This is a genomic window from Paenibacillus sp. MDMC362 (genome assembly GCF_003269305.1).
GTDB lineage: Bacteria > Bacillota > Bacilli > Paenibacillales > Paenibacillaceae > Paenibacillus_AQ.
The window spans coordinates 115343-173013 of record NZ_QLYT01000029.1; the positions used below are offsets into that span (position 1 = coordinate 115343).

At 51.1% G+C, this 57671-nt stretch carries 53 protein-coding genes and 1 pseudogene (2 of these 54 running past the window's edge); 28 read left to right on the forward strand and 26 right to left on the reverse strand.

Going from position 1 to position 57671, the window contains the following annotated elements; all coding sequences use genetic code 11:
• From DP091_RS15365 to DP091_RS15395, 7 genes are all read left to right on the forward strand, one after another.
• Positions 1-417 carry the 3' portion of a phosphotransferase enzyme family protein gene (locus DP091_RS15365; protein WP_258394540.1) on the forward strand. It extends 531 nt beyond the left edge of the window, so only the last 417 of its 948 coding nucleotides appear in the window; its start codon lies beyond the left edge, outside the window; the stop codon is at positions 415-417.
• Between the two features lie 313 nt (positions 418-730).
• Complete coding sequence (locus DP091_RS15370; protein WP_113059116.1) at positions 731-2329, forward strand: ABC transporter substrate-binding protein; 1599 nt, start codon at positions 731-733, stop codon at positions 2327-2329.
• A gap of 99 nt (positions 2330-2428) precedes the next feature.
• Positions 2429-3379: an ABC transporter permease gene (locus tag DP091_RS15375; RefSeq protein WP_113059117.1), complete on the forward strand. Its 951-nt coding sequence runs from the start codon at positions 2429-2431 to the stop codon at positions 3377-3379.
• Positions 3380-3394: 15 nt separating this feature from the next.
• The gene (locus tag DP091_RS15380) at positions 3395-4300 is read left to right on the forward strand and encodes an ABC transporter permease (RefSeq protein WP_113059118.1); all 906 of its coding nucleotides are present in this window, start codon (positions 3395-3397) and stop codon (positions 4298-4300) included.
• A 22-nt stretch (positions 4301-4322) separates the two neighbouring features.
• A complete protein-coding gene (locus DP091_RS15385; RefSeq protein WP_113059119.1) occupies positions 4323-5345 on the forward strand; it encodes an ABC transporter ATP-binding protein in 1023 nt (340 codons plus the stop codon).
• Complete coding sequence (locus DP091_RS15390; protein ID WP_113059120.1) at positions 5329-6330, forward strand: ABC transporter ATP-binding protein; 1002 nt, start codon at positions 5329-5331, stop codon at positions 6328-6330. Before DP091_RS15385 ends, DP091_RS15390 begins: the two co-directional genes overlap by 17 nt.
• Positions 6331-6360: 30 nt before the next feature.
• Positions 6361-6777 carry an OsmC family protein gene (locus DP091_RS15395; RefSeq protein ID WP_113059121.1) on the forward strand — a complete coding sequence of 139 codons (417 nt, stop codon included), beginning with the start codon at positions 6361-6363 and terminating at the stop codon, positions 6775-6777.
• Between the two features lie 104 nt (positions 6778-6881).
• Here the strand turns inward: DP091_RS15395 and DP091_RS15400 are convergent, their stop codons facing one another.
• Both DP091_RS15400 and DP091_RS15405 read right to left on the reverse strand, forming a co-directional pair.
• Positions 6882-7460, reverse strand: coding sequence for an NAD(P)H oxidoreductase (locus tag DP091_RS15400; RefSeq protein ID WP_113059122.1), 579 nt, complete (start codon positions 7458-7460; stop codon positions 6882-6884).
• The gene (locus DP091_RS15405; protein ID WP_113059123.1) at positions 7457-8461 is read right to left on the reverse strand and encodes a Rossmann-fold NAD(P)-binding domain-containing protein; all 1005 of its coding nucleotides are present in this window, start codon (positions 8459-8461) and stop codon (positions 7457-7459) included. Before DP091_RS15405 ends, DP091_RS15400 begins: the two co-directional genes overlap by 4 nt.
• Positions 8462-8639: 178 nt before the next feature.
• On the opposite strand from DP091_RS15405, the gene DP091_RS15410 reads away from it, so the two are divergent.
• Positions 8640-8978, forward strand: a complete 339-nt coding sequence (locus tag DP091_RS15410) for a winged helix-turn-helix transcriptional regulator (RefSeq protein WP_113059124.1) — start codon at positions 8640-8642, stop codon at positions 8976-8978.
• Between the two features lie 373 nt (positions 8979-9351).
• A complete protein-coding gene (locus DP091_RS15415; protein ID WP_113059125.1) occupies positions 9352-11370 on the forward strand; it encodes a bifunctional diguanylate cyclase/phosphodiesterase in 2019 nt (672 codons plus the stop codon).
• 101 nt (positions 11371-11471) lie between these two features.
• Here DP091_RS15415 and DP091_RS15420 read toward each other — a convergent pair.
• Positions 11472-12283: pseudogene (locus tag DP091_RS15420) on the reverse strand (spore photoproduct lyase family protein).
• Positions 12284-12514: 231 nt separating this feature from the next.
• On the opposite strand from DP091_RS15420, the gene DP091_RS15425 reads away from it, so the two are divergent.
• From DP091_RS15425 to DP091_RS15450, 6 genes are all read left to right on the forward strand, one after another.
• Entirely contained in the window at positions 12515-13267 is a 753-nt protein-coding gene (locus tag DP091_RS15425; RefSeq protein ID WP_113059126.1) for a response regulator transcription factor, read from the forward strand.
• The gene (locus DP091_RS15430; RefSeq protein ID WP_113059127.1) at positions 13236-14885 is read left to right on the forward strand and encodes a sensor histidine kinase; all 1650 of its coding nucleotides are present in this window, start codon (positions 13236-13238) and stop codon (positions 14883-14885) included. Before DP091_RS15425 ends, DP091_RS15430 begins: the two co-directional genes overlap by 32 nt.
• A 202-nt stretch (positions 14886-15087) precedes the next feature.
• Positions 15088-16725, forward strand: coding sequence for an extracellular solute-binding protein (locus DP091_RS15435; RefSeq protein WP_113059128.1), 1638 nt, complete (start codon positions 15088-15090; stop codon positions 16723-16725).
• 106 nt (positions 16726-16831) lie between these two features.
• Positions 16832-17782, forward strand: coding sequence for an ABC transporter permease (locus DP091_RS15440; protein ID WP_113059129.1), 951 nt, complete (start codon positions 16832-16834; stop codon positions 17780-17782).
• A gap of 10 nt (positions 17783-17792) precedes the next feature.
• Positions 17793-18680 carry a carbohydrate ABC transporter permease gene (locus DP091_RS15445; RefSeq protein WP_113059130.1) on the forward strand — a complete coding sequence of 296 codons (888 nt, stop codon included), beginning with the start codon at positions 17793-17795 and terminating at the stop codon, positions 18678-18680.
• 221 nt (positions 18681-18901) lie between these two features.
• Positions 18902-20065, forward strand: coding sequence for a GntR family transcriptional regulator (locus tag DP091_RS15450; RefSeq protein ID WP_113059131.1), 1164 nt, complete (start codon positions 18902-18904; stop codon positions 20063-20065).
• 258 nt (positions 20066-20323) lie between these two features.
• Here DP091_RS15450 and DP091_RS15455 read toward each other — a convergent pair whose 3' ends face one another.
• Together DP091_RS15455 and DP091_RS15460 are read right to left on the reverse strand one after the other, a co-directional pair.
• Positions 20324-21580 carry a glycosyltransferase family 2 protein gene (locus DP091_RS15455; RefSeq protein WP_113059132.1) on the reverse strand — a complete coding sequence of 419 codons (1257 nt, stop codon included), beginning with the start codon at positions 21578-21580 and terminating at the stop codon, positions 20324-20326.
• Between the two features lie 151 nt (positions 21581-21731).
• A complete protein-coding gene (locus DP091_RS15460; RefSeq protein WP_113059133.1) occupies positions 21732-23087 on the reverse strand; it encodes a sodium-dependent transporter in 1356 nt (451 codons plus the stop codon).
• 330 nt (positions 23088-23417) lie between these two features.
• Between DP091_RS15460 and DP091_RS15465 the strand changes: the two genes are divergently transcribed.
• Positions 23418-23645 (forward strand): DUF896 domain-containing protein, encoded by a 228-nt coding sequence (locus DP091_RS15465; RefSeq protein ID WP_113059134.1) that lies wholly within the window; start codon positions 23418-23420, stop codon positions 23643-23645.
• 121 nt (positions 23646-23766) lie between these two features.
• Here the strand turns inward: DP091_RS15465 and DP091_RS15470 are convergent, their stop codons facing one another.
• The 3 genes from DP091_RS15470 to DP091_RS15475 are packed head-to-tail and all read right to left on the reverse strand — an operon-like array spanning position 23767 to position 26118.
• Complete coding sequence (locus tag DP091_RS15470) at positions 23767-25062, reverse strand: glycosyltransferase family 2 protein (protein ID WP_113059135.1); 1296 nt, start codon at positions 25060-25062, stop codon at positions 23767-23769.
• Positions 25055-25198, reverse strand: coding sequence for a hypothetical protein (locus tag DP091_RS31355; protein ID WP_181469820.1), 144 nt, complete (start codon positions 25196-25198; stop codon positions 25055-25057). Before DP091_RS31355 ends, DP091_RS15470 begins: the two co-directional genes overlap by 8 nt.
• A 44-nt stretch (positions 25199-25242) precedes the next feature.
• The gene (locus tag DP091_RS15475; protein WP_113059136.1) at positions 25243-26118 is read right to left on the reverse strand and encodes a GGDEF domain-containing protein; all 876 of its coding nucleotides are present in this window, start codon (positions 26116-26118) and stop codon (positions 25243-25245) included.
• Between the two features lie 303 nt (positions 26119-26421).
• Between DP091_RS15475 and DP091_RS15480 the strand changes: the two genes are divergently transcribed.
• Complete coding sequence (locus DP091_RS15480; RefSeq protein ID WP_113059137.1) at positions 26422-27321, forward strand: sigma-70 family RNA polymerase sigma factor; 900 nt, start codon at positions 26422-26424, stop codon at positions 27319-27321.
• Here the strand turns inward: DP091_RS15480 and DP091_RS15485 are convergent.
• The 4 genes from DP091_RS15485 to DP091_RS15500 all read right to left on the reverse strand — a co-directional run bounded on the left by DP091_RS15485 (position 27290) and on the right by DP091_RS15500 (position 33206).
• Positions 27290-27736 carry a carboxymuconolactone decarboxylase family protein gene (locus tag DP091_RS15485; RefSeq protein ID WP_009593821.1) on the reverse strand — a complete coding sequence of 149 codons (447 nt, stop codon included), beginning with the start codon at positions 27734-27736 and terminating at the stop codon, positions 27290-27292. The genes DP091_RS15480 and DP091_RS15485 overlap by 32 nt on opposite strands.
• A 214-nt stretch (positions 27737-27950) precedes the next feature.
• Positions 27951-29600, reverse strand: coding sequence for a DUF4179 domain-containing protein (locus tag DP091_RS15490; RefSeq protein WP_113059138.1), 1650 nt, complete (start codon positions 29598-29600; stop codon positions 27951-27953).
• Positions 29587-30120 (reverse strand): RNA polymerase sigma factor, encoded by a 534-nt coding sequence (locus DP091_RS15495; RefSeq protein ID WP_113059139.1) that lies wholly within the window; start codon positions 30118-30120, stop codon positions 29587-29589. Before DP091_RS15495 ends, DP091_RS15490 begins: the two co-directional genes overlap by 14 nt.
• 281 nt (positions 30121-30401) lie before the next feature.
• A complete protein-coding gene (locus DP091_RS15500) occupies positions 30402-33206 on the reverse strand; it encodes a glycoside hydrolase family 3 protein (protein WP_113059140.1) in 2805 nt (934 codons plus the stop codon).
• A gap of 340 nt (positions 33207-33546) precedes the next feature.
• Between DP091_RS15500 and DP091_RS15505 the strand changes: the two genes are divergently transcribed.
• Positions 33547-34062, forward strand: a complete 516-nt coding sequence (locus DP091_RS15505) for a hypothetical protein (protein WP_113059141.1) — start codon at positions 33547-33549, stop codon at positions 34060-34062.
• Between the two features lie 113 nt (positions 34063-34175).
• On the opposite strand, the gene DP091_RS15510 is transcribed toward DP091_RS15505, so the two are convergent.
• Together DP091_RS15510 and DP091_RS15515 are read right to left on the reverse strand one after the other, a co-directional pair.
• A complete protein-coding gene (locus tag DP091_RS15510; protein WP_113059142.1) occupies positions 34176-34925 on the reverse strand; it encodes a Crp/Fnr family transcriptional regulator in 750 nt (249 codons plus the stop codon).
• Between the two features lie 22 nt (positions 34926-34947).
• A complete protein-coding gene (locus tag DP091_RS15515; RefSeq protein ID WP_113059143.1) occupies positions 34948-36012 on the reverse strand; it encodes an FAD:protein FMN transferase in 1065 nt (354 codons plus the stop codon).
• Between the two features lie 159 nt (positions 36013-36171).
• Between DP091_RS15515 and DP091_RS15520 the strand changes: the two genes are divergently transcribed.
• Genes DP091_RS15520 through DP091_RS15540 form a run of 5 tightly spaced genes read left to right on the forward strand, consistent with a single transcriptional unit; the run spans position 36172 to position 39603 of the window.
• Entirely contained in the window at positions 36172-36552 is a 381-nt protein-coding gene (locus DP091_RS15520; RefSeq protein WP_113059144.1) for a NusG domain II-containing protein, read from the forward strand.
• Complete coding sequence (locus DP091_RS15525) at positions 36536-37081, forward strand: Gx transporter family protein (protein WP_113059145.1); 546 nt, start codon at positions 36536-36538, stop codon at positions 37079-37081. The genes DP091_RS15520 and DP091_RS15525 overlap by 17 nt, the downstream gene beginning before the upstream one ends.
• A 15-nt stretch (positions 37082-37096) precedes the next feature.
• Positions 37097-37969, forward strand: a complete 873-nt coding sequence (locus DP091_RS15530) for an energy-coupling factor transporter ATPase (protein ID WP_113059146.1) — start codon at positions 37097-37099, stop codon at positions 37967-37969.
• The gene (locus DP091_RS15535) at positions 37918-38775 is read left to right on the forward strand and encodes an ATP-binding cassette domain-containing protein (RefSeq protein WP_113059147.1); all 858 of its coding nucleotides are present in this window, start codon (positions 37918-37920) and stop codon (positions 38773-38775) included. Before DP091_RS15530 ends, DP091_RS15535 begins: the two co-directional genes overlap by 52 nt.
• Before the next feature lie 36 nt (positions 38776-38811).
• Complete coding sequence (locus DP091_RS15540; protein ID WP_071219161.1) at positions 38812-39603, forward strand: energy-coupling factor transporter transmembrane component T family protein; 792 nt, start codon at positions 38812-38814, stop codon at positions 39601-39603.
• 57 nt (positions 39604-39660) lie between these two features.
• Here the strand turns inward: DP091_RS15540 and DP091_RS15545 are convergent, their stop codons facing one another.
• From DP091_RS15545 to DP091_RS15580, 8 genes are all read right to left on the reverse strand, one after another.
• Positions 39661-40596, reverse strand: coding sequence for an MORN repeat-containing protein (locus tag DP091_RS15545; protein WP_113059148.1), 936 nt, complete (start codon positions 40594-40596; stop codon positions 39661-39663).
• Between the two features lie 241 nt (positions 40597-40837).
• The gene (locus tag DP091_RS15550; RefSeq protein WP_258394542.1) at positions 40838-41986 is read right to left on the reverse strand and encodes a PCYCGC motif-containing (lipo)protein; all 1149 of its coding nucleotides are present in this window, start codon (positions 41984-41986) and stop codon (positions 40838-40840) included.
• A gap of 121 nt (positions 41987-42107) precedes the next feature.
• On the reverse strand, positions 42108-43112 hold the full coding sequence (locus tag DP091_RS15555; RefSeq protein ID WP_113059149.1) for a polyprenyl synthetase family protein: 1005 nt from the start codon (positions 43110-43112) through the stop codon (positions 42108-42110).
• Between the two features lie 32 nt (positions 43113-43144).
• The gene (locus tag DP091_RS15560; protein ID WP_113059150.1) at positions 43145-43582 is read right to left on the reverse strand and encodes a hypothetical protein; all 438 of its coding nucleotides are present in this window, start codon (positions 43580-43582) and stop codon (positions 43145-43147) included.
• 125 nt (positions 43583-43707) lie between these two features.
• Positions 43708-45582 carry an FAD-dependent oxidoreductase gene (locus DP091_RS15565; RefSeq protein ID WP_113059151.1) on the reverse strand — a complete coding sequence of 625 codons (1875 nt, stop codon included), beginning with the start codon at positions 45580-45582 and terminating at the stop codon, positions 43708-43710.
• Positions 45583-45631: 49 nt separating this feature from the next.
• Positions 45632-46540, reverse strand: a complete 909-nt coding sequence (locus tag DP091_RS15570) for an FMN-binding protein (RefSeq protein ID WP_113059152.1) — start codon at positions 46538-46540, stop codon at positions 45632-45634.
• A gap of 157 nt (positions 46541-46697) precedes the next feature.
• Positions 46698-47630: a dihydroorotate dehydrogenase gene (locus DP091_RS15575; protein WP_113059153.1), complete on the reverse strand. Its 933-nt coding sequence runs from the start codon at positions 47628-47630 to the stop codon at positions 46698-46700.
• Positions 47611-48312: a dihydroorotate dehydrogenase electron transfer subunit gene (locus DP091_RS15580; protein ID WP_113059154.1), complete on the reverse strand. Its 702-nt coding sequence runs from the start codon at positions 48310-48312 to the stop codon at positions 47611-47613. Before DP091_RS15580 ends, DP091_RS15575 begins: the two co-directional genes overlap by 20 nt.
• A gap of 161 nt (positions 48313-48473) precedes the next feature.
• Here DP091_RS15580 and DP091_RS15585 point away from each other — a divergent pair, with 161 nt between their 5' ends.
• Complete coding sequence (locus DP091_RS15585) at positions 48474-49010, forward strand: NAD(P)H-dependent oxidoreductase (protein ID WP_113059155.1); 537 nt, start codon at positions 48474-48476, stop codon at positions 49008-49010.
• 106 nt (positions 49011-49116) lie between these two features.
• Here the strand turns inward: DP091_RS15585 and DP091_RS15590 are convergent, their stop codons facing one another.
• The 4 genes from DP091_RS15590 to nikC all read right to left on the reverse strand — a co-directional run bounded on the left by DP091_RS15590 (position 49117) and on the right by nikC (position 53931).
• A complete protein-coding gene (locus DP091_RS15590) occupies positions 49117-50145 on the reverse strand; it encodes an ABC transporter ATP-binding protein (RefSeq protein ID WP_113059156.1) in 1029 nt (342 codons plus the stop codon).
• The gene (locus tag DP091_RS15595; protein ID WP_113059157.1) at positions 50142-51155 is read right to left on the reverse strand and encodes an ABC transporter ATP-binding protein; all 1014 of its coding nucleotides are present in this window, start codon (positions 51153-51155) and stop codon (positions 50142-50144) included. The genes DP091_RS15590 and DP091_RS15595 overlap by 4 nt, the downstream gene beginning before the upstream one ends.
• Before the next feature lie 936 nt (positions 51156-52091).
• Positions 52092-53015, reverse strand: a complete 924-nt coding sequence (locus DP091_RS15600) for an ABC transporter permease (RefSeq protein ID WP_113059158.1) — start codon at positions 53013-53015, stop codon at positions 52092-52094.
• A gap of 19 nt (positions 53016-53034) precedes the next feature.
• Positions 53035-53931, reverse strand: a complete 897-nt coding sequence (gene nikC / locus DP091_RS15605; protein WP_113059159.1) for a nickel transporter permease — start codon at positions 53929-53931, stop codon at positions 53035-53037.
• Positions 53932-54091: 160 nt separating this feature from the next.
• Between nikC and DP091_RS15610 the strand changes: the two genes are divergently transcribed.
• The 4 genes from DP091_RS15610 to DP091_RS15625 all read left to right on the forward strand — a co-directional run.
• Positions 54092-55741, forward strand: a complete 1650-nt coding sequence (locus DP091_RS15610; protein ID WP_113059160.1) for a glutathione ABC transporter substrate-binding protein — start codon at positions 54092-54094, stop codon at positions 55739-55741.
• 287 nt (positions 55742-56028) lie between these two features.
• On the forward strand, positions 56029-56361 hold the full coding sequence (locus tag DP091_RS15615; RefSeq protein ID WP_258394545.1) for an ArsR/SmtB family transcription factor: 333 nt from the start codon (positions 56029-56031) through the stop codon (positions 56359-56361).
• A gap of 75 nt (positions 56362-56436) precedes the next feature.
• A complete protein-coding gene (locus DP091_RS15620; protein ID WP_113059162.1) occupies positions 56437-56946 on the forward strand; it encodes an SRPBCC family protein in 510 nt (169 codons plus the stop codon).
• 15 nt (positions 56947-56961) lie between these two features.
• A protein-coding gene (locus DP091_RS15625; RefSeq protein ID WP_113059163.1) for an alpha/beta fold hydrolase crosses the window boundary here: on the forward strand, positions 56962-57671 show its 5' portion. 115 nt of this gene lie beyond the right edge of the window; only the first 710 of its 825 coding nucleotides appear in the window; its start codon is at positions 56962-56964; its stop codon lies off the right edge, out of view.

The following is a 57671-nucleotide window of genomic DNA, read 5'->3' on the forward strand; positions in this document are numbered from 1 at the left end:
TCTATATCGGAGCTTCCGGTTGCTGAGGACGCTTATGGACTGATCCATGCGGATTTCCATTACGGCAATTTTTTCGTGCACGGGGATTCATTGTGTCTGATTGATTTTGATGCGAGCCGATATTCATGGTTCGTGGATGACATTGCGATAGCCGCGTTTTTCTCGGGTTTATCGGAAGGGGCGGATGCGTTACCGGATCAGTTTCTGATCCCGTTCCTGGAAGGATACCGCCTGGAGCATCATCTGGAGGAGAAATGGCTTCGGGAAATCCCGTATTTCATGAAGCTGAGAGAAATGGGTCGATATATCAAGCTGTTCCATGCCTGCGGCGGGGCATTCGACAAACTCCATCCGTGGGGACAGTGGTATATGAAAGGGCGTAAGGAAAAGATTTTACGAGGCTTTCCAGCCACTTAATAATCGGGCCTTGGTTCGAAAGACGGACCAGGGCTTTTTTATATTTAGCGGGAGGGCTGGCTGCGGGCGGTTGATGCCATGGAGAGGAACGAAGTCCTTGCATGTTGAATCTATTAATTTTTGCGAACAGGAAATTAATTCTAGCACGATCAATTATTTCATTGACAGCAAATTCCGAATCCATTACTATGTGCATAACTTATTAAACCTACCAGATAACTTTGAATTTAGAGGGGCATTCGTTTCAAGAGTTTTTGACAGAGCATGATGCATACATTTCATATGCAAATGTCTACTACATGGGGGGATTACAATGAAAGCCAGAAAGTTAGGTTTACTCTTATCGTCGATCGTGCTGATGCTGTTGATCGCGGCATGCGGCAGCGGTTCCGATCAGGCTGCAGAGGGAGCAGCTGAAGACAACGGAAGTGAAAAGCAAGCCGAGCAGAAAGAGTACAAAGACGAGCTGAACATCGCGCTTACGGCTCAGCCGCCTACGTTGGATACGGCCTTGACGGTATCGGCGGTTGCGCTGGATACGGCAGGGAACATCTTCGAGCAGCTGTACACACTGAACGCAAACTATGAGCCTGTACCTGCTCTGGCAGAGTCCGTCGAACGAAGCGAGGATGGTTTAACGTATACGTTCGCCCTTCGCCAAGGCGTGAAGTTCCACAACGGGAAAGAGATGACGTCCGAGGATGTTGTAGCCTCGATGAACCGCTGGCTGGTGACCTCGTCCCGTGCGAAGGTGCTGCTGGCGAATGCTAAATTCGAAGCCGTCGATACGTATACCGTGAAGCTGACCGTAGAATCGCCTACCTCGGATGTGTTGATTCTTATTGCATCACAAGCGCAGTTCCCTTCCATCATGCCGAAAGAGATTGTAGAATCAGCGCCGGCTGACGGGATCAAGGAGTACATCGGTACGGGGCCTTATAAATTCCAGGAATGGAAGCAGGATCAGTACATACATTTGGTGCGAAACGACGATTATTATCAGGTGGCGTATACGGATCCGAGCGGATTTGACGGGCGAAAAGAAGCCCCGACTCAGAATCTGTACTTCCATTTCGTCACGGACCACTCCACGCGGATTGCAGGCGTGAAGACCGGACAGTACGATGTGGCGGACAGCATTCCGATCGAAAGCTATGATGAGCTTGCTGCCGACAGCAATATCAATTTGCTCTCGTTCCCTGGCGGTGCACTGACCGCATTTTTCAATACCAGCGAAGGATTGTTACAGGACGTGAAGATTCGCCAGGCCATTCTCGCCGCGTTCAATAATGAAGAGATCATGCTGGCGAGCTTTGCCAAGCCGGATTTATATTCCTTGGCGCCGGGTTACCTGAATACGAACCAAGTCCAATGGTCGACCGAAGCTGGAGCGGAGTATTACAACCAGTCGAACCCGGAGAAGGCCAAGCAGCTGCTGCAAGAGGCCGGTTATAACGGCGAAGAAATCACGCTGCTGACCACCAAGGACTATAACGAGATGTACACGGCCACATTGGTCATTCAGGAGCAGCTTCGTCAGATCGGCATGAACGTAAAAGTGGAGAACTTCGATTTCCCGACGTTCCTGGAAACGAAGAACGACCGCTCCAAGTGGGACATTTTCGTTGCGAGCACGGGCTATCAGATTACGCCGCCGCAGCTGCTGGCCGTCAATCCGGATTGGGCCGGACTCGACAATGAAACGGTCAAGCAGGCGCTGATCGATATTCGCGGCGCAGCCACGCCGGAAGCCGCCAAGCAGGAATGGGAGAAGCTGCAGGGCTTCCTGTACGAATTTGCTTCCTCCACCGTGATCGGCCATTATAATGGCGTCGTCGCCACAACGAAGAAGCTTGAAGGCTTCGAGCTGTTTGAAGCGCCGGTGGTCTGGAATGCCAAAGTAGCGAAGTAAGCATATATGGAGGGTGTTACAAGTTACCGAAGTAACTTCGATAACACCTTCCTTTTTTGAAATTGGATTCATAGACCATGTACAAATGAGGGATTTGTAGTGCTGGCTTATATTACGAAAAGACTTTTGTCGCTGATTCCCGTGCTGGCCGTTGTCACCATCGCTATTTTTCTGATCATCCACATTACGCCAGGAGATCCGGCGGCGGCGATATTGGGCATGGAGGCGTCGCAGGAGGAAATACAGAAGCTGAATCAAGACCTGGGATTGGATCGCCCGATCCTCGAACAGTATACAAGCTGGGTAGCCAACGTATTCAAGGGGGATCTGGGGGATTCGATCTTCATGAATCAGCCGGTTAGCGAAGCCATCGCGGATCATATCACCCCCACGCTGTCGTTGGCCATTCTGGCACAGGTTATCGCAATTATACTGGCGATTCCCTTTGGAATTATCGCTGCTTACAAGCGAGGTTCCATCGCAGATTATACACTGATGGGAGTATCCTTGCTGGGCATGGCCTTGCCCAGTTTTTTGCTGGGATTGTTCCTTATGCTGTTTGTTGGCGTCAAGCTGCAGTGGCTGCCGGTTGCCGGATATGAACCGCTGAGCAGCGGGCTCTGGGAACATATGAAGTATCTGATTCTTCCCGGCATTTCGCTTGGATCCATACAAGCTGCCTTGATTACGCGGATGACCCGTTCGTCCATGCTGGAAGTGCTGAATTTGAATTTCATCAAGACAGCCAGATCCAAAGGCCTGCATGAAATGAAGGTGCTGTTCAAACATGCGTTCCGGAGCGCGTTTCTGCCCATTCTGACCGTTATTGGACAAACATTCGGCACTTTGGTGACAGGGGCCGTGGTTGTGGAGGCGATATTCAATATCCCCGGATTGGGTCAATTGATCTTGAATTCCATTGCCAGAAGAGATTTTGCAGTGATCCAAGGCGTGGTGCTTGTTGTCACACTGATGTACGTCACCATCAACTTGATTATCGACTTGCTGTATGGCGCGGTTGATCCGCGTGTTCGTTTGGAACGCAAATAAAAGAGGTGTGATTGGATGGCAACTGTTCAGGAAAAAGAATACGTCACTCAAGTCAGTAAAAAGCTGAAAAAAGAGCAGCGTGCACTAGGATATCGCCGATTGAGGTCGAACTACGGGCTGTTGATCGGAGCGACCATCTTTGTTTTATTGGTAATTCTGGCGCTGATCGGACCGCTCTTCACAACTTACGGCCCGTACGACATGAAGGTTGTAGACCGTTTAACGCCGCCAGGGGCCGAGCATTGGCTGGGTACCGACGAATTTGGCCGGGATTTGTTAACCAGGCTTCTCTTCGGTGCCAGGGTTTCGATTAGCGTAGGACTCGTGGTTGCGCTGCTATCCTCGGCATTAGGACTCGTGATCGGCGTCTATGCGACGTATTACAAAACATTGGATCATATTCTTATGCGCATCTGTGACGGATTGATTGCGATTCCGGGAATCCTGCTCGCCATTGCCTTAATGGCCGCACTCGGCGCATCCGCCATCAATGTCATCACGGCGCTAACCATCGTGTTCACGCCGAATATTGCCCGGGTCGTCCGCTCGGCCGCGCTGGTGGTACGCGAGCAAACCTACATCGAGGCGATGCATGTCCAGGGAGCAAGCGCAACGCGCATCATATGGCAGCACATCGTGCCGAATGTATTGTCGCCTCTATTGGTCCAGGCTACCTTCGTATTTGCTGAAGCCATTATATCCGAGGCCGCGCTAAGCTTTCTCGGAGCGGGCATTCCTGCGCCTGAAGCCAGCTGGGGGAACATTCTGCAAGCAAGCAAACTAGTTATTTATAAGGCATGGTGGATGGTCGTATTCCCCGGGGCCACACTCGTTCTGTCTGTACTCAGTCTGAATTTGCTGGGCGATGGGCTGCGAGATTTGCTGGATCCCCGCGTGAAGCAAAAGCTGAGAAAGTCATGAATATAAAGCTGGAGGTATTTTCATGAATAACGAGCCTCTATTGGAAGTGAAAAATCTAAAAACGCATTTTCATACCGAGCGGGGGAAAGTGACGGCCGTGAACGGAGTCAGCTTTTCCATGAATAAAGGCGACATCATCGGCATTGTCGGAGAATCCGGCAGCGGAAAGAGTGTCATGTCCCAATCGATCATGAGGCTGCTGGACCATACGGATGCGATCGAGTACGAGGGAGAGATCCTGTTTGAGAAGCAGGACCTGCTGTCTCTCTCGCCTTCTAAATTACGGGCGGTCCGCGGCGACAAAATCTCTATGGTTTTTCAGGACCCGCTTACGTCTCTTAGTCCCGTGTATACGATTGGTAATCAAATCGGGGAAGCCATTCGACTCCATCAGAAGAAGTCCAAGAAGGAAGCTCGCCAACAAGCCATTGAGATTCTGCGGATGACGGGTATTCCATCTCCGGAGGTGAGGGTGGATGAATATCCCCATCAGCTGTCGGGGGGAATGCAGCAGCGGGCGATGATTGCCATGGCACTCTCCTGTGAGCCGAACCTGTTGATTGCGGATGAACCGACAACCGCGCTCGACGTAACGATTCAGGCGCAGATTCTGGAGCTGATCGCCGATTTGAACCGCAAAATGGGCATGGGCGTGCTGTTTATCACGCATGATCTGGGTGTCGTATCGGAAATTTGTACGGGGGTGAAGGTGATGTACTTGGGGCAAATCGTGGAAGAAGCCCCCACGGAACAGCTGTTTCATAAACCGCTCCATCCTTATACGCAGGGACTGATCCAATCGATCCCCAAGCTGGAAGGAAACAGAAACGATGAACTTCATGTCATTGAGGGAACGGTGCCCTCTCTGACGGATATTCCGCAGGGCTGCGGCTTTTCTACGAGATGCCCATATGCCGATGAGTTATGCCGTACCTCAGAGCCGCCGATGCAAACGGCACATATGGACCATCGAGTGAAGTGCTGGCATTACGAGGCCATAAACGAGCCGAAAGGGAGGGAGTCAACCGTTGGAACAAACAGCTGATCATTCGATTTTAAAGGTAAGCTCCCTTCACAAGCAGTTCCCGGTGTACGGATCGTTCGGTAAGTTATGGGGCGCCAAGGGATATGTGAAAGCTGTAACGGATGTTTCTTTTCAATTAAGAGAGGGAGAGACATACGGACTTGTCGGGGAATCCGGTTCCGGTAAAACTACCACGGGGCGTACGATCCTAGGATTAACCCCGGCAAGCCAAGGTCAGGTCCTATACCGGGACCGGGATTTGGCTGCGATGTCGAGAAAGGAAATCCGGAAATTCCGCAAGGACGTACAGTTTGTTTTTCAAGATCCGTTCTCTTCGCTCAACCCGAGGAAAAGAATCGGCCGAATTCTGGAGGAGCCCCTGATTATTCATAAAATGGGAGACAAGGCAGAGCGTCGGGAAAAAGTGTTTCACATCCTGAAAACCGTTGGCCTGCAGCCGGAGCATTATTTCCGTTTTCCTCATGAATTCTCGGGCGGTCAACGCCAGCGTCTGGGCTTGGCGCGCGCGCTTATCATGAATCCGAAGATTATCGTATGCGACGAGCCGGTCTCGGCACTGGACGTCTCCATTCAGTCGCAAATTTTGAATATGCTCAAGCGTCTGCAGCGGGAATTGAAATTAACGCTATTATTTATAACACATGATATCAGCGTGGTGCGGTATATTTCCGATCGGATCGGCATTATGTATCTCGGAAAAATCGTGGAAGAAGCTTTAACGGATGATCTATTCCATGAGCCGCTGCATCCCTATACGAAGGCGCTGTTCTCAGCGGTACCCGACTTTACCCGCAGCCGATTACAGGATCGGGTGATCTTGCGGGGGGAAATCCCGTCCCCTTTATCTCCGCCGAGCGGCTGTGTTTTTCATACGCGCTGTCCCTTTGCAACGGATGTCTGCAAGGCAGAAGTTCCGGCTTTAAGGGAAGTTCGGCCCAACCAGAAGGTAGCTTGCCATCTTCTTGATGAGAGCCGTTCATCCTGAATGAAGACAAAAAGAAAAGAGGCTAAAAACATGACAACGTTAAAAATCGTAGAGGGTCAGGATCGGATATTCAATGAGGCTGGGGTTCAGCTCGTCGGAAACCACGGCCCGAATCTGGAGGGCGGCTTGTCTCCGAGAGAACTTCTGGAAGCGTCCTTAGCGCTATGCGTGTCCATTTCGCTCCAAAAAATAATGGCTTACGACGGCGTGGAGTATGATAAATCCTCCATTCATATCGAAGTGTCATCGGTAAAAGCAGAAGATAAAAGCAATAAATTCTCGCATTTCAACGTCCATGTCACGCTGCCGCCAACGCTGGATCCCGCCTACAAGGAGAAGCTGAAATCTGTTGTAGAACGAGCCTGCACGATCGGCAATACGCTGAAAAGTGAGGCTGTTGTTGAACTGATCGAGGTGAATGAATCCGTTGAAATGCGTAATTCGTAAGCTTCTGTGTTAAATCATTTCAAGCTAATTCAACAAATATGCCTTAGTCCAGGATTCATCGCGGACTAAGGCTGTTGTGTTCTTAGGAACCGTGTAATGCACTATTATGAATCGGCATAATGCAATCCCAGCTGATAAGCTCGTTCGAGCAAATTCTCCATATGCTCCGGCCTGGCCTCTAGCGTATCATAGAAGAATTCCACACGGGAATTCTTGATTCCGGAGTAGTCGGCCATTCCAACATTAAGGGAAAGGGATAACATCTGATCATAGCCCCGCTTGGCAAAATGATCTTCCGAAGCCCCTGCTAACGCAAGCCATAACACCTGTTGGTGATGAAGCTTTGAGCCGCCGCCGTAAGCGTAGCCATGATTCCAGACACGGTCGATATACCCTTTCAGCATGGCAGGGACTCCGTACCACCATACGGGGAAGACATAGGCCAGCGCGTCGTGCTCCTTCATCCGTGCGATTTCGGCCTCAACCTCAGGAGAATAAATCTTGGAAGGATCAGACCAATCGGGTTCGTCTGCCTCCCACAGGACCGGATCGAAACCGATGCGGTGGAGGTCCAGAATTTCCGTTTCATGTCCGGCGTCCCTAAGCCCTTGTGCAAACTTCTCGGTAACTGCAAATGTAAAGGAATTTTCACGTGGATGCGTAACAACTGTTAATACCTTCATGAGGGTTCACCTTCTCTTTCTTCTCTTCGAATTTGAATGCCAAATTGTTCAATACGTGCCATTGCAGTTTCAAGAGGAACCAGCGTTTCCGGTAGATAGAAGCCTCCGGGAGCAGGAGGCGAGCCGTCCCAGCCCAGAATGCGCTCAATGGACAGGAGAATACCGAGGGCCGTAAAATGCGCCTGTCCCTTCGGATCGGTCAACGTGATCCTCCGCTTTGCGTAACGGCCGTCAAGAAGTACGCCTTCAAGGTCAATGTAGAGGTCCTGGGAGGCTCTGCCTCCAGCCCGTGTTCCTATGGAGTCATGGATGGCGAAGTCGAATCGAATATTAGGCGCTCCCGTAACAGCCGCGAGGCTTGGAACATCCAATAAACTCATGGGATGGCCTTCTACCCGGGAACCATTTGAAAGACGTATGCTTCTCGGATCCTTCGCAGCCTCAACCCAATTCCATATCCCGTTTTCCCGGATAAGGGCACGGTTGATAAATCCTTCGGTATCTTCCAGCGTCATAGGGCCCATCGGATCGCGTTCATCATAGTGACCCGTCAAACCGATCGATTGGACGCTCTGGAAAGACCTCGCCTCCTGATACGCGACCAAGGTCAGAATCCCCGCTTGCGAATGTCCCAGAGGGACAATCGGTGCTTGAGGGGGATGACTTTGCATGGCGAATAGCATAGGTGTCAGCTCGTCGGCAAGCTTCGTGATCCCGATATGTGCGATTCCTTTTGCAAGGGCTTCTTGAATGAGGAGGTCGGCCGGATCTTGAATCGCAGAAACGATGAGGTCGGCTTGATCCAGCTCCCCTGGAGCCAGACCCTGGCGGATGTCTAAAAAAGCGGTACGGGCGTTCCCTAGCTCTTGCACTAATAAGCTCCCCTTCTCGGGATTCCTTCCGGCGAGTATAATCTCGGTTTCTTGATTGATCGTTCGGATATGCCGGGCAACAGCACTCCCGATTACGCCATAACCTCCGGCAATGTAAATACGCTGCATGTTATTTCACCCCATGTTTTTATGATGCAGTACTGGTATAAGGGGATTATGTAACATATAATGACGGAAAGGAAGTACGCACTTAATTGTTCTATAAGCACCTAAAAGTATCATTAGTACCCCAAAGTGCCTGTTGTCAGAGATATGCCACTTACGTTCAAAAAGGAGAGAAGTTCTTATGAATGGGGAGCGACAATACAATATTCCGTCTGAGGCGACCATGGACGTCATCGGCGGCAAGTGGAAGGTCATTGTGCTGTGTCACTTAAGTTATGGCCCCAAGCGAACGAGTGAAATTAAGAAGCAGATGCCGGATATTACGCAGAAAATGTTAACCCAGACGCTGCGGGAGCTGGAGGAGGATGGGATTATCACGCGAACGGTCTTTAATCAAGTGCCGCCTAAGGTCGTGTACGAGCTGAGTGAAATGGGCGTTTCGCTGCAACCGATCCTTGATCAGATCTGTGAATGGGGCGAAATGTACTTGAATGGGAAAGCGAAGGTAGCTACACCTTGAGGACAGGCAAAATAAAGGCTGCTGACCTAATAAAGGCCCCGCAGCTTTTTTTATTTATCAAATAGACAGTTGCCTCTCCTCATTTCTCATAGGGCAGAGGATAAGTCCAGATACCCGCAGAATGATTCAGTACTTTAGACTTATGTCGATTCGGGAGCGTTCGAACCTTTCTGTGTTTGTCGAGAAATTGAATAGTTACTAAAGATATAATATGGATATGGTGCAGGCTAGGAAGCTGCGGAAATAAAGATCGCTTTTTTCCGATATGCACCGGGGCGAGTCACCGTGAATTACTAGAAACGTTATCCGCGAGGAAACGTATGATCTTCATAGGACTTAAGAATTACTCACAAAAGGGGTGTGTACAGCTCAGATGGATGGCAATTATAACTATTATATTGTTGGGCTCTCAATTGCGATTGCTATACTTGCTTCATACTCGGCTTTAAATATTACGTCCAAAATTTCGGATTCGAACGGCAAATCCAAGTTTTTTTGGCTATTCGGCGGGGCCATGGTCATGGGAAGCGGCATTTGGTCCATGCATTTTGTCGGCATGCTGGCGATGCACATGAATATGAGTGTGAGATACGATGTCTTTCTGACCATCATGTCGATGCTCGTCAGCGTGGTTTCCTCCTTCATCGCGTTTTATATTACGATGCCCAAAAATATTAACTGGTTCAAAATCGCCATTGGCGGCTTCATTATGGGAAGCGGCATCGTTACCATGCATTACATGGGGATGGAAGCCATGGTCATGCATGCCGAAATTAGTTATGATCCCGGCTTTTGGGTATTGTCCGCCATCATTGCATTGGTAGCCTCCTATGCGGCTTTATTATTGTTTCTCCGTTTTCGGAATCATCCCAAGTCCAGCTTTCTCAAGTGGGGTTCGGCGGTTGTCATGGGATTCGCCGTATGCGGGATGCATTATACAGGAATGAAAGCTGCACGGTTTGAGGCCCATGCCGGTATGCTCACGCAGCAGCCGCAGTCTGTGGATTTTCTGCTTCTGTGTGGTGTAACGGCCGCGATTTTTGCCATCCTGCTGATCTCCTGGGGTGCGATGTTTTTTGATCGGCATGTGCTGGAAAAGCTGGCTTATCAGGATACGATCACGGGATTGCCTAACCGGAATGACATGAATCGATTCTTCGAGACAAATTCCGAGACAGAGCAGATTACGATTCTGTTTTTGGATTTGGACCAATTTAAGGCGATCAACGATACGCTCGGTCATAATGTTGGGGATTTGCTGGTCCAGGAAGTAGGTAAACGCCTGCGTCAATTCATTGGAAACGGCCAGCAGGTATTCCGGATCGGCGGGGACGAATTTCTGATTATTCTGAAGCAAAGCGACCCGGTATACGCCCAGCATTTAGCTGATGATATACTCCAACAAATAAAAAACGTGTACTATATTGACGGTAACGAGTTGTATGTGACAGCGAGTATCGGAATCAGCATTGGCTCCGTCCATAGCTCTGACCGTACAACGCTGCTCAAGAATGCGGATACCGCCATGTATAAAGCAAAGGGACTCGGCAAGAATCAGCAGTGCCTCTATGACGAGGAGATGGGTCTTCAAGAGGTTCGCAAAATGGAATTGGAGAAGGACCTTCAACGAGCGTTTGAACTGAAGGAGTTCTTCATTGTGTATCAGCCCAAATGGAATGTGCAAAGTGATCGCTTGGTCGGATTCGAGGCGCTGCTCCGCTGGAAGCACCCCCGCTTAGGCGTGATATCCCCGCTTGAATTCATTCCGATTGCCGAAGAGACGGGACTCATTATACCGATGACCCGATGGACGCTTGAGGAAGCATGCAAACAGTGCAGAATTTGGCAGAAGAGTGGGATTGTCCAACCGGTCTCGGTAAATTTATCGGTTCGTTTATTCCATGGCGACAATCTGCTGGAGCTTATTCAAAACGTGCTGGACAAGGCGAATCTGGAACCTCGCTTGTTAGAGCTTGAGATAGCGGAGTCCATGGTGCTGCACGATGTCAATGATATTATCCGCCAGCTTGGGAATATCAGGTCCTTGGGGGTTAAGGTCTCCATGGATGATTTCGGAACCGGTTATTCCTCGATTGGACTCCTGGACCGGATTCCGATTGATGCTTTAAAGCTGGACCGACAGTTTACCAATGATTTGGACACGCCCAGCAAGCGCGCCATCGTTAACGCCATCGTTCTTATGGCAGAGAATTTGAATCTGGATGTCATAGCGGAAGGCGTAGAGAACAAGGAGCATATCGACTTTTTGACCGGACTTGGCTGCCATGTCATGCAGGGTTATTATTACGGAAAGCCGATGGATATCAATGAGATTAAGGCTTGGATGTACGAGCAAGATCACAAGCACGAAGAGATCGAGACCCTGCGATGAAAAATGGATACGGAACATACGAATAACGGGCACCGTGAGGTGTCCGTTATGTTGTTGAAGGAACATAATAAACTCTGCCTCGGGCCCTCAAGTTTCTGCCGTTAAACAAAATAGGCAATTTTCGCAAGAGGAAAATATTCTCTGATCCCCTTCTCGAACAACTGCTGGAACTCCTCGACGGTTTCGGCCTTATAGACATATTTGAACTTCCCGTATCTCCCCCATTTTAACTGCCGATCTTCCTCGTCCATATTCAGTTTGGTTTTAGGTAACGTTTTAAAATCGTATTTTTGGCCGTTTTGGTAAAGCGGTGCTGAATGAGCTCGAACGTCAGGTCCTTGACTTCCACATGGCTCAATCGTTCATGAAGCAGGGAATTGATGTTAGCGAACTTCGTCACGAACCGCAGTCTGCCATATTCCTGCTTGGCCATATATTCAATGTAATAGGCCAGAGCTCCGGTCAAATGCTCAAGCGATACGGGGTCACCGGTACAGGCCGCCTCGAATCGGGTGATTTCCGGCGCACGCTCTACGATATACTGCTTCGCTCGATCCAGAATTTCATCCAGGTTGACATATATCCGGACATAAGGCTTCGAGCTCATGGTGGTTTGCAAGTAACAGTAATGACAATGCCCCGCATATCCTGTGGTTAGCGGGATGGCATATTCCGCTGATGGCTTGGATGTATCGAAGTCCAATGTTTTCCTGATCCCGACGACCAGGGTTCTCTTGGCGTTTCGGTATTTCTCCGTTTCTGTTTCTCCCGGAATGCCAGTCACCCTATTGTGAGAGGTAGTCATTTTAATGGGGGTACCTAATTCCTCAAACCATGCATACAGCTTCTTTCCAAGAGGATACTCTAACGTGTCCGGCTCAAAAAAGACCAGTTCCGGGTCAAAACGCTCCAATAATCTGACCTCCCGCTAAATAAAGAATATGAAGTATAGGATTGGCAGTGGTCATGGCAATCATGCATTGTCGAAGTAAGCAAAAACTTGACGGCTGCACGGTCTTAAACGTGATTTTGAAAGCCCTTTCCTGAAACTGTGATATACTACGACAAAACAGGTATACCATTTATAACAACCTATATTTCCCTATATCAGCCCCATACTTTCACAAGCAAAGGAGATTTTCTTATGTTTAATGTGCTTATTGTTGACGATGAGTCCGTTCAAAGAGAAGGCATTAAGGATTTGATCTTTCAGTACCGCTTCCCCTTTCAAGTATTGGAAGCCGATAACGGAATGAGTGCAAAGCGTATTCTGCTGCAAAACGCAATTGACATCCTGATCACCGACGTCAGAATGCCTCTTATGGACGGTCTGGAACTGAGCAAGCAAGCCCGAAAGACCCAGCAGGATGTAAAAATTGTCATCTGCAGCGGGTATGACGAATTTGAGTATGCACGCAGCGCTATCCGATTGGGCGTGGTGAATTACTTGCTCAAACCGCTTGCCAGGGAAGAGTTTCTGCAGGTAATGGAGGATATAACACAGATCAGTCCTTATGGCGGGGAGCTTGAACAGGGAACGATCGAATCGAAGGTCATCCGTCAGGTTAAAGACTATGTGAAGGACCATCATCAGCGAGATATTTCGTTGTCGGATGCAGCCCGGGAAGTGTACCTGTCCCCGGGGTACTTGAGCATTTTATTTAAGAAAGAAACCGGGGAGAACTTCTCGAAGTATTTGACCGACTACCGCTTGCGGAGGGCAAGCTATCTACTGAAACACTCGAATATGAAAGTCAATGATATTGCAGGAGCGGTTGGTATCGACAACCATTCTTATTTTGCTAAGCTGTTCAAGAGCAAGTTCGGCGTAAGTCCCTTACAATACAGAGAGTGCGGGGTGCTCCATGATCGGATGGATAAAGAGCAAGTTCAATGATATCCGATTCCGCAACAAGCTGCTGTTGTCCCATCTCATCATTGCACTCATTCCGATTCTATTGCTAGGACTGCTCTCTTTCATCCAGTCCTACCGCATTCAGATGAAGGAATTACGGAGCGAAGCGGAAGCCAGCCTGGAACAGGTGGCCAACATAATGGACTATAAGATCAACCGGTACAATACGCTGAGCGAGTTTATGGTACTAAACCGGGAGCTATCGCAAATTTTCATTAAGGACTATGAAGAGAACTATTTTAACATGTACCTGGATTTCAGGGACATTCTGGAGCCATTGATCTCGAACATTCGGCTAATGGATGATGATATTGAGGCCATTACCTTTTATACATCCGGAGAACTGCTCGGAATTCGCGATAATATTTTGCCCATCGGGGAACTCAAGAGCAAGTCTTGGTACGATGGGTTTCGGGGAAGGCGCTGGATTGTGGACGGGGAGAAACTGTATCTCGTTCAGGAATTGATCAGCAATCCCAAGGAGAGCAATTTCATGGTAATTTCCATTCAGCATGACAGCATCTTTGCTGATATGGACAAACTGTCGGAGCATGTGGCGGTTCATATCGAGGATGCTGAGCAGCGTGTGATTTTCAAGGACAGGAAGGAGTCCGATGCTTCAGCCGATTTGGAGAGTGGGGAGACGGGCGGTCTGAACCTAAGCCGGTCGCTCGCCAATAATGGATGGACGATTCACTATAATCTGCTGAATACGAATGCATATGCAAATGCACTGGGTATTTTTCAAATTACGTTGTTTGTCATGATCCTCAGCTTGATCATTACATTTCTGCTCATTTATGTGATTTCCAACAACTTTACACGCCGAATTATCCATATCAAAAACAAGGTAGACAAGGTGGAGCAGAACAACCTCGAGGTGATCATCCAGAGCTCATCTCGGGATGAATTCGGCGAGTTGACCAATGGCATCGGCAAAATGCTGAAACGGATTAACAGTCTAATCTCCCAGGTGTATCAAGCGGAAATCGCCAAGAGGGAAAGCGAATATAACAAACTGATTAATCAGATTAATCCGCATTTCCTATACAACACCCTTTCCTTTATCCGGTGGAGGGCCGAGAAGAAAGCGGATATCGAAACGAGTTATATGGTATCGGCATTGGCCCGGTTCTATAGAACGACGCTGAATCAGGGGAGGCATATGGCTACGATCAAGGATGAGGTGCAGCACATCAAGGCTTACCTGGATTTGCAGCTTATCATGAACGATGGCCGATTTGACGTGGATTACCATATCGATGAGGAAGTATTAGATACCGAGATTATTCATTTTATTCTGCAGCCGATCGTGGAGAATGCCATCAAGCATGGTTTTGTGGAGGCTGAAGGGGCAGATTACCAAATTCACATTGGGGTTAGCCGGGTCGAGGGGGGCATGAAACTTATCGTCAGCGATAACGGGGTGGGCATGTCTCCCGCGCAGGCGGCGAGGCTGCTGGCCGGAGAGAGCGGTGGCTGCGGCGTTCGGAACGTGAACGACCGGATCAAGCTGTATTACGGACTGGATTACGGACTTGATATTCATAGCGAACCAGGAAGCGGAACGGCAGTATCCATGGTCATTCCGGCTTCCTGAGCAGCGAGCGTTGTTCCATCCATCTCCATAGCGTCTTTATTAAAGCGGTGTGCTGAAGCAGCCGCTTTTTTGGGATATACAGTTGAGAACAAAAAGAGGTTATGAAAAAAGTGATACATATCCACAAAATGTTGCATATACGCCAATTATGAAACCGCATACAATTTGGATATCAACAAAACGAGAAAAAGGGGATGACAGGATGAACAAGCGTAAAAAGATGGCTTCGCTGCTGCTCGGCTGCATGATGCTGACTGTATTCAGCGGCTGCGGCGGGAGTTCGGGGGACAGCGCACAGCCGCAAATTTCAGAACAGGACTATGAGCCTTACGGGAAATACGAAACGCCGGTGGAATTTACGATCGGCCGGAATACCAATCATGTGAACAACCTGCCTCCCGGCGATACGATTGAGGACAATTTGGCTACCCGCTATGTGGAAGACCGGGTGAACGTAAAAGCTAAGGTGGCTTGGGAGACGGACGATATGGATCAGAAGCTGTCGCTGTCGATGACAACGGGCGATCTGCCGGATGTTATGCTGGTCAGCCGTGATATCTTCAACCAGCTGGTGGATAACGACCTGATTGCCGATATGACGGAAGTGTACGAGAAGACCGCATCCGACGGCGTCAAGAATATCTACTCCTCTTATGGCGACTTGCTGCTGGACCAAGTCAAGGTGGACGGTAAAATCATGGGCCTTCCGATGACGAATATCGGAAACCAGCACCAGCTGCTGTGGGTGCGGAAGGACTGGGTGGATAAAGTCGGCGCACAGATGCCGGAGTCGGTTGAGGATGTATGGAATCTCGCCAGAACGTTCGTAGAGAAGGATGCCTCGGGAACAGGCAAAACGGTTGGCATGGTGATGGATTCCAATGCCATGAACTTTACACCAGTTTTTGCTGCACGCGGCGCTTTTCCAATGAATTGGATCGAGAAGGATGGCCAGGTTGTGTATGGATCGGTTCAGCCCGAAATGAAGCAAGCGTTGGCGGAGCTGAGCGCCATGTACAAAGAAGGTCTGATTGATAAACAGTTTGCCGTCCGAACGAATGAAGAGAAGGAAGCGCTTGTGATCAACGGGCAGGTAGGGATGCTGTTTAACCCATGGTGGATCGGCTACACCAACTACAAGGATTCGATCAAGCAGGATCCTGATGCTGTCTGGGTTGCTGTATCGGCACCCGTGGATGAGCACGGCAAGTTCAAGACCATTCGCCAGGATCCGGTGGGCGGCGGTATCGTCGTAGTCAAGAAGGATTTCGCCCATCCCGAAGCAATCATGAAATCGGTCAATTTAACAACGGATTTCTTGTACTCCTTAACCGATGATGCGGTCAATTACAAGAAAGAGCACCCCGATGAGATGCTGACAGATGCAAGTCGCTGGAATAATGATCCGACACAAATTCCGATGCAAGTGGATTATGACGATGTGTTGAAACGTTATTACGAGGATCTGATGAAGGCGGATGAATCCGGCGATGCTTCCTCCGTGCAGGAAGATCGGGTAGTGTCCTTCAAGGCGTATCAGGAATTCAAGGAAAAAGAAAATGCCATCGACGTGAACACATACGGCGAATACCTCTCCCGCATCGAAGGCCAGCGCGAAGCGAACAATCCGAATCTGGAAGTGATTCCTGCCGGCTTCTATGGAACCACCGAGACGATGAAGCTGAAGTGGGCCAACCTCCAAAAGCTCGAAGAGGAGACCATATTGAAAATTATTATGGGACAAGCTCCCGTTGATGAATTCGATAAGTTCGTGGACACCTGGAAGCGTACCGGAGGCGATGAAATCACGGAAGAGGTCAACCAGATGAGCAGCAGATAAAGATAGCATGGGCCTTGGCGCGGAGGGCTATGGGTGGTCAGCCGCGCGGGCTTTTTGATTCGATAAGGCTTGTCCTGACAGGGACATGATGGAGGTGAAGCGGTCGATGGCGCAAGTGGAAACAACCGTCAATCAAGAGCCGGAAGTACGATACCGGAGGAAAAAGAAACGTAAAACCTTTGACGAAATGACCTATCATGCGATGCTGCTGCCTGGCATGGCCATGCTGTTCATTTTCTCGATTGTGCCGATGTTCGGGGTGGTCATGGCTTTTCAGAAGTTCATCCCCGCGAAAGGAATACTCGGTTCCGCATGGGCAGGTCTCGACAATTTCACGTATATGTTTCAACTGCCGGATGCCAAGCAGATCTTCGTCAATACGCTGGTCATCGCGGTCGGGAAGATTGTTCTTGGATTGATTGTGCCGATTGTATTCGCCCTGCTGCTTAATGAGGTGCGTCTGAAGCTCTTCAAAAGCACGATTCAAACCATTGTGTATTTGCCGCATTTTATGTCATGGGTGGTCCTGGGCACGATGCTGACCATGATTTTTTCCTTTGACGGCATGATTAACAATATCCTTGAGTTTCTGGGGCTGGAACGGATCATGTTTCTGGCAAGCAACGACTGGTTCAGGCCGCTGCTCATCGTGACGGATACATGGAAGGAATTCGGCTACGGGACGATTGTGTATTTGGCTGCATTGACGGCGATTAATCCGGCTTTGTATGAATCCGCCGCAATGGACGGCGCAAGCCGCTGGAAGCAGACCCTGAATATCACGCTGCCGGGCATGTTTCCGACGATCATCCTGCTGGGCACGCTGAGTCTCGGCAATGTGCTCAATGCGGGATTTGACCAGGTGTTCAACCTGTATAATCCGCTGGTCTACGAGACGGGCGATATTATCGATACGTTTGTGTACCGCATGGGTCTGATCAATATGCAGTATTCGTTCGCAACGGCAATTGGACTGATGAAATCGATCATCAGCTTTGTTCTGATCGTTATATCCTACAGGCTGGCCTCAAGGTATGCGGGGTACAAGATTTTCTAGGAGGGTAAGCATGATTCAATCCAAAACGCTGGGCTCAAGGCTGTCCCGCCTGATGATTATGCTCGCGCTCGTTCTAATTACATTTGTGTCGCTGGCCCCCATCGTCAATACGATTATGGTGTCCGTCAGCAGCAGCACGGCTGTGAATGCCGGCCGGGTCTACTTTTTTCCGGTGGAGCTGAACTTCTCATCCTACGGGCAGATACTGAATGACACGAAGTTTTGGAAGGCGTTCCTCATATCCGTGGAACGGGTGCTGCTTGGGGGAGCGATCAACATGATTTTAACCATCCTTATGGCTTATCCGTTATCGCGGAGCTTCACGCAGTTCCGATCGAGAAACAAATACATGTGGATTATCGTGTTTACGATGCTCTTCAGTGGAGGAATCGTCCCCTGGTATATGGTGATCAGCAAGCTGGGGTTGATCAACAGCATCTGGGCGTTGGTTCTGCCGGGTGCAGTTCCTGTCTTCAACGTGATTCTCCTGATGAACTTCTTCAAGGGAATTCCGAAGGAGCTGGAGGAGGCAGCATTCATTGACGGTGCCGGTCCGCTGAAAATCCTGCTCAAGATCTTCATCCCGATCTCCATGCCCAGTCTGGCGACCATTACGCTATTTGTCATCGTCGGTCACTGGAACAACTTCTTTGACGGGATCATCCTGATCAATGACAGCGAGAAAATACCGCTTCAGACTTATCTGCAGCAGCTCAGCCTGACGCGCGACCAGATGCAGAATCTCTCGGTCGAACAGCTTCAGCAGTTCAATAAAATCTCCAACACGACCCTGAACTCTGCCAAAATTCTGGTCTCCATGATTCCAATTTTGCTCATCTATCCATTTTTGCAGCGTTATTTAATCCACGGAATCGTCCTGGGGGCCGTGAAGGAATAGTTCAATACACGGAGCAGGTAGTCGACAGGGGAACAGCGCTTCTGCATGAGTCTTTCGAAGCGAAAGATCATGCGGCGCTGTTTTGTCATGAATGGGACTGTTTAGGGGGAGGATGATATTTTCTAAACCGGTTATCCGCGCGACATGGACAAATCAAATATATCATGTTATATTGTTATATGAATTAGCATGTTTTGGAGTACCGTTGGAGGGATATCAATTTGAAAGATGCAGCTTCCGCAAAGCCGATGTATGAACAGATTTTTAACGAGATGAAGCGAAAGATCTCCACACATATTTTCCGCATTGGCGATAAAGTCCCTTCGGAGAAGGAACTCGCGGACGAATACGGAGTTAGTCGAATCACAAGCAAGAAGGCATTGGATATGCTGGCGGCTGAAGGCGTGATTGTGCGTAAACCGGGCAAGGGATCCTTCGTAGCTGACCCGGATGAGCCCCTGGCACAGAAGGAAACAATTTCCTCAGAAGGCGGAGTTGTCAGAGCAGCTAGCCAAGAGAAGATGATCGGTCTTGTCATTACAGACTTTTCGTCAAGCTACGGAACACGCCTTGTTTACAGCATGGAGCAGTATTCGAGAGAGAATGACTGTTTTCTGGTACTGCGCAGAACGTTTGGAGACCAGGATAATGAGGAATTATCCATTCAGAAGCTGCGTAATCTCGGCGTGAACGGTCTCATCGTTTTTCCCGCTCAGGGGGAATATTTCAATGCCGAAATATTGAAGCTGGTCATCGCCCGTTTTCCGCTTGTCCTGATTGATCGCAAGCTGAAGGGAGTCGCAGCGGCTTCCATCAGTACAGACAATCTGGGAGCAGCCGTTCAGGTAGTGGAGCATTTATTTGATTTGGGACACCGTTACATATCCCTGCTGTCTCCTCCGCCGAGGGACACGACAGCGGTTGAAGAGCGGATTGAAGGGTTTGTGCAGGCCCATGCCGCCCGGGGCATCGCGTTTGATAAGGAGATCTGGATTAGTGACGTGACGGCTACTTTGCCTAATGCCTTCTACGAGAGCAATATTGAACGGGAAATCCAGCGGATCGTGCGGCACTTGCAGGAGCATCCGGCAATTACAGCCTTTTTTGCGATCGAATATAACATTGCTTTGCTGGCCAAGGTCGCTGCAGAGCGCCTTGGTTTGCGTGTACCGGAGGATTTATCCATCGTATGCTTTGACAGTCCGCAGCTAAATATCGGTGAGGGCTATTTGTTTACCCATATGCGGCAGAACGAGGAAGAAATGGGGAGGCTGGCGATTGAGACGGTGCTTGGCATCATGAATCACGATGATGTAGCAGTTGAGAAGCGACTGCCTGCGGAATTGGTGGTTGGAGCATCTACCGGTCCTGTAAAGAGTCAGTGAAGGCGATATTTTATATCCTTGTCCGCTACAGATATACACGAACAAACCATGCGCTCGCTTAAGTATGAGCGCATGGTTTTTTGTTTTTCTTCTGATTGGATAATGGATTCAATATTCAAGTGGAGATCGCAGATAATATGATAATAACATTTCGTTGTTTTATATATTTACTCAAAGAAGCGTTTGTTTTCAGCGGCTCATTGGGCAAATGATCTGGCTGGTTTACCCGTCTTTTTGGAGCGAATTCTTGCAGCTCCCTTAGTATTTCTCTTTTTCTACTTCAATATCGCTCAAATGAATAGCTCTTGTATGCTTTGTAGGGTTCCAATTCACGTTCTTCATCGTAATGAGTGACCAAAGGAACAGGGGGACGTATGTCAGATTGAAAAAGTACAGGTACGCATAGCCCCGAATGAGGCTTACCTTATTGTTCGAGTCGAGAAACTGTGCGTATCCTACGTAAATGAATTGGAATACCAAGCACATCATCCAAACTTGCCAAGGAATCAAATGATGAGCATCTAATAAGTCGGTAGCCATGGACATGAGAACAAGGAGACCTGTTGCTGCACTCAAAACAATCTTGCCAGGATTAATAAGGTACATTAACCCATCAAAAGCTTTGAAGTCCAGCTTGCTAATGAATCTCCACATTAATCTGTGAGCGTATTTGAAGCAGACATCCCAATGCCCTCTTGCCCATCGGAGACGCTGAATGCAGGAAGATTTGAAACTTTCCGGCTTCTCATCGTACACGCGCGCAAAGTGGCACCATGTAGCTGGTACACCCTCAAGCAAACACTGCATAGTAAACTCCAGGTCTTCCGTTAAGGAACGAGCGGTCCAACCGATGGTTTTGAATAGAGTCGTGTCTACGCAGAACCCGGTTCCACCGATCGCGTTTCCTAAGCCCAATCTGGACTTGGCAAGCTGCCAAGAGCGGTTCATGAAAATATAGCTTACGGAGTAACCTATGGTCACCCAGTTGTCATCCGGATTCTTGGAATCCAGGTAACATTGTATTAATTGATCCCCGTTCAATAAGTGGTTATTCATTTCCCTTAAGTAGTTCAACGAAACCAGGTTGTCTGCATCGAAGAAGGCGATACCGTCAAAATCATCGATTAACCTGTCGCCATACTGCTCCATTGCGTATTTGATTCCGTAAGGTTTCCCCTTTTGCTCTCCTGGCAGGTATGTATGTTCCATAACGGTAGCACCAAGTTTTCCAGCGATCTCACTTGTTTTATCCTTACATCCATCAGCAATAACGCACACTTCATAGAGCTCTTTCGGGTAATCCATGTTATGAAGATTCTCTACAAGGTGTCCGATAACCGCTTCTTCGTTGTGTGCAGGAATCATCAGAAGAAATCTTTTCGAAGGTTCATATTCTTTCAGTCTCTTGGGTTTTCCAAAGCCGAAGAGACTGATCAGCATCCAATATGCCCAGAAGAACAGTAGGAGGTATTGAATAAAGGTTAATCCAACACCGAATGCATACTCAAAATCCATTACTAGCCCGCCCTTTTTTACAATTTCCTTGCTGGATTGATAATGATAGAATAATAGAATTTAATACGTAGATGAATATGAATGGGCAAGGGTATAGAAAAAGGCAACCCCATTCGCCCCCATGTGGCGAAGAGATTGCCTTGGTTGCCAATTAATCGAACTTGATCACGCCCGTGGTATGGAGCAGCACCAGTAATACGAGAACCGGCGCGATATAACGGAGCATGAACAGCCATGCCCGGAACCAGCCGGCTTTAAGGCCGGCGGCATCTGCCGCTCTCTTCCAGAAGTACCCTGCAAAGATAGTGGTGATCAGCCCCCCGAGCGGAAGCAGAATGTTCGATGTGACGAAATCCAGCCAGTCAAAGAAGTTTTTGCCGCCGATATCGGTAAGCCCGGGTACGATGCCGAATGACAACGCGGAGGGTAGACCGACCAGCATAACCAGCGCGCAGATGACCAATACAGCTTTGGTGCGTCCCCAATGCCAGCGGTCCATGACATACGAGGTCGGAACCTCCAGCAGGGAGACTGCGGAGGTTAAAGCGGCAATGGCTAGAAGGACGAAGAACAATCCTCCGAAAAAAGCACCCAGCGGCATGGCCGAGAAGGCAGCCGGCAAGGCAATGAAGACAAGGGAAGGGCCGGCATTGGGCTCAATCCCGAAGGAAGCGGTTGTCGGGAATATAATAAGTCCGGCAATAAACGCATAGATCAGGTCACCTGCGCCGATGGCGAGAGTAGCCGGACCAAGGGATTGCCGCTTATCGACATAAGCCCCGTAGGTCAACAGAATCCCCATCCCCAGCGAGAGGGAGAAGAAGGCATGTCCCAACGCGACGAGTGCCGCTTCCGGGCTGAGCTTCGAGAAATCAGGATTCAAGAAGAAGGATACGCCTGCTCCGGCCCCTGGCAAGGTTACCGCGCGGATCATTAATACGATCAACAGAATGATCAGGCCCGGGATCAGAACCTTGTTGAATTTTTCGATTCCTCCAGAGATGCCTTTAGCTACCACCCATCCTGAGATCGCAATAGCGACGATTTGCCATATGATCGGCATGTAACCTTCCGTAAACGTAGTAAATTGACCACCAAAATCAGTGTTATTGTACAGATTGCCGCTAAATGACATGACCGCATAATGAAGCGTCCAGCCTGCCACAATGACATAGAAGGTCAGAATGAGAAATGGTGCAATAACCTGGAGCAATCCCAGGTGCCCGAAGGCTTTCGGTCCGCCCGCTTTGACAAAGGAAGTTGCGGCACTCCCGCGGCCAGCTCGTCCAATGGCGAGTTCGGCCAGCAGGACAGGCAAACCGATCACGATGAGGCAGACGATAAAGAGCAGAAAGAATGCTGCGCCGCCATGTTCTCCCGTAATGTAAGGGAACTTCCACATGTTTCCGAGGCCGACAGAGCTCCCGATCGCGGCCAGAATAAAACCAGCAGAAGAAAAACGATCATTTTTCCCGGTTGAAGCTGGGTTGTTGTGCTGAGATTTCATAGATGTTCCCCCAGTTGATTAAAGTTAAGTTCCTCTATTATATTTCATGTTGTGCCAGAAAGGCATAAGTAATTTTTCCTAAGGGATGAGGACCTGCATTTGTATTATGCTGCGAACACCAAGTTTTCAATACTAACATTAACCACGATTTGTAAATAAATAAACCTTAAACACCAAGGTTAAGGAAATGAAGAGACTTTGGGTAGGGGAAAAATCACAAATGCGCCTATTGATCATGAAAGTTGGCAGGGCTTGACAAATATCTTTGTTTATTATATCTTTATATTAAGATAGTTGATAAATCAAAATCATATGGAAAAGAGGGATATCATGATTCAAAGCTTAACCCGGATTAATGAATTGGCTAAAAAACAGCGGGAGGGCATGCTCACTGCTGCGGAAAAAGCCGAACAGCAAGTTTTACGCACGGACTATCTGCGTGAAATTCGCGGACAGGTGCTAAGCACCTTTTCGGGATTAAGCATCGTGGATCCCGCCGGAAATGACGTGACACCTGAGAAACTTCGTAATGAGCAGAAGAAGCTGAGAGAAAATTAAGTTTCCGTGACCGTATAACGCCCTTACACAATATGATGACATAATGAAACAAGAAGAAGGGATCGCCATGTATCATGGTAATCCCTTCTTTTATTTTAAACATAGATGCGTGGGGGCTCCTCTAACCAAACCGCTCCGTCTTATACCACTTGGACTCCCTGCCCGTGATTTTATCCACGATCATGGAGTAGAAGGCTTTAACGGATATGATGAGGAACAGCTGGGCGTAGGTGAAGTACGACACGCAGGATAGAATGAAGTTTCGCGTGGTGCTCTGGCCGATGTCCGTTGCAAGCGCCAGGTTAATCTGCAGGACGTAGATGTAATACATTAAAGCCCAGGCAATAATGAGATACATATAGACATCGCCCTCGAACCTGAAGGGAGAGACGACGGCCGGATTAAACAGCCCGATGATCTGATACACGATGTTGGCGACAAAAATAATATCCGAGATGATGATGGCAATCATAAACCAGAAGTAACTGGCGGCGTAATACAGGACATGCAGCTTAATCCGCCAGCTTGTCCGGTCGAACAGATGATGAATGTTATCCGTGACGACGCTGTAGTTGCCTTTGGCCCAGCGTTCGCGCTGCTTCATGTACACCTTCAGGTCCTCGGGCTCTTGCTGATAAGCTTCGGCTTGGGGTGCCAACGCAATCAGCTGCCCTCTTGTCAGGATCTCGAACGAAATCGCGGTATCTTCGGTGATCGCATGCTCATCCCATCCGCCGATGTCCTGAATGAGCGCGGTTTTCACGATAAAGTTCGTGCCGGGGATGGTACCCAGCTTAAACAGCTGCCATAAACCGGTATGATGCACGCGCTGAATGGTCACCAACTCCAGATTGATACAGCGGGACAGAAAATTCTGTCCGCGGTTCCGGGCCTTGTTGCGGCCGAAGACGGCCCCATAGCGTTCGGGCTGCTCCATCGCTTTCTGCGTCAGGAATAGCAGCGCATTTTTCTCGGGTGCGGCATCCGCGTCGTAGACACAGATCCATTCGCCTGTGGCCTGCTTGAGGGCATCGTTCAGGGCGCCCGATTTGCCGCCGGTTCCGGTTCTCTCCAGAATAAGAAAGTCGCGGTCCCGGTAACGTTCATTGGCTTTCAGCGCCCTTAAGCGCTCGGCCGTATGGTCCTTGCAATTGTCGGCGATCACAATCACCTGCATTTTGTGATGTGGGTAATTCATCTGCAGAATGTGCTCTACCGTTGCCTGGATGACCAATTCCTCGTTATGCGCGGGCACCATGACCGTCACGGTGGGGAAATCCTCCAGATTGCCCGGATTCACCAGCTTCTGCCGGTTTTGTTTGTGAATGAACACGATGGCCCCGGCCATAATAATGATCGATTCCAGCACGGCAATCCATATACTGATAATGGAGATGACCAGGAAAAAGTCAGTCACTGAACTTCCCCCGATCGTATTTTCGTTTGACTTTGGAACGGAAGCTTAAGGTGGCCATCGTCAGAATAACGATGGCTACGGAGAACATGATGCTGACCCCGATGCACAGAGGGATAAACCAGTTGGTATACGACATCGGCTGCAAGCCTCCTTTTGATTGATGGGGGCAACTTAACTTGATTAAATGTATTCCCCGATGAGATCGGTTTCGGTATTCCGTTCTAATGCAGAAATGACGTCATCTATATTTTCGTATCGGCTAAATTGCTCCTTCTGGAACACAAGGCCGCCGGCACGGACCACAAGCTTGAGGGACATGCCTTTCTTGTCACGGAAGGGTACGTTCATCATGGCGACTTTGATGCGGTCCATGAGGCTTTTGAGGTACTCCGGCTTGGTGAGCGGACACAGAATGATAAAGCGTCCTTCTCCGATAGAGAATTTATAGTCCTCGTAACGAATCTGCTTCTGAATCGTGCCCGACAGTTCCATAATCAGCTTGGCAAAACGGTGCGATCCGACGGACTCCCTGGTCAGGGGGAGAAAATCGAGCTTAAACATCATGATGCAGAAGCTGTACTGATCCGAATACCGATTGGCCAAATTGGCTTGTTTCACCAGCGTGCTTTCAAAAGCATCCTTGCTGCCAAGCGAGGTGTCGATGTCGATATCCGGGTTGGTTTTCCTCAATTGCTCGAGACGCCGGATGAACCTCCGGCTTCTTACCAGAGCCAGCTTGATGAAAATAGCAATCGCGGTATTGGCGGGCAGCAGCAGAATCCAGGACAGCGTGAGCGCATTAACCGGGGCCAGCGTGGACAACCATACGAAATAAGTGACCAGATACACAAAAACCGCCACCGTCGACACGCCTACCGGAAGAAAGAAACCGATCAATAAAGCGGCTAGTGTACCAACGCTGAAGAGGAATTCCGTGAAAGTAAAACTTTGGTTTATATAGATGTTCCAGAATATGAACAACTGCTGGACGATGGCGAGAGCAATCAGCAGAAAATAACCGAGTTCGACGCGACGTAAAGGAGTGGATTTTTTCATGTTTTACCTACTTTCTAAACTCTTCAACCTTTTATCGCTGTAGTTAGGCCATTCCATATGTTATTTAAAAATTACCCAAATGTCGATAGATTTATCGAATGTTGTCATAATCTACATATTGGATAACGAACGCTGTGTTGGTTGACCCTCAAACTCTCTGATTAACTGACCCTTCCGGGAATCCCGAGATATGAGGTAGAGTAAAGGATAACATCTTCAGATGTCACAGGCGGTATGGATCATTTGTCTTATAAGTGGAGTAGCTTTCATGCCGAAAATTTACAGAGTAAGAAGGTGTGTCCGATGCTAATGGATCAAATCTATACCGAATACAAGCCGATGATGTTCGGCCTGGCTTACCGGATGCTGGGGAGTGCGGCGGATGCGGAGGACATCGTACAGGACGTATTTTCCCAATTCGTGCAGATGGATCGGGGAGAAGTGCTGAACGAGAAAGCGTATTTGGCCAAAATGACAACGAACCGCTGCATCAACCTGTTGAAATCGTCCAGACGCCAGCGCGAAACGTATACCGGTCCCTGGCTGCCGGAGCCGACGCCGGATTATGACATGCTGACGCGGTCCGATCCTGCGGAACGCCGCGAAACGATTGGTTACGCCTACCTCGTGCTGCTTCAGCGGTTAACGCCGCTGGAGCGTGCCATTTATATCGCCAAGGATACGCTGGGTCTTGAATACCCGATCATAGCGGAGATGCTTGGAAAGACGGAGATCAGCTGCCGCAAGACCTTCAGCCGTGCCAAGCTGAAAATGGGGCAGGCCTCGGAGAGGCCTAACGGAGAAACCGCCCGGACAGAAACGCAGGAACGCTTCGTTGAAGCATTCCTGCGGGCGTCTGATATGGGCAATTTTAAGCCGCTGCTGTCTTTTCTGAAGGAAGAGGTTACGCTGCTATCGGATGGCGGCGGCAAAGCGAAGGCTGCCATTAAACCGATACTGGGCATGGAACGGGTACGTGCGTTTTTCGAGGGGTTGTCTGCCAAAGGCTCGTTCCGGGAAGGCTTCGAGCCTGTTTCCGTAAACGGAGAGCCCGGCTTATTGCTGAAGCGGGACGGCAGGGTCTCCATGGTGCTGACGGTAGCGTGGGAACCTGACTTATCCCGCATCAACCAGATTTTTCTTATGGTGAATCCGGATAAATTGCAGCTGTTTAATCAAAACAGCCCGGGAACAGCCCTGTAGCGACACCGATCCGGTTCCAGGCATTGATCGTTGTGATGGCCATAACCAGATCGACGAATTGTTTCTCGTCAAAATGCTTGCGGACGCGTTCGTATACCTCTGCAGGAACGCCGGCCTCGGACAGCTTGGTCACGCACTCCGTCAGCTCGATGACGGCCCGTTCCTCGTCTGAATATATCGGGACTTCTCGCCACATGGGCAGAAGGAGGAGGCGGTCCACGCTTTCGCCCATGGAGAGCAGATCCTTGGAATGCATATCCACGCAGAAGGAGCAGCCGTTGATCTGGGATGCCCGGAGCTTAATGATCTCGTACAGCTTGTGATCGAGTCCGCTTTTTTGGGCCGCTTGCTCCAGGGCAAGCAGCGTTTTGAAGGCTTCAGGATTGGCTGATCGGTAATTCATTCGCAGTTCCATGTTCAGTTCCCCTTTACGTATGATTTTGGATGTTCACCCATATGACAGTTAGCCGTGCTGAATTGTGACATGTTCATACGGAAAAAAGAAAGAAACCCTCAAAAGGTGGAGAACAAAAGATAAAAAAGGAACGGCGCTTCTTGGTAGAAGCGCCGTTCGGGGGAGCATTCATGTTCATCCGGAGGGTTTCTTTGTCGTTATAGCGCGGTACATGTTATTTTCCGGCCTTAAGCGGAACACGTAGTACATCGTCTCGCTTATTGGTGTAATATTTCGAAATATACACCTCGAGTTCGGTCTTGTCGAAATTCTCATACACATCCATATGTTTGTTGTTGTCATCGCCGAGCAGGACGGTCATGGCTGGCATTCCATAGTTCTTCCGGTCGTTGCCGTCAAGATAATAGGTTTGGTTAATGCCTCCGAACGCCGGGTCTGCGCTGGAGGATTCCACATAGAGGTTATTCTCCTTCATGTAATAGGTCCATGTGATCGGATAACCCGCAATGCTGGTCGTTACGCTTTGACGCTCAGCCGAAACGTCAGTTAAGCGGATCGGATTGCTGTCTCCGTCATATGCATCGACGCGGTGCTTGGCGATCAGGGACACCGGCTGGCTCGCCAGGGAGGCCGCATTCAGTCCGTTCATTTCAAAGCGCAGCTCCGTTTTATTGTGTTGTCCCTGAACAGACCATATATTTCCTTCCAGTAGCGTTCCGCCTATATCCAGTTGGTATTCCATGTAAGGAACATGCGTGTATTTTTCTTCATGGATCAGGATCAGCCGTACCTGGGTTGGCGTAACAATCATTTCTTGGATTTTTGTTCCTCCAGGAACTTGATCAACAGGAATATTTAGCGTTTCTTTAAACGTTCCATTGTCCATTTGTTTCTTGGACAAGGCCATATTTAAGCTCCAAGTACCCTTTGCGGTTTCAAGTGTGCGATCATAAGTAAGCTGGAAGGCAGTTCCTTTTGCAAGCAAATGGTCGGACTCGAATTTTTGCTGATTTATAAATTCTCCGGCTGCACCTGGGGTTCCATTAAAGGAAGGCTCGGTTTCCTTGATACTCTCACCTTTGTCATTGACGGCCTCTACTCGCACCCAGCCTTTACTGCTCATCTCAGGATCCGTATACGTAATGGCCGTTCGGAGCAGGACATTTCCATCGGATTGATCGAATGACTGCAGGCTCACGCTGTCAATGCCATCTTTCTGGATAGGGAATACCTGTGTATTGGAGTTACTAGGGTCGTAGTTGAGGGACTGTGAGCCCTCACCGGTAAAATGGATATTCTCCATGGCAAACTCAGTATTTGCCATCTGGCCGTCAGCGACCCAATCGGTTTCAAAATACCCCTGGAATACGCCCAGTTTCTCGTTCCACTGATGGGAGTAACGGCCCTCTATGGTACGTCCATCCTTATCTTTAAGCCCAATATCATCAAAGGCGACTTGCTCACCTACTCGTGTTCCGGGATCCAGGCTGTAGAGCAGGAATGTCCGGTTCTCATCGATAAAGGCCGTATGCACGGTTAAGGTAATGCCGTCCTTGGTAACGGATTGCTCTATCGTTTGGCCAAGTCCCTGCTCCAATGCAGTCTGGATACCGGCTCTGTAGGACAGGAGATGGGACCAATCATAATTCAGAGCTGCATAAACCGGCGTTGCCATCAAGGCGACCGATATCCCCGTGATAATCGCAATACGTTTACGTTTTCGTGGACGAAGCGGAACGGGTTCACCAGCGGCGATCTTCAATTCGTTCTGCTGGATACTGCTCCACATCCGGTCAAAATCTGGATAAGACACGTGCTTCGCTGACTTCATCTGCTTCTTCAGGTTTTCCTCAATGCGTTCCATACTGCTTTTCCCCCTTCAGCCAAAAGCTTTGATTATGTTCAAGCTTTTTGCGCATGATTTTCAATGCTTTGTGAAGCCTTGATTTAACCGTCCCTACAGGGATCTTCAGCGTTTCGGCAATTTCCGTCATCGACAGCTCGCCGATATAGCGGAGCGTCACAACGGCCATGTACTTGTCCGGAAGCTGATGCAGCAGTTTCTCCCACTCTGCCGCAGCCACCTTTTCCAATACGATGGTGTCTACGGATTTGACCGACGCTGTGGTCTGCTCGTGGAGCCACTCGACCTGGCTTTGCTTGTCTCGCTGGGTCTGATTCCTTCTAAGCAGGTTCAGGCAGTGGTTCATTGCGATGCGCATGATCCAGGCGCGCGTATGTTCAACGCTTCTCCAATCCTGACGAAATACGGTGACAAATACGTCGTGGCAGAGATCTTCCGCATCTTGGGCGTTCCGCAGCATGTAGTAGCAGGTGCGGTACACATCCTTGTTATAAGAATCGAATAACTCGCGTTCCGTCAATCCAAGGCACTCCTTTCTTTGCGTTATGTCTAATAAACAAATGACTCTAGGAAAGGGTTCATCTTTTTTTGCTGCCGTAATGCAGCGAAGTTCTTAGTCCGTCTCCGTAACTGGTAGTTGATTTCATTCTAGCAAAAAAAGAACATCTGCCCCGGTATAAAAAGAAGGGCAGATGTTCTATGGATAATCTGAAAGTTTAGAAGATGCTGACAGAAAGGGGCAATGGAATCTGGCGACTAAGCAAACTTATATAGGAGTCATCGATAAGATATGAGTTATCGCTAAGCTATGCGGAACCAGCTAATCTGTACTTCGCCTTTCATGGTAAGAAAGACGTCAGTACGTCCTGTTAATCCCGTCAGTTCGGCCTGGACTGTCGTCCAGGCTTGGCGCCCTCCAGTCGGCAGAACCTTGCAGCTTCCAGCTGCAGGACCATCCGGGCTGCCGGTCGTAATGACGATTTCGCCGCCCTTGATATGTCCGCTCACCCTTGCTTGGAACGTTACCGAAGCGTTGCCGAGATCCACGTCATGGAAAGCGATCCAGCCCGTTTCGCCGGTTAAGCGGATGCTTTCGCCGCCTTCACGGCATTCATCCAGGAAGACACCCTGGTAATCGTCATAATTCACCGCTCGAACAGGCTCGCGCAGCGTGCGTGGAGGGATCGTCTCCCCTTCGACTTGAAGGGCTGCGGTGACCGGCAATTGGTTGGAGGACGGTCCAGCCATGAGCGTATAGGTTCCCTTCTCAACGCAGTAGCGATCCCGGGTGACATCCCAGAAGGCCAGATCCTCCGCTTTGAGCTCAAAGCTTACCGTTTCCGAAGCGCCCGGGGCCAGATGGATGCGGCGGAAGCCTTTCAACGATTTGAGAGGACGGATGACACGGGAGGACTCAGCCTTCACATACAGCTGAACCACCTCATCCCCGGCAAGCTGGCTCTCATTTCTCACGGCAACGGTGACGGTTACGCTGCCTTCGGCTGTGATTTTCGGCTGGCTTAGCGACAGACCGCTGTAATGGAAGCGGGCATAGCTGAGACCATGACCGAACGGGTACAGCACATCCCCGTCGAAATATTGATAGGTCCGCTTCCCTTTGATGATGTCGTAATCCATGAGGTCCGGAAGCTGCTCGGTCGACTTGTACCACGTCATGTTTAAGCGGCCGCCCGGATTGTAATCTCCGTACAGAACGTCGGCAATCGCATGGCCCAGCTCCTGCCCGGCGTGAGATGTGAAGAGGATGGATGGCACATGCTCCTGTTCCCAGTTCACGGCGAACGGATACCCGCCTACGATGACAACGACCGTATTGGGATTAGCTTCATACACCGCCTGAATTAAGGCTTGCTGGGCGGGCGGGAGCGTGATGTCGGGACGGTCGATCGTTTCCTTGCCGTTAATGAACGGGCTATTTCCCACGAAGACGATGGCGGTTTCAGCCGCTGCAGCCGCCGCGGCGGCTGCAGCGATGCCGTCCTGAACCGTCTCGATGGCAAATGGCGTTCCCGTATCCTCGGTGCCGCCAACGACAAGCCGTCCATGCTCATCCAGCAGGATCGGTTTGCCTTCCCAATTCTTCATCATAAAGCTTCCATCCGGTAACGCCTCAAAGCTGAATGCCTCTTTTACGAACCAGCCACGAGCTTCGTCGGCCGTTGCGTGCAGTCCCGTTTCGGTTTCGCTTACGAATTTGCCGCTGCTGGCGAACCGGAGCGTGACGGAGCCAAAGCCCCAGTCGTTCCGCTCGAACACCGCTGCATTGGTAGATTCAGCCGTGTTTGCAAGCAGCCGGCCATTCTCTTCCGAAGATAAGGCGACATATTGGCCGCTATCAGCAGAACGAAGACGTATCTGGTCTAATCCCGTATGAAAATGGACGCTGCGGTCCTGCATTTTCTCCTGCACGCCCTGAAGCGGCGTAATCCGGTATGGAGGCGTGCCGCTGTACCAATCCGTAAATGCTTCGTTAGCCAGGGGCCCGATGACAGCAGCGGATTTCAACTGATCGCGCTGAAGGGGCAGCAATCCGTCGTTTTTCAGCAGCACGATCGATTCCCGGGCGGCTCGCAGGGACAGTTCGGCATGCTCGGACGCGCAGAGCTTCGACTCCGGAACATGGCTGTAAGGATTCCGTTCTTCCGGATCGAACTCGCCGAGACGGAACCGGACACGGAAGGAATTGCAGATGGCGTGATCGAGATCCTGCTCTTCCAATAACCCTTGCTCCAATGCGTCACGGAGCGCGCGGAAGGAGATGTCCTGGTCGTCGGTGATGCTGTCGATTCCGGCTTTAACGGAGCCGGCAACGGCCTCCGCATAGGAAGAGACATAATGATGGTCCATGACGGTGCCCAGAACGTCACCCGCGTCTCCAACCACGAATCCGTCCATGCCCCATTCCTGTTTGACGATGTCGTTTACTTCATGGTTCAGGTTGCACGGCGTGCCGTTGATGCCGTTATACGCGGTCATCATGGAACCGGCTTTCCCTTCCCGGAACGGTGCCTCGAAAGCCTTCAAATAATACTCGCGCTTGTTTCTCGGATCGATGCTTACCGAGGCGCTGCCGCGGTCAACTTCGTTGTTATTGCCGTAGAAGTGTTTCAGCGTAGCTACGGTTTTATAGTAGAAGGGATGGTCTCCCTGCATGCCCTTCACAAGCTCGGTGGCGAGTTCCCCGGTCAGATGCGGGTCTTCCCCGTAGGCTTCTTCCGTGCGTCCCCAGCGAGGGTCGCGTTCCAGATCCACCGTGGGCGCCCAGATGGTCAGTCCGTTGATGGCCCGGTCGCGCTGGTAATAGACGCGGGCTTCCTCCGCGATGACGGATCCGATCTCCCGCATTAGCTCGGGATTCCAGGTGCACGCAAGCCCGGTATTTTGCGGGAACACGGTCGCTTCGCCAAGCCATGCCACGCCGTGAGCGCCTTCGGTGCCATGTTTATATTTTTGCACGCCGAGGCGGGGGATTTCCGCCTGGTATTGGCACATTAATTCGATTTTCTCGTCCAAGGTAAATCGGGATACAAGATCGTTAACCCGTTCTTCCAGCGGAAGATCCGGATTCTGGAATGGATATTTCATGGAGCAAAACCTCATTTCTATGCATTGTTGGAATGGAAACGCTCTCAGTTATACATGCGATAAATTCATGCTTCTCTTATTTCGGTTAGTCCAATATCATCATAGCGCGCACAGCGGAGTTGTAGTACACCGAGAATTAGCGCAGTTTTCATGTGAAAATCTCGATTGCCTTCAGGACAGCCAATTTGGTGCGCTCGTTGCCTCTGAGCCTTAGCTGATAACCTGGTATCGATTGGGAATGGGTTCGGCAGGCTGGAGAATGAACGGGGAGTCAGGGATATCCCGGTGCCTTTTGTAACCCACTCATTAGATCGAGCGTTTAAATTAAAGAATGAAACGAATGGAGGAAACGAAAGAGAGGAGTGATTTTATTCCAAGAGTAAAGAAAATCATAATGGCAATAACAGTGGTGCTCTTAGTAGTTACTATGGCGATTATCTATTATTCTGTTCGATTGCCTTCTAAAAGCGTCATTGCCCATTCTACTAAAATAGAAAAGATCTCTTTTCTTTACCTGAAAGGAACTAACATGATACCTTATCTTATCGAATTCGAAGACAAAAGTGAGGAGCTCAACCAATTAATGAGCATTTTAGATTCCGTTTCGTATACGAGATCGCCGAGATCGTTTTTCAGCAGAAACATAAGAAATGACGGGGATCCTACGTTTGCGTTCATTATTTTTTACCGTGATCGTGACGGAGAAATGAAGGATTATTTTTTGGATATGAATCGAGGGGGCTATGTTTTAAGGGGAGGTAAGAAAATGTATAAAATGGTTGATAGGGAAAAGGAGGTTTTTGATCAGCTATCCACATGGCTTTTTGAAAAAGCGGTTAGAATGCCTGTAACCTAGAAGCTGAAAAAGATGAACCGCGGAATGAACCGGGAAATATGAAACCTCTCCGATGAAAAGGGATGCTTAAGCGCCTTTCGTTTCTTCGTGAGAGGTTTCTTCTCTTACGGACGTTACATTCGGCAAATCTCTCGGGGACAGTCCTCACAGTGGCAAATATTCCTTAAATAGTCGGGATCATTGAGAACGATGCGTCCCCGTTCGGTAGAAATGACGCCAAGATCCTTAAGCTCGTTCAATATGCGGTTAACGCTTTCACGGGTAGAACCGATCATCTCCGCCATTTCCAGATTCGTAATCCGCTTGCCGATGATGGCTCGTGTTTCTTTGTTTGTCCCGCTCGTCCCGTACATATTGTATAGCCGCAGAAGCAGAGAGCACAGGGCGCCGGATTTACCATGCAGCAGCAGGTCGCGTAATTTGCTTTGAGCGGTTCGCTGCATGAGTGCCATCCAGCCCATATACTCCACGGCAAAGTCACCGTTGGTGCGGATGACTTTGTCCAGTTCGGCCTGCGGCACAATTCCGACTTCACTATCCTCCAAGGCTTTGGCTTCGAATTGATGAACGGCTCGTCCGAACGGATCGGGTTCACCGAACAGATCGCCGGGAATGTGAAGCGATAAGGTGGCCGACGATCCGTCTTCCAGCAGCTTGGATACCTTCAGGCTTCCACGGTTTACAAAGTACAGCCGGTCTGCAGGATCATGCTCCTGGTATAGATAATCACCTGCAAACAAACGGACAGGCTCGGCCAATTCCCGGATCAGAGCGAGATGCGGTTGTAAATAGACGGAGGAAGTGCCTGCTGGAGACAGCCCTCCATCCCATGCATCGGATCTTACAGCACGATTCTGTTTCATACCATCTGCTCCTTCCATAAGTTTATTCGGCAAGCTGGTAATCGCCATTGGTCAGTTTAAATGTTTGGGTCAGACCTGAGGTGAGATAGATTTGATGATCGGTGGTGACGAAAATAGCTTCGGCATCGCCGCGGCTCTCCACCAGTTTCCGCCCTTCCGTTAGTCCAAGCGAGAAGACGGAGGTCGACATGGCGTCAGCGTCCATGGATGTGTCGGTCACAATGGTAACGCTGAGCAGGTCATTATCGGCCGGATAACCGGTGAATGGGCTCAGAATATGGTGATATGCTTTTCCCTCTGCTTCAAAGAAACGCTCGTACACGCCGGAAGTCACGATGGTCTTATTGACGACTTCAAGCGTACCCAGGGACTGTCCTCGATCTTTCCCGGGATCCTGTATGCCGATATTCCACGGCGAACCGTTCGGTTTCGATCCCATGGCCAGGATGTTGCCCCCAAGGTCAATGATGGCCGAATGGAAATCCTGCTGCTGCAAATAATCTGCGATGACGTCCGCCGCATACCCTTTGGCGATGGCCCCCAGATCCAGCGACATTCCTTCTTTCTTCAGCATGATGGCATGGGATGCCGGATTTATAATGACATCCTTATAGTTCATTCGCTGCATGGCAGCATCCAGTTCATCCTCTTCCGGCACAGCGGGGTGTTCACCGCCAATGCCCCAGAGGTCTACAAGCGGACCTATGGTCGGTTCGAAATGTCCACCTGAAGCCGCTGCGTAATCGATGGCGGTTTGGACAACCTTAAAGGTTTCCTCGGATACGCTCACTTCGGATTTGCCCGCCGCTTGATTGACCCGATCGATCTCGCTGCCCGCCAGCTGCCGGTTCATGCGTTGGTCGATGCGCTCCAGCAGTGCGCCTACCTCATCGAAATGCTGGGACGTCATCCGTTCATCGTAAACGCGGAGACTTACAATGGTATCGAATATAAAGTAACGTTCGGTTGCCGGCTCGTTACTGGCGGCTACCTTCTGATCTGCTGTGGTTGTGCAGCCAATCGCTCCCGTCATCAACAGGGTGAGCATGATCAACAGGTTGCTGTAGGAAAGAAGCTTCCTATACATGACAGTGCCTCCTCTTTTCAGTTCTGGTGCTGTTCTAAATCGATTTCCGATGATCCCAGCGTATCAGACCCGTACCTTGCTGAATGTGAGAAAAATCATTTCTGGCACTTGGTGCAGCCCTGATAATGAAGATAAGCAAAGCGAAGTGGAGAGATGTTGATGAAACGCGGAGATATTGGAATAGCGCTCGTGCTGATTGCGGTTGTCGCCTGGTTTGGAATATCCAAGTTTATGGGAGAAGACGGAGCGGCGGAGGGAACCTATGCCATGATCGAGGTGAATGGAAAGCATTATGATACGGTGGCGCTTACGGAAGAGCCCCGAGATATAGAAATCCGGACAGAGCGGGGATATAACCTCTTGCGGGTCTCCCGCGAGGGTATCGAGATGGTGGAGTCGGATTGTCCGGATCAGCTCTGCGTGGGGTTCGGCCACGTTCACGACATTCATGACACCATCGTATGTTTGCCTAATCGCGTGTTCGTCGAAGTGACCGGAGATCAAGAAGAAGGAAGTGAGCCGGATGCCGTTGTCTCCTGATCCCTATGCTCTCCGCAAGCTGGTCGTGATTGCCATCTGCGCCTCCTTATCGGTGGTGCTTGGCATTGTGGAGGCCCTGATTCCATTCGCGGTCACGATCCCCGGCGCGAAGCTGGGACTTGGCAATATTTTGGTGCTGACCTGTTTAGTTTGCCTGGGGGGCAGGGATGCCCTATGGCTTATTCTTTTAAAGACATTGTTGACAGCCTTTATACTCGGAAGCTTCTCTACCTTCCTGTTCAGTATGTTCGGGGCGCTGGCAAGTTATCTGGTGATGTATGTCATGCTGAAGCTCGGGGGCCATAATTTCAGCTTAACGGGCGTGAGTATCGCAGGCGGCATCGCTCATAATGTTGGTCAATTAACGGCCGCCTCGCTGGTATTGGGAACAACCAAAATTTATTATTACCTGCCATTTTTGCTCGGGGCGGGGGTGGTGACCGGGATCTTCGTCGGATGGGCCGCAAAATATTTGATCGAATCCCTGCGGCGTATTGATCCGTTCGGCATGTTTCACACAGAAAGCTAAGGAGGAGGCTTAGGCATGGGCACAACGGATAAGTCAGAGCATGCAGTAAAGCTCAAGCATGTATATTACGGCCAGGGCTGCACGAATGTACTCAAGGACGTCTCGCTGACGATTCCCCATGGGCAGTGGGTATGCATCGCCGGAAGGAACGGGGCAGGCAAGTCTACGCTGATTCGGCTATTAAACGGTTTGCTCCTCATGAGCCGGGGGCGCATCCTTATCGATGGCATAGAACAGAACGGCTGTACGCTGGGGGAGATTCGCCGGCGTATAGGCATGGTGTTTGCCAATCCCGATGATCAGTTTGTCGGCCTGACCGTAGAGGATGACATGGCGTTCGGTTTGGAGAATCTTTGCTTGAGCCGGGAAGAGATGCTGCAGCGGATTCGGGTGTACGCGGAGCGGTTGGACATTGTCCATCTGCTAGGCCGGCATCCGGCAACCCTGTCCGGCGGACAGAAGCAGCGCGCTGCTATTGCTGCTGTGCTGGCCATGGAGCCTTCTATTATTGTCTTGGACGAGGCAGCTTCCATGCTGGATGAGAAGGCTAAGCATGAGCTGCTGGATTTCATGCGAACCATGCATGCCGAAGGCCGATACACCATCATCTCCATCACCCATGACGTAGAGGAGATGGCCGAAGCAGACCGAATGATCGTGTTGGATGGCGGAATGGTGACGGCGGACGGAAGTCCAAGGGATTTGCTGCTGCAGGAAGAGCTGCTCCAGCGTTGCAGGCTAAAGGTGCCTTTTGCCCTCCAGCTGTGCAGGGAGCTCAAAGCGCGGGGGATCGATATCGGCGAGCTGGTTAGGGAGAAGGAGGTGCTGGAGGCGTTATGGTCATATCATTCGAAGAGGTTTCTTTCCGCTACCGGGACCGGGGGATGAGCCCGATTCTTGGACTCGACGGCCTTCATTTGGAGCTGGAGGAAGGCAGAATGATTGCCGTTCTCGGTGCGCCGGGTTCGGGAAAATCAACGCTTCTCCAGCATATGAACGGATTGATACAGGCTGATGAGGGCTTGATTCGCGTATTGGATTTCCGCCTTGAACCGGGTGGCAGCAAGAAAGTCCCTGCCGGTCTGCGGCAGCGCGTCGGCCTTGTTTTTCAATACCCGGAACAGCAGCTGTTTGAAGAGACGGTGGAGAAGGATTTGCTGTTCGGGCCGCTTAATTTCGGGCGGAGCCCAGCCGAAGCTGCCGAGACGGTCCGCAGAGCGGCATCCTTCGTCGGGCTGGACGAGGAGCTGCTGGCACAGAGTCCCTTCAAGTTAAGCTCGGGCCAGATGCGAAAAGCGGCCGTGGCCGCCGTATTGGCGGCTGACCCCGACATTTTGGCTTTGGATGAGCCTACCGCCTCCCTTGATCCTGCCAGTCGCGAGGATTTGCTGGAACGGCTGCATGGATTAACGAGGACCCAGGGCAAGACGGTTCTCCTCGTCTCCCACCGGTTAGAGGAAGTCGCGGCCTATGCGGACGAATTCGTTGTAATTAAAGATGGCCGAGTCGTATTTCAAGGAACGGCCAAGGAACTGGTACACCGGCAGGAGGTGCTGGAGCAGGCAGGATTGATGGCTCCGTCGTCTGTGCGGATGGCGGGCAAGCTGGCATCGCAGCTTGGAGTACAGCCTCCGGAGATGCCGCCGGATGCGGCTGCGCTGGCGGACTGGTACACAGGGCAGCTTGAAATGTAGGGCAGAGCGAAGAAGAGGCGAAAGGAGGAAGCATGGATGAAACGAAAAATCATCCTGGGCCGATATATGGAAGGCGATTCATGGGTTCACCGCCTGGATCCGCGTGCCAAAACGGCTGCCATGCCGCTCTTTATGGTGGCCGTGTTCCTGGTAGACGGATATATGGGGGTGCTCGCGCTGCTGCTGTTCACTGCGGCGGTGATCCGGGCTACGGGTATCCCGTACCGCTATTTCATCAGAGCCATGAAGCCGCTGGTGTTCCTGCTGTTGTTTATCCTGGTATTTCACATTGTATATGATGCGGGAGGCGGGAAGCTGCTGGATATGGGCGCGTTCAAGGTGTATGCGGGCGGACTGGAAAAAGGCATCGTGTCCGCCTCCCGGATGGCGCTCTTCATCATGTTGGCGGCGGTGCTGACCTTCACGACCCAGCCGGAGCAGCTGGCCCAGGGTCTTGGCAGCCTCCTGCGGCCCCTGACCTATATCGGCGTGCCGACCGATCGGCTGGTGCTGATGCTCGGCATTGCCCTCCGGTTCATTCCGACCATCTTCGAGGAAGCGGAGCGGCTGTGGAAGGCACAGCAGTCCAGGGGACTTGACCTGTCGTCGCGGCCGCTGAAGGAGAAGGCACGGCTGATCATTGCCCTGCTGGTGCCTGTAACGACAGGCGCGTTCCGGCGCGCCATTGGGCTTGCCGATTCCATGGAAGCCAGAGGCTACCGGCTGGGTGCTCGGCGGAGCAGGTTCAGGGCCTTTGTATGGAAGCGGGCGGACACGCTGTTTGTCGCTTTGTTCCTGCTGCCCGTGGCCGCGGCCGCGCTGCTGTAGTAGTGAGGCTTGAAGAAAGTGAAAACCGCAGGTCCTTAAGGACTGCGGTTTATTTTGCTAGAATACGATGGGGAAGGCTTCACAAACACTCGTGGATGAATCGCTGCAGCTTGCTGGCTCTGACTCGTTTTCAATGTCTTTGAATAGCTTTGAGAATTCAACTAGATAAGGCTGCAGGACATGCATCTTGTTATTGATTTTCCCTTGAACGATCCCGGCAAACCGTCCGTTTTCCGGTACTTCTTTTGCAGAAACGAGTCTCCCGTTCTTGTAATTCTCTACTCTATAGTACTCTTTATCCTCGAAATGTTGATCCAGTCCAGTATAGAGCTCCATCACCCCATAGTCATCCGTTCGATATACGCCTTCGCTTATGGAACTCTCGTAATCCTGCATCGCGCTTGCATATGCGAACCCTTTGTAGCTGGGTTTAGACTCCTTTTCCCTTTTGTAATAATTCAGGACTTGAATGCGGCCGTGAGCCAATTTGGAATGCATCAGTTCATTCGCCTGTTCTCGATCCGATACGGAAAACTCCAATAGAGTGTTCTCATTCCGGTACTCAAACCAAAGGATGTCCATGGATTGCATCACGGTATAACCTGACAGCAAGTCATGATCCTTGAAAATGCCCTTCGATATTACATAAAATTCAAAATCAGGCTTGCTTTCACTCCGGATTCCCGTTCCGTTAGGACGATCGTTTCGCCATTCACCCTCGTAGACGACTTTCATATCCTCGGGAAGCTTGTCCGATATGTATTTGCCTGTACCGGATCTTTGTCCATTGTGCCATTCGCCGCTGTATACTTTGGAAGGTCCCCATCGCATCGTACCTTTCCCGTGAGGTTTGTTGTTCTTCACTTCACCGTAGTAGGTGGCCCCGTTAGGGAGGGTCAAACCGACTTTCTGGTTCGAGGCTTCCGTCTCCTTATGGGTGAACATAAGAAACAGCAATGCTAGTGTAAGAAAGCTAAGGTATTTTCTGATCACGTTGTAATACGTCTCCTTTAATCTGCCGATTTTTAATTTCTGATGTATACCAACGATGGATGATATACCCAGTCAAATCATAGAGTACGCTCATACATGCCGTAAAGTTATAAAATGGGAAATACATCAGTGAACTGGGTAAATGGCCCCTTCTTTTTTGTGACTTTTTATAAAACAGCTTGTATAGAACGCAATGATATAATAAACACCGATCCTTTACGGAACGGTGTTTTTGTCATACCTATTCATTCATTGGCATCGGCGTATCTGTCGGCTCGATCCCCTCGTAGGCCCGGTCCACGGACTGCCGGATTTCCTTCAGGCTCAGCCCCTGCTGCCTACCGTCCAGGTACATATTCGTGACGTCCAGGCAGGTTTGGCAGAATTTCGCGTGCGTGGTTGGCGTGAGACTGCCGTCTTCCCCTTGAGCATAGTAGCAATTGAGGTTGCTGCTATGGCCAGCATCGCCGCATCCGCAGAAGCAGGGCATGAAGGCCAAGTGGCTGGCATGGAGGATGGCTGCATTGTATTCCTTCACGGTGGGCATATGGGGGAGAGCTGTATCGGGATGCAGCAGGTAGTCGCTTTTTCCGTCGGAACGGCCAGCAAGAGCTTCCGCATAGAGGATGTCGCTGCGATACGCGCCGCTTACTACTTGAACGCCGTTCACGCCTTCAAAGGTTTGCAGCGTAAGCGCGATGGCTTCTTCCGCCCGTTCTCCCTCCTCAGAGCCGGTAAAGGAACGAAACGATGGGGACAGCTCCACCACGGTTACCCCGTGTTCGGTTCGGATTTCGACGAAGTTTACCCCATTAGGGATGGCGCCTTCAAGTTCGGGCGGCAGCAGATCTGAAAGCTGGGTCAGCATCGTCATGGCACTGACCTTGGGATAGCGGACGGAGGTATCCGTCTGCACGTACTGGGATACCGGCGTGAATAAACCGGAATGCGGGTCAAAGGCATGGAGGGTTACGCTGGGCATCGTGCTGGGGATGGCCGAGAGAATCATTCCCTTGGGCGGACGTGTACCGTTCGCAGCGATATCTTCCAGTTCCCGCAGGATCCTGTCGCTTGATATATCTTCGGTCAGTCTTCCGAATTCTTTCTCCTGAGCGTTCAGGAACAGGATGGTCGGGTGCTCCGTAATGCCGTACCGGTTAACGGCTTCCGTATCCTCCGAAATGCTGAAATACTGGTAACGGTAGGCTGGCGAGGATGCTTCCATCTGTTCCATGACACCCAGCGCTTTGGAGCAGCCGCCGCAGCCCTTGAGCGCAAAGATGGCGATGGAGCTCACTTGGGTGTCACCAGTCCTCTGTTCTTCGAGAGGGGATGTCTTGAACAGCATGAAGCCTCCCGCAGCAAGCAGGATCAGGAAGGCCGCCCGCAATTGTCCACCGCCAGATTCGTGTGCGATTCATGTTTCTAAAACATCCTTTCATATCGAACAGGGATGCATCCGTGACGGATGTATCCCTGTTCGTTTGGAGTATATGGCTTCATGTCTGTCTTTAGGGCAGGAAATAATGGAGCAATGCCTGCAAATCACGCTGAGCGTGGTGATCCGCGAAGTCGCCGATCATCCGCTGAGCCTGTTCCGCATACGATCGGGCAAGCTCCTCGGTTTGCTTAATGGCGCCGCTTGCGGCGATACGCTGGATGACCTCGTCCATGTCAGCCTCCGCAGAGTGGGGGCCAAGCTGCATGATTTCAGGTGCAAGGGCTGGATCGTTGAGGGCGTATAGCACCGGCAGCGTAATGTTGCCGTTTCGCAGGTCTGCGCCAGCCGGCTTGCCGATGGCCTCCTTGGGCTTCGTGAAATCGAGCAGGTCATCCCGGATTTGAAAGGCCATGCCGAGCGACTCCCCGAATTGAAAGAGCCGTTCAGCGGTTCCGACATCCGCATGGGCTGCTTCCGCGCCCGCTTTCAGGCAGTGAGCCATCAGCAGGGCGGTTTTGCAGCGTGTTTTCTCCAAATATTGCTCCATCGTCAGTCCGAAGTCGAAGCGGTGGTGCAGCTGATCGTATTCTCCCATGCAGAGCTCGGTCACCAACGCCGCAAGCTCGGCTAATCGGTAGGCCTCCTCTTCGGAGATGTCTTCACTGCTCTTGTCGGACTCGTCATTCGGATGACCCGCGGCCCATTCGATGGCGCGGGCAATCATGTAGTTGCCGATGTGCACGGCCGTCTGGACATCGGTCGTCTCGTGCAGGGTCGGCATGCCGCGCCGCATATCGGATTGATCGATAATGTCATCGTGCACCAGCGAGGCCATGTGTAAGTATTCAAGCAGTACGGCGGTTTTCATGACGGCCCGCTCATGGCCGCTTTTCCCGAAACGGCTGCCGAGCACGACCATAAGCGGGCGCAGCCGCTTGCCGCCGGCGTGAATGAGATCCATGACGCTGCTCAGCACAACGGAGGGCGGAGTGAGGTCACGGTCTGAGGTGACCACCTCCCGGAGCAGGCGGTCGAAGGAAGCGAGATCCACTCCAATTTGGTTATGAATGTTCATCTGTATCAGCGCTCCTTTCCCCAGACAGCTCCTTACGCGCTCCGCTGCTCCAGATAGCTGCGGATTTCACGCTTCAGCTCTTTAAGCAGGAGTTCGGGTGAGACGTTCTTCATTAGTTTCAGCTGCATGCGCTTATGGAGGGGGAGAAGCCGGGACAGCAGCTTCCATTCCTTCCGTTTGACGGCAATCCGGTACAGGAGTCCGGTCAAATAATCGCCGTCCAGCAGCATACGCGTCAGTCTCTCGTTATCCTTCGCTTGCAGCTTGCCATGCTTGTTTAGCGCAGTATGAATCAGGATGCAGCAAGCCAGCACCGTCATTTTGCGTGAATAGGCAAGTTCATAAGCGCTGAGCATATCGGCGATGTCCCTCACCGGTCTGTTATCCATCTCCATCCAATCGATATCCGTTCCTGAATCGATATGCGACCGAAGCAGGTCGATCGTATCCTGTAATAGCTTCATATCCATCGTTATTGACTCCTTCCGGAAGGCTCGTGTTGATTAAGAGTGTGAATGCCAGTAGAACGGTTAGGGCTTGAGCTTGTTACGGCAAAGCGCGATACGATCAGCCCTTTCTATTGAATAGAGAAGAATTAGTCCGTATACACGTACCAGCGCCTTACGATCGGTATTCGCTTCCATACCTTCTTCAGCCAAGGATATACATAGTAGTCAAGTCCGAACGTGCTGCCTGATCCGCCGATTAAGGCGATCCCGGCTGCCAGATACCACAGCATTTCGTTAGGTGCCATCCCCGATACCCAAACCATTGCACCCATGGCGACGCTGGCTACGGCTGCAGGTGCCGTGAACAATCCGACGATCAGCAGGATACCGACGATCAGCTCAGCCAGGACCATCGAGGTCTGAAACACATAGGCAAGCGAGGTATAGCCGCCGTCGCCGGTATAGAACATCAGGTCCATCGACCAATCGACAATGGATTTCATAAAATCCGGAACCGGCAGGGCGGATACAGCTTCGGCAGTATAAGCAGAAGCGGCGGAGACTGCGTCTGCCGCTCCGGCACCGGCTGCATCGGCGCCTGCAGCGGAAGCTGCGCTTACGCCGTCGGCTGCTTTGGCAGGAATGAGGAACACTTTATCCGGATCATCAATAATCTTGTGGATTTTATCCCATCCCTGTGAGAGCCACATCCATCCGGCAAAAATCCGCAGCGGAACGAGCCAGAAATTCGGCGAGCGCTTGGCAAAATGCCCGCCCACGAAGCTGCGGTTGTTCCGGACATGGAAGAACTCATGCAGCAGGTAGTGGTATACCTTGTTGAAGCCGCAAACCTGGAACAGATAGAGCATGTTGATCAGATGTTTGACCAGCATGGCCGGGAAGCCGCTTAGCCTGAACATATGGCCCGGAACCCCCACGTTAGCTACTCCGTAGCGGCTGCCGATACAGACCATCGTGCCGTGGAACGTCGGTTTGTAGGATTTCATCGGTTTGTTCGATAATTCAGCCACGATGTTATGCGCAATGACCGGGGCTGCGAGTTCCGCATTTTCTACCATTTGGGGCACGGGTGCAGCCGCGCCCTCAGGAATGTAGAAAATATTGTCCCCGACGACATATACGTTCGGATGGGCAGGAACTTGAAGTTTGTCGTTGGTCAAAATACGCTTGCGGCCTTTTTGCTCGACATCCATGCTGCCGACCACATCGGAGCCTTCCACCCCTGCGGTCCAGATCACGGTACGGGATTTGATGTCGCTGCCGCCGACGGTAACGCCGTCCGGTTTCACTTCCGTAATCTTGGAGCCTGTGATGATGTTGACGTTCATTTTGCGCAGCCGTTTCTCGGCTTTGCGGATCAATGGCTCGGGCAGGATCGGCAGGATCTTGTCGACCATGTCGGCAACGTGCAGCGTAACCTCGCTTGGATCCACGTAGAATTCCTTACATAATTGTTGTGTGAACTCGGCCAACTCGCCGATCATTTCAACCCCGGTGAATCCGCCGCCGACCACGACGAAGGTCAGCATTTCTTTGCGGACCTGCGGGTCGCGCTCCAGCACGGCTTTTCGGAACATATTCAGGGTGTGTTCTTTCAAACGGACCGCATCGTCATACGACCATAAGGTAAAGGCGTGTTGATCTGCGCCCGGTATGCCGAAGAAGGTCGGCTTGCTGCCTGTTCCGATGACCAGATAATCGTAGGAATAGGTTTGTTTCTCTCCACGGAGTGTTTGGCCGTCAAAGTCGATGCCGCCGATTTCATCCAGCACTACGTCTACATTGCGGAACCCGGAGTACACTTTCTTCAGGTCGATTTTGATGGAATCCTCCTCAACCCGGTTCGCGGCTACTTCATGCAGCTCGGTCAGCAGTGTATGATACGGCTTGCGGTCGATGAGTGTTATCCGCAAATCTTTCTGTTTGCGCAGTCGTTTAGCCAGCTTCTTGGCGGTAAGTATACCGCCGTATCCGCCGCCCAGCACGATAATCTGTTTCATGCGAATCTCCCCTCAAGGAATAGTTGTCTTCTATCTATCGCTCTTGTGCTTATTTGGCGCCTTCGAGTGCTTTCGTTGCCAGCTCTACAAATCCGTTGACGTGGATCGACACACCGGAGATGGCATCGGTTTTGCCGTCTTCCGCCGTTACGATGGCTTGCGGATCTTGTTTTTCAATCAAATACTGCTCGGCCTGATAAGCCTGTTCATGCCATTCAGATTGAGCTCCGCCGTTCTTCATGCCGTATTCACCGGATTTGGAACGGGCAACTTTATCGGTACCGCCGTCTTTATGGATGCCGTTCCAGCTGACAGCGGCGATCTTGCCTTTAATAACGGTAACGTCGACGGTTTCCTTCCAGCCGGACTTAGCGTCAAAATCAGCCGCTTCTGCGTGATAGCTGCCGTCTTTGTAAGGTCCTGCTTCAACAGGCCCCGCTGCCAGCGCTTTTGCTGCCAGCTCGGTAAACCCGTTGACATGGATCGATACCCCGGATACTGCATCGGTGCGGCCTTCGTCGTTCAAGGTCAAGCCTTCAACCGACTGCTGAGTCACCAGGTATTCCTCCATTTTGGCTGCCTGCTCATGCCATTCCGCTTGAGCACCGCCTTTTTCCTTCATGCCGTAGAAGCCTTTTTCGGAAAATGTCTTTTTGTCCAAGCCTCCGTCCTTATGAAGTCCGTTCCAGTTGGCGCTGACGATCTTGCCGCCTTCGACCTTAATGGCAACAAGTTCCTTCCAGCCGGAGTCTTCGGCAAACTCGCCTTCAGCGTAATATAAGCCGTCCTGCAGGGCTCCTTCTTGTGCAGGCTGTTCCGCATTAGTTGGGGTATCCGTGTTTTGGCTTTCTGCCGGTTTGTCCGTGGTGACAGGCTCTTTGTCTCCGTTGCCTCCGCAGCCTACGAGCAGCGCAAACATCAACATGACGGAGAGAGATAGAGAGAGTGTCCTTTTCATTCTGGTTTCCTCCTATAATTTTGTGAATTACTTCACAAATATTGTTCTTGAGTTCATTTTATTCTTAAAAGGAATAGTTATCGGTGAAAAAAATCACAAAGAGTGCCGGTGCTTCATGTTCGAGCTGATTCCCGGATTGCACATGAAGCACCATGGGTCAGATGATGCCTCGAATGTCATCCAGCGATTGGATGCCTTCGCTTTCCATCAATTCCATCAATTCTTCGGCCAGGGTATCGCCTGCGCGCAGGTTGATGAAGTTGTGGGTTCCGATCTGTATGGCTGTTGCACCAGCCATGATGAATTCGAGAATGTCCTCGGCGCTGCTGATTCCGCCGATTCCAACAACCGGGATGGATACTGACCGTGCTACCTGATGGACCATGCGGAGCGCTATCGGCTTAATTGCCGGCCCGGACAACCCGGCGTAGGCTCTGTCAAAAACGCTTCGCCGTTCCCGAATATCAATCGCCATCGCTTGGATCGTATTGATGAGCGAAAGACCATCAGCGCCTTCGGCTTCACACATGCGTGCCATCTCCTTCAAATCCCTTGCACCGGGAGAGAGCTTGACGAGCAGCGGCAGGGTGGTCGCTTTCCGGACTGCGCGAACCACCTCTTGAGCCTGCTCATTCTCAACGCCGAAGGCCAGCCCACCTTCCTTAATGTTGGGGCAGGAGATGTTGAGCTCGATCATGTCCACGGCTCGTTTGCCGGATGACCGTAACTTGAGGCTGGCTTCGGTAAGCAGCTCGGCCCCCTCCGTATATTCCCGCATGGTGCCGCCGCCAAGATTGACGACGACCGCCGTCCCGTGCGAGGTCATCACGGATAATTCATGCTCCAGAAAAGCGTGGATGCCCGGATTCTCAAGGCCAATGCTGTTCATGATGCCGGATGGCGTTTCATAAAGCCGTGTTCCTGAATTGCCGATTCGTGGAGTCAGGGTCAGTCCCTTGGAGATAATGCCTCCAAGCTTGCGAAGCGGATACAGATCCGCATACGGTTTGCCAAATCCAAACGTGCCCGATGCCGCCAAAATCGGGTTCGCCAGCGGTACACCCGCCAGTTCACAATCGATGGAGATCATTCCAGTTCACCTCCTTCGCCGGAAATACGGGGCCATCGGTGCATACCTTGCGGCTTGAGCCAGCGGAGGTTAACGTGCAGCTGTTGCATGCCCCGATGCCGCAGCCCATTCGCTTCTCGATGGAGACGTGGAGCTTGGCATTGGTACCTTCCGCTTTTTGGGCCAGACTGTGCATCATGGCAACCGGTCCGCATGCGAATATCGTGTCATAGCGGCTCGGGTCCACGGCATCTACAATGGTGCCGCCGGATTTGACGGTGACATTGCGGTTTATTTCGTGAAATCCGTTGACCGCGAAGGGCACCCCGGTATATCCCAGATAGACGCTGGATTGAGGAATTTCCTTCGCAGCCAGCAGCAGCGGGGCTGCTCCAATGCCGCCTCCTACCAGTGCCGTCCGGCCTTGCGGCTTAGGGAATCCTTGCCCGAAGGGCCCCTCCAGCTGAATCTTGTCACCAGCTTGAAGCGCTGACAGCAGCCATGTGCCAGTTCCGTGCACGCGATATAAGAAGGAAACGGAGTCCTCCGTCAGGTTATGGATGCTGATCGGTCGTGACAGCACGGGATAGGCATCCCAGCAGCGCAGCATGAAGAACTGTCCCATTCGTGCCGAATAGCTGCCTTGAACGGTAAGTCGATAGATGCGATGGGCCAGTCTGACATTTTGAATAACAAGGGCCACGTTCTCATTCTCCTCCCTTGGCGTACTTTTTCCGCCCGCTATGTTCCTTGCTACAGTATCACAGACCGATAATGCTACCTGTGACATTTCTCATATATGGGCGTATCCGGGCTTGATACCTTTTGTATACATATACGAGACAAAAAAAGGTGGGACCAGACATGAGGACACTGGTAATCGTTGCACATCCGGGTCTGCATGAGGGGTCACGGATCAATCGCGAACTAATCGAAACGGTGAGACATCATCATGAGGTGACGGTGCATGACCTCTATCATCGGTATCCGGATGGACACATCGATATCGAGGCCGAACATCAAATGCTGCTCCAGCATGACCGCCTCGTGTTTCAATTCCCTTTTTGGTGGTACAGTTCTCCGCCCCTTCTGAAGCATTGGTTCGACGAGGTGCTGACCTTTGGATGGGCGTATGGTCCCGGCGGTGACAAGCTCCATGGAAAAGAGTGGGACCTAGCCGTTACGACCGGCAGAGCCACGGAAGCCTGCAGCAGCGAAGGATACAACCGCTACACGGTGAAAGAGCTAACCCGGCCCTATGAAGTGACGGCGAGCCTGGTGGGCGCGTTGTACTTGCCGGTATTTACCGTTCATAATGCTATGCAGCTGACGGATGAAGAGCTGCGGCGTCATGCGGAGGATTTTGCATTGCATGTAACAGGCGTGGTGAGAACCAGGTAAAAGTATAGGAGATTATCCCTCGATTTCGACTAGCAGGCTAAACTTTTGCAAAAGAAAAAGCGAGACCTTGGGCTCTCGCTTTTTTCTCTTTTATAGAGAGATGCCGTTATCCGTTCGGCGGTGTATAAGCTACACCTTTTTCCAGCGCACCGGCTGCGATCTCTTGGATATAGTGGCAGGCCGCCTGATGGCCTCCGCGCTCATCGACTTCCCGAAGCAACGGAGCTTCGGTTCGGCAGCGATCCGTGGCATACATGCAGCGGGTATGAAACCGGCAGCCGGAAGGCGGGTTGATCGGGGACGGAACATCTCCCTTGAGAATGATGCGTTCCTTCTTGCGCTCGGGATCCAGCGTCGGGATGGCTGACAGCAGGGCGCGGGTGTAAGGATGCTGCGGGCGCCGGAAAAGGGAGTGCTTATCCGCGATTTCCACGATTGTCCCCAAATACATCACAATAATTCGGTCCGAAATATGCCGGACAACCCCGAGATCATGAGAGATAAACAGATAGGTCAGCTTGAATTCGGTTTGCAGCGACTTCATCAGATTGAGCACCTGTGCCTGGATGGACACGTCAAGCGCAGAGACTGCTTCATCGCTGATGATCAGCTTGGGATTCACGGACAAGGCGCGGGCAATCCCAATTCGCTGCCGTTGTCCGCCGCTGAATTCATGCGGGTACCGATTGGCTTGATAGGCGGCCAGGCCGACCGTTTCCAGAAGCTCGATGGCCCGTCCCCGCCGGTCCTTCTTTGGAACAACATTCTGAATGTCCATCGCTTCTTCCAGGACTTGCAGCGCTGTCTTCCTGGGATTCAGCGAAGCATAGGGGTCCTGAAAAATCATTTGCAAGTCTTTACGCCTTCGATTCATCTGGGCTTTGTTCAGGGAGAGCAGATCGCTTCCTTCGAACATCACCTCGCCGGAGGTCGGTTCGTCCAGCCTCAGGATAGCCCGGCCCGTGGTTGATTTGCCGCAGCCGGATTCGCCCACGATACTGACAGTTTCCCCCTCACGTACGGAGAACGAAATATCATCCACGGCTTTTACGACGTTGACGGTACGGCCCAGGACGCCGCCCTTGATCGGAAAATACTGCTTGAGATTTTTTACCGTTAACAGCTCTTTGCTCATGGCAGAACGTTCACCTCGCTTTCCGGCTCCCATTGATCGGTATATTTCCAACACCTAACTTGCTGGTTATCCTCCAGCGCCTGAAGCTCCGGCAGTTTGTCATAGCACAGCTTGATTGCATGGGGACAGCGGGGGGCGAAGCGGCAGCCTTCCTGCGGGTCATAGGGACTTGGAACCGAGCCTTTAATCGGCTCCAGCGTTTCCTTATCGATATCATGCCGTGGCAGTGAGTTCATCAGGCCAATGGTGTAGGGGTGCTTCGGATGTTTGAATAGGGTCCGTACATCGGTATATTCCACGACTTTTCCGCAGTACATGACGGCTACGTCATCGCAGGTTTCCGCGACGATGCCCAGATCATGAGTGATAAAAATAATCGACATCTGCAGCTTCCGCTGCAGGTCTTTCATCAGCTCCAGAATTTGGGCCTGAATGGTCACGTCAAGCGCCGTAGTCGGCTCGTCTGCAATGAGCAGATCCGGATTGCATGCCAGCGCCATGGCAATCATGACACGTTGGCGCATACCGCCGGATAACTGGAAGGGGTATTGCCGGACTCTTTTTTCCGGAGAGGGAATGCCGACCAGTTTCAACATCTCAACGGCTTTGTCCATCGCTTGTTTTTTGCTTAGATTCTCATGGATTTGGTAGGCCTCCGCGATCTGATCGCCGACGGTGAAGACCGGATTGAGCGATGTCATTGGCTCCTGGAAGATCATTGAGATCTGATTGCCCCTTATTTTGCGCATCTGCCGGTCCGATTGTTCGAGCAGATTCACACCGTTATATAGGATTTGGCCGCCGACGATTCGTCCCGGATGAAAGATCAGCCGCAGGATAGACAAGGACAAAATGCTTTTTCCCGAACCGGATTCGCCTACGATCCCGAGCGTCCTCCCCTTGCGTACGGTTAGGCTGATATCATCCACAGCTTTCACTTCGCCCAGTTCGGTGAAAAAAGAGGTGCGCAGGTTCTTGATCGTAAGCAGATTTGATGCGTGCTGTTCCATCTTGTCTAAGCTCCCTTCGCTTTCAATTGGCTTTGGAAATCGCGTGTCCGTGCGGACTCACAAATGAATCGCTTTTCGGTAAATAGCCGATCATGCGTCCGTATGGTACACACCCAGCTCGATTGTTCTGGATTAGCGATTGATGATATTAGAGGACAATGGTTCCGCTATTCCTTTGTTTTCTGCCTTTTAGTGGAGGTATGAGGACATGAGATCCGCTATTGCAAGATATTGCGGGCTAAATTCGTGATTTTGGGTGCATTAACGGATCCTCTGTCCGGATGGACTCGCAAATGGATCGGTTTTCGGTAAATAGCGAATCGTGTGTCCGAAAGGCCTCCTAAACAGTTCGATTGCAGTAACTAGTGGGTTAAATGTCCGCATAGCCTCGAAAATAGGTCGGTTATCAGAAAATAGCGGATCGTTGTCCGAATAGGCTCCCCCAACGGCTCGATTACAGTAATTAGTGGGTTTAAAATCCGCAATGGCCCGTAACTTCTATACATCGAAGGTGTGCATGGACTTAAAATGAGCTCAGTTGGCCACATTAGCTTATTTGAGGACTCAGGTTCCGCTATTTCATTAAATTCCGCCTTTTAGCAGCAGGTTGAGGACACCAGATCCGTTATTGCGAGATATTCCAGGAGTAATCCGTGATTTTGGATACATTAACGAATCGTGTGTCCGCATATACACGAAAATAGGTCGATTATCGGCAAATAGTGGATCGTGTGTCCGAATGGGCTCCCAGGTCGTGTGTCCCGATAGGCCCCAAATGTTCGATTAGCGGATCGTGTGTCCGTATGGGCCCCCCCAAACGGCTCGGCTACAGTAATCAGTGGGTTATAAGTCCGCAAATATAGCTCGGTTTTCGCCAGATAGTGAATCCCGCCGTGTCCGCCTACACTCAAACCGCAATAGACGGGAACTCGCCAATCAATCAAAATCAATGCGCTTGTTGAAGTAGCGGTAGGAGATGTCCACGAGTAGGTTTACGAGCACGAACATGATCGAGAGCACCAGTACGGTTGCCTGTACAACCGGAAAATCCCTTGCCCGGATCGAGTCGATGACGTAGCGCCCCATGCCGTTCACGGCGAATACAGACTCGGTCAGCACCGCCCCGCCCAGCAGGCCGCCGAATTCCAGGCCGATGACGGTGATGACGGGAATCATGGCATTTTTCAAGGCATGCCGGTAGATAATGACGCGCTCCCGGACGCCCTTGGCTTGGGCGGTTCGGATATAATCCTGGCCGATGACCTCCAGCATGCTGGAACGGGTCATTCGGGCAATAATCGCGGCGCCGCCGGTTCCGAGCGTGATCACGGGAAGGACGGTCTGCGACCACGTGCCCCAGCCGGAGGGACGGAACCAGCCCAAATCGACGGCAAAATATTGGATCAGCATCAATCCCAGCCAGAAATTTGGCATCGACAGTCCGAACAGGGCGATGAACATGACGCCAATATCGGCAGGCGAGCTTTTTTTGATGGCGGAGATGATGCCGGCCAGAATGCCAAGGAATACGGCCAGGATCGTAGAGTACACGGCAAGCTCGACGGTGATCCAGAACCGGCTTTTGAATATTTCATCGGCGATGGGGCGGCTGCTGCGGATCGAATCTCCCAAATCCCCCTGCAGCAAGCCGCTGACGTAGTTCCAATATTGAAGCGGCAGCGGATCGTTCAATCCCAGGTTCTCGCGGATCTTCTCGACCTGCTCCTTGGGTGCCCCTTCCCCGATAATGACCTGCGCCGCGTCTCCCGGAATGAGGTGCATCAGCAGGAAGACAACGATGGTTACGCCAATGACAACGGGTATGGTCTGAATCAGCCTTCGAATGGAATAGATGAGCATGGCCCGGCAGCTCCTTTCATTATTTTTTCATTTTCGGGTCAAGAACATCTCGCAAGCCGTCGCCCAGCAGATTAAATGCGATGACAACGAACACGATCGATAAACCGGGGAACAGGGCAACATGGGGGTGATCCATAATATAGTTGCGCCCATCATTCAGCATCGCTCCCCACTCCGGCGTCGGCGGCTGTGCGCCAAGTCCGAGGAAGGAGAGGCCGCTGGCGGTCAGGATAGCGACGGCAATCCGCAGCGTAGCCTGCACGATGATAGGGGATGTGATATTCGGCAAAATATGCCCGAAGATGATTCGTCCATCGCTTGCGCCCAGCGAACGCATGGCATCAATATATTCGAGTTTGCGGACGGCCAGCGTCGAGCCGCGCACGACTCTGGCAAAGGTGGGGATCGAGAAGATGCTGACGGCGATGATCACGTTGAACAGATTTTTTCCAAGGACGCTGACAACCGCCAAAGCCAGCAGAATGCCGGGGAACGCCAGCATAACATCGGTAATTCTCATAATGAGTGCATCCCATTTACCTCCGTAATAGCCGGAGATGATTCCGAGCAAGACACCAAAGGCTGCTCCGATGATGACCGAGATAAAACCGACCGAGAGCGTGAGACGCATGCCATGGATAATCCTTGTAAAAATATCTCTTCCGTTGTGGTCCGTACCAAACCAGTGGGCAGCGGACGGCTTTAGCAGTTTCGTAGAATAATCCACTTTGGTCGGATCATACTGGGTGAGCAGGGGGCCGAAAATCGCGATAAGAATCATCAGCAGGAGAAAATAGCCCCCGAATAAGGCTGCTTTGTTCTTCTTCAGACGGTGGTAGAAAGATTTCCATTGTGCAAGGCGGGTTCCACTAGGGAGCAATTCTTGTGCTCTGGCATCAGCGGTCATGTTAGGCACGTGAAATCATCCTTTCTCCAAGTATGGATGTCAGAATTGGTGTCGTAGAAACGTGAGGTAAATCTGGCTTCTACTGGTATAAATATCAAATAGTAAAATATATGTTAACTGTGTATGAAATATTTTCCTATTTTGATTGAGAAGGGGGAGTTAGTTTCACATGACAGGTAATAGAAGATTCAAATGGCTTGTCTGCATCCTGTTCATACTTACCGTAGTGATGTCGGCGTGCGGCAGTCCAAGCAAGAGCAGTAACCCCGAAACGCCGCCAAGCGGCACCAATACGCCAGCTCCTGAGCCGGGGGCCAAAGACCCTCCCGAAGGAACGGCCAATACCGGTGCGAATGAGCTTGTGATTGCCTGGCTTTCTGATCCGCCATCCATGGACCCTCATATGTCGACGGACCAGCAAACGAGTGTAATGACAACACATATCTATAACACGCTGGTGATTCATGATAAGGATCTGAATATTCAACCGGGGCTTGCCGAGAGCTGGAAAGCAATCGATGAATTGACCTGGGAGTTCAAGCTGAGACAAGGCGTGAAGTTTACGGACGGCTCACCGTTCAATGCAGAGGTAGTCAAAGCCAACATTGATCGTATGCAGGATCCGGAGGTGGCTTCTCCGCGCGCATCGCTTGTCGGCATGATTAAAGAGGTTAAAGTCGTTGACGAATCCACGGTGCAGCTCGTGACCGAGTATGCCTTCTCGCCGCTGCTTGCCCATCTGGCCCATTCTGCGGTGAGCATGGTTAGTGCGGAAGCCATCAAGCTGGATTACGAGAAGCTGAAGGCAGGAGAGAAGGCAGGCGCGTATCTGGCGCAGAACCCTGTAGGCACGGGCGTATTCAAATTAGAGAGCTGGAACCCGGGACAGGAAGTGAAGCTGGTTGCGAATGCCGATTATTGGGGAGATAAAGCGAAGGTCGAACGGGTCACGTTCAAGGTCGTAAGCGAAGAAGGAACGCGGATCGCGGAGCTGGAAACCGGTTATGCGCATATTATCGATCCGGTGTCACCGAGCAGCATCAGCCGCATTGAGAGCACGGACGGCATGTCCCTGAACCGTCAGGCATCGCTGAGTCTGTCGTATATCGGGTTTAACAATAACAAAGAGCCGTTCAACGACGTAAGGGTGCGGCAAGCCTTATCGATGGCCATCAACAAGGATGAGATCATCTCGGGTATCTACGAAGGCACGGGCATCCCTGCCGTCGGTCCGCTGGCACCGGACGTGAACGGCTATGATGCTACCGTCAAGCCGATCGAACATAACATCGACAAAGCGAAAGAGCTGTTGAAGGAGGCCGGCTACGAGGGTGGTTTCTCGACGACCATCTGGACCAATGACAATCCGGAACGGATTAAGATCGCCGAGTACGTACAATCCAAGCTGAAGGAGTTGAACGTCGAAGTCAAAATCGAAGTGGTGGAGTGGGGAGCATATCTGGCCCAAACCGCAGAAGGCAAGCATGATATGTTTGTTCTCGGATGGTCCACGGTAACGGCCGATGCCGACTATGGCATGTATGAATTATTCCATTCCAAAAATGTAGGGGAGCCGGGCAACCGTACCTTTACGAAGGATTCGGAACTGGATAAACTGCTGGATGACGGGCGCAAAGAGAATGATCCGGAGAAGCGCAAGCTCATCTATAAACAGGCGCAGGAGAAGCTGGTTGAGTTAGCGCCGATGCTGTATATTCATCATCAGGAGTATTTAAACGGAGTCAGCAGCAAAGTGGAGGGCTTCTGGCGGCATCCGAATGGCATCATGCAGTTGCATCAGGTGTCCATTCAGCCATAAGGACTGTCTGAAAGCTTTATAGCTTTGAATGATCATAATTTATAGAGTAGTTTATAGCAAAGAGGCCGCTATACGGGGCCTCTTTTTTGATGTTTTTAGAGTCCCTGGACAGGTGAGTAGGGCATAGCCACTGGAGCATTAGCTGTGCTAATTTGGATATCTGGTTAGACCCTGAAGCCATGCCGAGTGAACGGTTGCCATTTTTTTTGATGTCAAAAAATGATGTGGAAAAATCAAAATCAATATATTTATTGACATGTATATACGTTTAAGTGTATATTCTAAACATGAACACTTCAGCTATGCAATTAACCCTGTCTACGATCTCAGAGCCGAACCGCTTCAACATCGTTGAACTCTTAAAGCAAGGCTCGAGATCGGTCAGCGACATCGTAGAGATTCTGGGCATCGGCCAGCCCCAAGTATCCCGCCATCTGCGGATACTGAGCGAGGCCGGGTTGGTGAAAGTCCGTAAGAACGCACAGCAGCGCATCTATAGTCTTGAAGCCCAGCCGTTTCAGGAACTGGACGTCTGGCTCGATTCGTTCAGTCGACTATGGGAAGAAAGACTCGACAGGTTCGAGGACTATATGAGCGACTTCAACGGAAAGGAGAGTTAATCAATTTTTTAGTAGATCGGACAGATAATTACGGCTCTGCGCGCAGAGCCGATTTCACAGACAGGAGGAATTCATATGGGTGGAAAGAGCATTGTCACCAAAGATCGGGAGCAGCGGAAGCTGATCGTGGAGCGTGTCGTATCGATACCACTGAAGCTGTCCTGGCAGGGATGGACTAAGCCGGAACACATCGAACGCTGGTGGGGGCCAAAGAATTGGAGTGCCACGGTATACGAGATGGATGTCAGACCGGGCGGCGTATGGCGCTACAAACTGGCTCCCGAAGCGGTGGGAGAAGGGGAAGAAGCCTTTTGCAAGGCGACCTACTCCGAAGTGGCGGAGTTATCGAGGCTCGTATATACAGACACATTCACGGATCAGAACTGGAATTCCGTAGCCGGCAGCGACATGTTGACCTCGGTTGCGTTTGAAGAGGACGGAGACGGAACCAGGCTAAGCATCATAACCCATTTTGCAAGTGCGAAGGAACTGGAAGCTGCGGAAGTCATGGGAATGGTGGAAGGGTACACGGATACGCTGGAACGGTTCGAGGACGAAATAAGTTTGTACATAAAAGGACAATAAAAGGAGAGACGGATCATGAACTACGTGATGTCGAATGACGGTACCCGAATTTTTTATGAAAAGAAAGGGGCTGGTCCGGCTGTTATCCTTGTAGCTGCGGCAGCTTCGGATCACAACGATACAAAGCGCCTCGGTGAGCTTCTATCTGAACATTTTACCGTCTACAATTATGATCGACGGGGACGAGGCAGCAGTATGGATACGGCCCCGTATGCCGTTGAACGTGAGATCGAAGATATCGATTCCCTTATTCAGGAGGCGGGCGGCAGCGCGTATGTATTCGGAAGTTCTTCGGGCGCTGTTCTGGCGCTGGATGCGGCGAGCAGACTCGGAAGCAGTAAAGTTAGAAAACTGTTTTTATATGAGCCGCCGTTTATCATTGACGATAGCCGCGAACCCGTACCGGCGGAATACGTGCAGCATTTGAATGCGCTGATGGCCGAGCATCGACGCAGCGATGCCGTAGAATATTTCATGACGGCAGCGCTGGGAATCCCTGCGGAATATGTAGAATTCATGAAGGCAGATCCTTCTTGGCAGGTCATGGAGGGCATGGCGCATACATTGGCCTATGACGGCATGATTATGGGGAGCACGCAATCCGGTCAACCGCTGCCAACGGCTCGCTGGGATGTCGACGTACCGGTCATGGTGATGACGGGCGAGAACAGCGGACCTGTGTTCCATGGGGCAGCGAGCGCATTGGTTGACTTGCTCCCTCAGTG

Excerpts from the sequence above, each read along its gene's own strand:
- DP091_RS15370 (WP_113059116.1), top strand. The coding sequence starts at position 731 with ATGAAAGCCAGAAAGTTAGGTTTACTCTTATCGTCGATCGTGCTGATG.
- DP091_RS15380 (WP_113059118.1), top strand. The coding sequence starts at position 3,395 with ATGGCAACTGTTCAGGAAAAAGAATACGTCACTCAAGTCAGTAAAAAG.
- DP091_RS15385 (WP_113059119.1), top strand. The coding sequence starts at position 4,323 with ATGAATAACGAGCCTCTATTGGAAGTGAAAAATCTAAAAACGCATTTT.
- DP091_RS15395 (WP_113059121.1), top strand. The coding sequence starts at position 6,361 with ATGACAACGTTAAAAATCGTAGAGGGTCAGGATCGGATATTCAATGAG.
- DP091_RS15400 (WP_113059122.1), bottom strand. The coding sequence starts at position 7,460 with ATGAAGGTATTAACAGTTGTTACGCATCCACGTGAAAATTCCTTTACA.
- DP091_RS15405 (WP_113059123.1), bottom strand. The coding sequence starts at position 8,461 with ATGCAGCGTATTTACATTGCCGGAGGTTATGGCGTAATCGGGAGTGCT.
- DP091_RS15410 (WP_113059124.1), top strand. The coding sequence starts at position 8,640 with ATGAATGGGGAGCGACAATACAATATTCCGTCTGAGGCGACCATGGAC.
- DP091_RS15415 (WP_113059125.1), top strand. The coding sequence starts at position 9,352 with ATGGATGGCAATTATAACTATTATATTGTTGGGCTCTCAATTGCGATT.
- DP091_RS15425 (WP_113059126.1), top strand. The coding sequence starts at position 12,515 with ATGTTTAATGTGCTTATTGTTGACGATGAGTCCGTTCAAAGAGAAGGC.
- DP091_RS15430 (WP_113059127.1), top strand. The coding sequence starts at position 13,236 with ATGATCGGATGGATAAAGAGCAAGTTCAATGATATCCGATTCCGCAAC.
- DP091_RS15435 (WP_113059128.1), top strand. The coding sequence starts at position 15,088 with ATGAACAAGCGTAAAAAGATGGCTTCGCTGCTGCTCGGCTGCATGATG.
- DP091_RS15440 (WP_113059129.1), top strand. The coding sequence starts at position 16,832 with ATGGCGCAAGTGGAAACAACCGTCAATCAAGAGCCGGAAGTACGATAC.
- DP091_RS15445 (WP_113059130.1), top strand. The coding sequence starts at position 17,793 with ATGATTCAATCCAAAACGCTGGGCTCAAGGCTGTCCCGCCTGATGATT.
- DP091_RS15455 (WP_113059132.1), bottom strand. The coding sequence starts at position 21,580 with ATGGATTTTGAGTATGCATTCGGTGTTGGATTAACCTTTATTCAATAC.
- DP091_RS15460 (WP_113059133.1), bottom strand. The coding sequence starts at position 23,087 with ATGAAATCTCAGCACAACAACCCAGCTTCAACCGGGAAAAATGATCGT.
- DP091_RS15465 (WP_113059134.1), top strand. The coding sequence starts at position 23,418 with ATGATTCAAAGCTTAACCCGGATTAATGAATTGGCTAAAAAACAGCGG.
- DP091_RS31355 (WP_181469820.1), bottom strand. The coding sequence starts at position 25,198 with ATGTCGTATACCAACTGGTTTATCCCTCTGTGCATCGGGGTCAGCATC.
- DP091_RS15475 (WP_113059136.1), bottom strand. The coding sequence starts at position 26,118 with ATGAAAAAATCCACTCCTTTACGTCGCGTCGAACTCGGTTATTTTCTG.
- DP091_RS15480 (WP_113059137.1), top strand. The coding sequence starts at position 26,422 with ATGCTAATGGATCAAATCTATACCGAATACAAGCCGATGATGTTCGGC.
- DP091_RS15485 (WP_009593821.1), bottom strand. The coding sequence starts at position 27,736 with ATGGAACTGCGAATGAATTACCGATCAGCCAATCCTGAAGCCTTCAAA.
- DP091_RS15490 (WP_113059138.1), bottom strand. The coding sequence starts at position 29,600 with ATGGAACGCATTGAGGAAAACCTGAAGAAGCAGATGAAGTCAGCGAAG.
- DP091_RS15500 (WP_113059140.1), bottom strand. The coding sequence starts at position 33,206 with ATGAAATATCCATTCCAGAATCCGGATCTTCCGCTGGAAGAACGGGTT.
- DP091_RS15505 (WP_113059141.1), top strand. The coding sequence starts at position 33,547 with ATGGAGGAAACGAAAGAGAGGAGTGATTTTATTCCAAGAGTAAAGAAA.
- DP091_RS15510 (WP_113059142.1), bottom strand. The coding sequence starts at position 34,925 with ATGAAACAGAATCGTGCTGTAAGATCCGATGCATGGGATGGAGGGCTG.
- DP091_RS15515 (WP_113059143.1), bottom strand. The coding sequence starts at position 36,012 with ATGTATAGGAAGCTTCTTTCCTACAGCAACCTGTTGATCATGCTCACC.
- DP091_RS15520 (WP_113059144.1), top strand. The coding sequence starts at position 36,172 with ATGAAACGCGGAGATATTGGAATAGCGCTCGTGCTGATTGCGGTTGTC.
- DP091_RS15525 (WP_113059145.1), top strand. The coding sequence starts at position 36,536 with ATGCCGTTGTCTCCTGATCCCTATGCTCTCCGCAAGCTGGTCGTGATT.
- DP091_RS15530 (WP_113059146.1), top strand. The coding sequence starts at position 37,097 with ATGGGCACAACGGATAAGTCAGAGCATGCAGTAAAGCTCAAGCATGTA.
- DP091_RS15535 (WP_113059147.1), top strand. The coding sequence starts at position 37,918 with ATGGTCATATCATTCGAAGAGGTTTCTTTCCGCTACCGGGACCGGGGG.
- DP091_RS15540 (WP_071219161.1), top strand. The coding sequence starts at position 38,812 with ATGAAACGAAAAATCATCCTGGGCCGATATATGGAAGGCGATTCATGG.
- DP091_RS15555 (WP_113059149.1), bottom strand. The coding sequence starts at position 43,112 with ATGAACATTCATAACCAAATTGGAGTGGATCTCGCTTCCTTCGACCGC.
- DP091_RS15560 (WP_113059150.1), bottom strand. The coding sequence starts at position 43,582 with ATGGATATGAAGCTATTACAGGATACGATCGACCTGCTTCGGTCGCAT.
- DP091_RS15565 (WP_113059151.1), bottom strand. The coding sequence starts at position 45,582 with ATGAAACAGATTATCGTGCTGGGCGGCGGATACGGCGGTATACTTACC.
- DP091_RS15570 (WP_113059152.1), bottom strand. The coding sequence starts at position 46,540 with ATGAAAAGGACACTCTCTCTATCTCTCTCCGTCATGTTGATGTTTGCG.
- DP091_RS15575 (WP_113059153.1), bottom strand. The coding sequence starts at position 47,630 with ATGATCTCCATCGATTGTGAACTGGCGGGTGTACCGCTGGCGAACCCG.
- DP091_RS15585 (WP_113059155.1), top strand. The coding sequence starts at position 48,474 with ATGAGGACACTGGTAATCGTTGCACATCCGGGTCTGCATGAGGGGTCA.
- DP091_RS15590 (WP_113059156.1), bottom strand. The coding sequence starts at position 50,145 with ATGAGCAAAGAGCTGTTAACGGTAAAAAATCTCAAGCAGTATTTTCCG.
- DP091_RS15595 (WP_113059157.1), bottom strand. The coding sequence starts at position 51,155 with ATGGAACAGCACGCATCAAATCTGCTTACGATCAAGAACCTGCGCACC.
- DP091_RS15600 (WP_113059158.1), bottom strand. The coding sequence starts at position 53,015 with ATGCTCATCTATTCCATTCGAAGGCTGATTCAGACCATACCCGTTGTC.
- DP091_RS15610 (WP_113059160.1), top strand. The coding sequence starts at position 54,092 with ATGACAGGTAATAGAAGATTCAAATGGCTTGTCTGCATCCTGTTCATA.
- DP091_RS15615 (WP_258394545.1), top strand. The coding sequence starts at position 56,029 with ATGAACACTTCAGCTATGCAATTAACCCTGTCTACGATCTCAGAGCCG.
- DP091_RS15620 (WP_113059162.1), top strand. The coding sequence starts at position 56,437 with ATGGGTGGAAAGAGCATTGTCACCAAAGATCGGGAGCAGCGGAAGCTG.